The sequence below is a fragment of the Azorhizobium sp. AG788 genome (genome assembly GCF_004364705.1).
GTDB classification, from domain to species: domain Bacteria; phylum Pseudomonadota; class Alphaproteobacteria; order Rhizobiales; family Xanthobacteraceae; genus Azorhizobium; species Azorhizobium caulinodans.
This window is the reverse complement of sequence record NZ_SOBM01000005.1, coordinates 1-55,793: the sequence shown is the minus strand read 5'-3', so window position 1 is coordinate 55,793 and position 55,793 is coordinate 1. Positions and strand designations below refer to the sequence as shown.

At 67.9% G+C, this 55,793-nt stretch carries 52 protein-coding genes, 1 tRNA gene and 1 pseudogene (1 of these 54 running past the window's edge); 31 read left to right on the top strand and 23 right to left on the bottom strand.

The annotated features are described in order from the left end of the window. Positions 1-513, bottom strand: the 5' portion of a protein-coding gene (locus DFO45_RS13870) for an invasion associated locus B family protein (RefSeq protein ID WP_245518094.1). Its footprint begins 30 nt before the window's first position; only the first 513 of its 543 coding nucleotides appear in the window; its start codon is at positions 511-513; its stop codon lies beyond the left edge, outside the window. Between the two features lie 461 nt (positions 514-974). On the opposite strand from DFO45_RS13870, the gene coxB reads away from it, so the two are divergent. The 9 genes from coxB (at position 975) to DFO45_RS13825 (ending at position 9,113) form a co-directional block, all read left to right on the top strand. After that, positions 975-1,775 carry a cytochrome c oxidase subunit II gene (gene coxB / locus DFO45_RS13865; protein WP_244421866.1) on the top strand — a complete coding sequence of 267 codons (801 nt, stop codon included), beginning with the start codon at positions 975-977 and terminating at the stop codon, positions 1,773-1,775. Between the two features lie 146 nt (positions 1,776-1,921). Then, positions 1,922-3,529: a cytochrome c oxidase subunit I gene (gene ctaD, locus DFO45_RS13860; protein WP_043879436.1), complete on the top strand. Its 1,608-nt coding sequence runs from the start codon at positions 1,922-1,924 to the stop codon at positions 3,527-3,529. Positions 3,530-3,767: 238 nt separating this feature from the next. Next, a complete protein-coding gene (gene cyoE / locus DFO45_RS13855) occupies positions 3,768-4,703 on the top strand; it encodes a heme o synthase (protein WP_245518122.1) in 936 nt (311 codons plus the stop codon). 4 nt (positions 4,704-4,707) lie between these two features. Beyond that, positions 4,708-4,932: a hypothetical protein gene (locus tag DFO45_RS13850; protein ID WP_012171481.1), complete on the top strand. Its 225-nt coding sequence runs from the start codon at positions 4,708-4,710 to the stop codon at positions 4,930-4,932. Positions 4,933-4,939: 7 nt separating this feature from the next. Next, positions 4,940-5,575 carry a cytochrome c oxidase assembly protein gene (locus tag DFO45_RS13845; RefSeq protein ID WP_133865335.1) on the top strand — a complete coding sequence of 212 codons (636 nt, stop codon included), beginning with the start codon at positions 4,940-4,942 and terminating at the stop codon, positions 5,573-5,575. 151 nt (positions 5,576-5,726) lie between these two features. Beyond that, positions 5,727-6,560 carry a cytochrome c oxidase subunit 3 gene (locus DFO45_RS13840; RefSeq protein ID WP_012171479.1) on the top strand — a complete coding sequence of 278 codons (834 nt, stop codon included), beginning with the start codon at positions 5,727-5,729 and terminating at the stop codon, positions 6,558-6,560. Positions 6,561-6,627: 67 nt separating this feature from the next. Next, a complete protein-coding gene (locus tag DFO45_RS13835; RefSeq protein ID WP_012171478.1) occupies positions 6,628-7,020 on the top strand; it encodes a DUF983 domain-containing protein in 393 nt (130 codons plus the stop codon). Beyond that, on the top strand, positions 7,017-7,787 hold the full coding sequence (locus tag DFO45_RS13830; RefSeq protein WP_245518093.1) for an SURF1 family protein: 771 nt from the start codon (positions 7,017-7,019) through the stop codon (positions 7,785-7,787). The genes DFO45_RS13835 and DFO45_RS13830 overlap by 4 nt, the downstream gene beginning before the upstream one ends. A gap of 69 nt (positions 7,788-7,856) precedes the next feature. Next, positions 7,857-9,113, top strand: coding sequence for an FAD-binding oxidoreductase (locus DFO45_RS13825; RefSeq protein WP_166657129.1), 1,257 nt, complete (start codon positions 7,857-7,859; stop codon positions 9,111-9,113). A 12-nt stretch (positions 9,114-9,125) separates the two neighbouring features. Here the strand turns inward: DFO45_RS13825 and DFO45_RS13820 are convergent, their stop codons facing one another. Continuing rightward, on the bottom strand, positions 9,126-9,635 hold the full coding sequence (locus tag DFO45_RS13820; RefSeq protein ID WP_133865333.1) for a hypothetical protein: 510 nt from the start codon (positions 9,633-9,635) through the stop codon (positions 9,126-9,128). Between the two features lie 72 nt (positions 9,636-9,707). Then, the gene (locus DFO45_RS13815) at positions 9,708-10,718 is read right to left on the bottom strand and encodes a P1 family peptidase (RefSeq protein ID WP_133865332.1); all 1,011 of its coding nucleotides are present in this window, start codon (positions 10,716-10,718) and stop codon (positions 9,708-9,710) included. Between the two features lie 161 nt (positions 10,719-10,879). On the opposite strand from DFO45_RS13815, the gene DFO45_RS13810 reads away from it, so the two are divergent. Beyond that, positions 10,880-11,611 (top strand): cytochrome c biogenesis protein CcdA, encoded by a 732-nt coding sequence (locus DFO45_RS13810; protein ID WP_133865331.1) that lies wholly within the window; start codon positions 10,880-10,882, stop codon positions 11,609-11,611. 9 nt (positions 11,612-11,620) lie between these two features. Here DFO45_RS13810 and DFO45_RS13805 read toward each other — a convergent pair whose 3' ends face one another. From DFO45_RS13805 to DFO45_RS13775, 7 genes are all read right to left on the bottom strand, one after another. Continuing rightward, complete coding sequence (locus DFO45_RS13805) at positions 11,621-12,637, bottom strand: glycosyl transferase family 90 (RefSeq protein ID WP_012171472.1); 1,017 nt, start codon at positions 12,635-12,637, stop codon at positions 11,621-11,623. Positions 12,638-12,809: 172 nt separating this feature from the next. Further along, complete coding sequence (locus DFO45_RS13800) at positions 12,810-13,910, bottom strand: branched-chain amino acid ABC transporter substrate-binding protein (protein WP_043879434.1); 1,101 nt, start codon at positions 13,908-13,910, stop codon at positions 12,810-12,812. Positions 13,911-14,078: 168 nt separating this feature from the next. Beyond that, on the bottom strand, positions 14,079-14,522 hold the full coding sequence (locus DFO45_RS13795) for a DUF6867 family protein (protein ID WP_133865330.1): 444 nt from the start codon (positions 14,520-14,522) through the stop codon (positions 14,079-14,081). A 3-nt stretch (positions 14,523-14,525) separates the two neighbouring features. Beyond that, positions 14,526-15,245, bottom strand: a complete 720-nt coding sequence (locus DFO45_RS13790) for an ABC transporter ATP-binding protein (RefSeq protein ID WP_012171469.1) — start codon at positions 15,243-15,245, stop codon at positions 14,526-14,528. After that, the gene (locus DFO45_RS13785) at positions 15,242-16,153 is read right to left on the bottom strand and encodes an ABC transporter ATP-binding protein (RefSeq protein ID WP_012171468.1); all 912 of its coding nucleotides are present in this window, start codon (positions 16,151-16,153) and stop codon (positions 15,242-15,244) included. Before DFO45_RS13785 ends, DFO45_RS13790 begins: the two co-directional genes overlap by 4 nt. Beyond that, positions 16,150-17,592, bottom strand: coding sequence for a high-affinity branched-chain amino acid ABC transporter permease LivM (gene livM, locus DFO45_RS13780; protein WP_133865329.1), 1,443 nt, complete (start codon positions 17,590-17,592; stop codon positions 16,150-16,152). Before livM ends, DFO45_RS13785 begins: the two co-directional genes overlap by 4 nt. Next, positions 17,592-18,509: a branched-chain amino acid ABC transporter permease gene (locus DFO45_RS13775; RefSeq protein ID WP_012171466.1), complete on the bottom strand. Its 918-nt coding sequence runs from the start codon at positions 18,507-18,509 to the stop codon at positions 17,592-17,594. Before DFO45_RS13775 ends, livM begins: the two co-directional genes overlap by 1 nt. Positions 18,510-18,732: 223 nt before the next feature. Here DFO45_RS13775 and DFO45_RS13770 point away from each other — a divergent pair, with 223 nt between their 5' ends. From DFO45_RS13770 to DFO45_RS13730, 9 genes are all read left to right on the top strand, one after another. Next, positions 18,733-19,191: a carbon monoxide dehydrogenase subunit G gene (locus tag DFO45_RS13770; protein WP_012171465.1), complete on the top strand. Its 459-nt coding sequence runs from the start codon at positions 18,733-18,735 to the stop codon at positions 19,189-19,191. A gap of 34 nt (positions 19,192-19,225) precedes the next feature. Further along, positions 19,226-20,266 carry a bile acid:sodium symporter family protein gene (locus DFO45_RS13765; protein ID WP_012171464.1) on the top strand — a complete coding sequence of 347 codons (1,041 nt, stop codon included), beginning with the start codon at positions 19,226-19,228 and terminating at the stop codon, positions 20,264-20,266. Between the two features lie 155 nt (positions 20,267-20,421). Further along, the gene (locus DFO45_RS13760) at positions 20,422-20,910 is read left to right on the top strand and encodes a (2Fe-2S)-binding protein (RefSeq protein WP_012171463.1); all 489 of its coding nucleotides are present in this window, start codon (positions 20,422-20,424) and stop codon (positions 20,908-20,910) included. Positions 20,911-21,063: 153 nt separating this feature from the next. Next, a complete protein-coding gene (locus DFO45_RS13755) occupies positions 21,064-23,442 on the top strand; it encodes a xanthine dehydrogenase family protein molybdopterin-binding subunit (RefSeq protein WP_133865328.1) in 2,379 nt (792 codons plus the stop codon). 140 nt (positions 23,443-23,582) lie between these two features. Further along, on the top strand, positions 23,583-24,383 hold the full coding sequence (locus tag DFO45_RS13750) for a xanthine dehydrogenase family protein subunit M (RefSeq protein WP_133865327.1): 801 nt from the start codon (positions 23,583-23,585) through the stop codon (positions 24,381-24,383). Positions 24,384-24,497: 114 nt separating this feature from the next. Beyond that, entirely contained in the window at positions 24,498-25,325 is an 828-nt protein-coding gene (locus DFO45_RS13745; RefSeq protein WP_012171460.1) for a hypothetical protein, read from the top strand. 95 nt (positions 25,326-25,420) lie between these two features. Next, positions 25,421-26,347 carry a MoxR family ATPase gene (locus tag DFO45_RS13740; RefSeq protein ID WP_133865326.1) on the top strand — a complete coding sequence of 309 codons (927 nt, stop codon included), beginning with the start codon at positions 25,421-25,423 and terminating at the stop codon, positions 26,345-26,347. After that, the gene (locus DFO45_RS13735) at positions 26,325-27,554 is read left to right on the top strand and encodes a VWA domain-containing protein (RefSeq protein WP_133865325.1); all 1,230 of its coding nucleotides are present in this window, start codon (positions 26,325-26,327) and stop codon (positions 27,552-27,554) included. Before DFO45_RS13740 ends, DFO45_RS13735 begins: the two co-directional genes overlap by 23 nt. Before the next feature lies 1 nt (position 27,555). Then, positions 27,556-28,014 (top strand): DUF488 domain-containing protein, encoded by a 459-nt coding sequence (locus DFO45_RS13730; protein WP_133865324.1) that lies wholly within the window; start codon positions 27,556-27,558, stop codon positions 28,012-28,014. Here DFO45_RS13730 and DFO45_RS13725 read toward each other — a convergent pair. Continuing rightward, positions 28,011-29,225: an arabinose transporter gene (locus DFO45_RS13725; RefSeq protein ID WP_133865323.1), complete on the bottom strand. Its 1,215-nt coding sequence runs from the start codon at positions 29,223-29,225 to the stop codon at positions 28,011-28,013. The genes DFO45_RS13730 and DFO45_RS13725 overlap by 4 nt on opposite strands. A gap of 302 nt (positions 29,226-29,527) precedes the next feature. Here DFO45_RS13725 and DFO45_RS13720 point away from each other — a divergent pair, with 302 nt between their 5' ends. Further along, positions 29,528-31,534 carry a methyl-accepting chemotaxis protein gene (locus DFO45_RS13720; protein WP_133865322.1) on the top strand — a complete coding sequence of 669 codons (2,007 nt, stop codon included), beginning with the start codon at positions 29,528-29,530 and terminating at the stop codon, positions 31,532-31,534. Between the two features lie 43 nt (positions 31,535-31,577). Here the strand turns inward: DFO45_RS13720 and DFO45_RS13715 are convergent, their stop codons facing one another. The 3 genes from DFO45_RS13715 to DFO45_RS13705 are packed head-to-tail and all read right to left on the bottom strand — an operon-like array spanning position 31,578 to position 34,228. Next, positions 31,578-33,197, bottom strand: a complete 1,620-nt coding sequence (locus tag DFO45_RS13715) for a molybdopterin-binding/glycosyltransferase family 2 protein (RefSeq protein WP_133865321.1) — start codon at positions 33,195-33,197, stop codon at positions 31,578-31,580. Then, a complete protein-coding gene (locus DFO45_RS13710) occupies positions 33,194-33,895 on the bottom strand; it encodes an XdhC family protein (RefSeq protein ID WP_133865320.1) in 702 nt (233 codons plus the stop codon). The genes DFO45_RS13715 and DFO45_RS13710 overlap by 4 nt, the downstream gene beginning before the upstream one ends. A gap of 9 nt (positions 33,896-33,904) precedes the next feature. Further along, positions 33,905-34,228, bottom strand: coding sequence for an XdhC family protein (locus DFO45_RS13705; protein WP_133865319.1), 324 nt, complete (start codon positions 34,226-34,228; stop codon positions 33,905-33,907). Positions 34,229-34,397: 169 nt separating this feature from the next. Between DFO45_RS13705 and DFO45_RS13700 the strand changes: the two genes are divergently transcribed. The 4 genes from DFO45_RS13700 (at position 34,398) to DFO45_RS13685 (ending at position 38,649) form a co-directional block, all read left to right on the top strand. Beyond that, a complete protein-coding gene (locus DFO45_RS13700; protein ID WP_133865318.1) occupies positions 34,398-35,444 on the top strand; it encodes a lysine-2,3-aminomutase-like protein in 1,047 nt (348 codons plus the stop codon). Positions 35,445-35,633: 189 nt separating this feature from the next. Beyond that, positions 35,634-36,338, top strand: a complete 705-nt coding sequence (locus tag DFO45_RS13695) for a glutathione S-transferase N-terminal domain-containing protein (protein ID WP_133865317.1) — start codon at positions 35,634-35,636, stop codon at positions 36,336-36,338. A gap of 72 nt (positions 36,339-36,410) precedes the next feature. Next, the gene (locus DFO45_RS13690) at positions 36,411-38,450 is read left to right on the top strand and encodes a tetratricopeptide repeat protein (RefSeq protein WP_348633842.1); all 2,040 of its coding nucleotides are present in this window, start codon (positions 36,411-36,413) and stop codon (positions 38,448-38,450) included. Positions 38,451-38,557: 107 nt separating this feature from the next. Then, positions 38,558-38,649 (top strand) — tRNA-Ser (locus tag DFO45_RS13685). Here DFO45_RS13685 and DFO45_RS13680 read toward each other — a convergent pair. The 6 genes and pseudogenes from DFO45_RS13680 to traA form a co-directional block, all read right to left on the bottom strand. Next, a pseudogene (locus tag DFO45_RS13680) lies at positions 38,620-40,248 on the bottom strand (recombinase family protein); the annotation flags it as partial. The gene DFO45_RS13685 and the pseudogene DFO45_RS13680 overlap by 30 nt on opposite strands. Further along, the gene (locus DFO45_RS13675) at positions 40,245-40,706 is read right to left on the bottom strand and encodes a type II toxin-antitoxin system VapC family toxin (RefSeq protein WP_063112035.1); all 462 of its coding nucleotides are present in this window, start codon (positions 40,704-40,706) and stop codon (positions 40,245-40,247) included. The gene DFO45_RS13675 and the pseudogene DFO45_RS13680, both read right to left, overlap by 4 nt. Then, entirely contained in the window at positions 40,703-40,951 is a 249-nt protein-coding gene (locus tag DFO45_RS13670; RefSeq protein ID WP_082772848.1) for a type II toxin-antitoxin system Phd/YefM family antitoxin, read from the bottom strand. The genes DFO45_RS13675 and DFO45_RS13670 overlap by 4 nt, the downstream gene beginning before the upstream one ends. A gap of 86 nt (positions 40,952-41,037) precedes the next feature. Further along, complete coding sequence (locus DFO45_RS25245) at positions 41,038-41,184, bottom strand: hypothetical protein (RefSeq protein WP_229644492.1); 147 nt, start codon at positions 41,182-41,184, stop codon at positions 41,038-41,040. Positions 41,185-41,269: 85 nt separating this feature from the next. After that, complete coding sequence (locus DFO45_RS13660) at positions 41,270-41,488, bottom strand: AlpA family phage regulatory protein (protein WP_063112037.1); 219 nt, start codon at positions 41,486-41,488, stop codon at positions 41,270-41,272. Between the two features lie 128 nt (positions 41,489-41,616). After that, positions 41,617-44,532: a Ti-type conjugative transfer relaxase TraA gene (gene traA / locus DFO45_RS13655; RefSeq protein WP_063112038.1), complete on the bottom strand. Its 2,916-nt coding sequence runs from the start codon at positions 44,530-44,532 to the stop codon at positions 41,617-41,619. Positions 44,533-44,703: 171 nt separating this feature from the next. Here traA and DFO45_RS13650 point away from each other — a divergent pair, with 171 nt between their 5' ends. After that, entirely contained in the window at positions 44,704-45,030 is a 327-nt protein-coding gene (locus tag DFO45_RS13650; RefSeq protein ID WP_197430434.1) for a conjugal transfer protein TraD, read from the top strand. A gap of 1 nt (position 45,031) precedes the next feature. Continuing rightward, positions 45,032-45,259, top strand: coding sequence for a conjugal transfer protein TraD (locus tag DFO45_RS13645; protein ID WP_063112040.1), 228 nt, complete (start codon positions 45,032-45,034; stop codon positions 45,257-45,259). A gap of 266 nt (positions 45,260-45,525) precedes the next feature. Here the strand turns inward: DFO45_RS13645 and DFO45_RS13640 are convergent, their stop codons facing one another. Continuing rightward, positions 45,526-46,521, bottom strand: coding sequence for a phosphonate dehydrogenase (locus tag DFO45_RS13640; RefSeq protein WP_063112041.1), 996 nt, complete (start codon positions 46,519-46,521; stop codon positions 45,526-45,528). Between the two features lie 26 nt (positions 46,522-46,547). Continuing rightward, positions 46,548-47,417 (bottom strand): LysR family transcriptional regulator, encoded by an 870-nt coding sequence (locus tag DFO45_RS13635; protein ID WP_166657128.1) that lies wholly within the window; start codon positions 47,415-47,417, stop codon positions 46,548-46,550. A gap of 332 nt (positions 47,418-47,749) precedes the next feature. On the opposite strand from DFO45_RS13635, the gene DFO45_RS13630 reads away from it, so the two are divergent. The 5 genes from DFO45_RS13630 (at position 47,750) to DFO45_RS13610 (ending at position 54,589) form a co-directional block, all read left to right on the top strand. Continuing rightward, positions 47,750-48,631 (top strand): phosphate/phosphite/phosphonate ABC transporter substrate-binding protein, encoded by an 882-nt coding sequence (locus tag DFO45_RS13630; RefSeq protein WP_082772847.1) that lies wholly within the window; start codon positions 47,750-47,752, stop codon positions 48,629-48,631. Between the two features lie 96 nt (positions 48,632-48,727). Next, entirely contained in the window at positions 48,728-49,609 is an 882-nt protein-coding gene (phnE, locus tag DFO45_RS13625) for a phosphonate ABC transporter, permease protein PhnE (RefSeq protein WP_063112043.1), read from the top strand. 21 nt (positions 49,610-49,630) lie between these two features. After that, positions 49,631-50,434 (top strand): phosphonate ABC transporter ATP-binding protein, encoded by an 804-nt coding sequence (gene phnC, locus DFO45_RS13620; RefSeq protein WP_082772846.1) that lies wholly within the window; start codon positions 49,631-49,633, stop codon positions 50,432-50,434. Next, complete coding sequence (locus DFO45_RS13615) at positions 50,418-51,911, top strand: NADH-ubiquinone oxidoreductase-F iron-sulfur binding region domain-containing protein (protein WP_063112044.1); 1,494 nt, start codon at positions 50,418-50,420, stop codon at positions 51,909-51,911. The genes phnC and DFO45_RS13615 overlap by 17 nt, the downstream gene beginning before the upstream one ends. After that, positions 51,908-54,589: a molybdopterin-dependent oxidoreductase gene (locus DFO45_RS13610; protein WP_063112045.1), complete on the top strand. Its 2,682-nt coding sequence runs from the start codon at positions 51,908-51,910 to the stop codon at positions 54,587-54,589. The genes DFO45_RS13615 and DFO45_RS13610 overlap by 4 nt, the downstream gene beginning before the upstream one ends. Before the next feature lie 587 nt (positions 54,590-55,176). On the opposite strand, the gene DFO45_RS25240 is transcribed toward DFO45_RS13610, so the two are convergent. After that, on the bottom strand, positions 55,177-55,605 hold the full coding sequence (locus DFO45_RS25240) for a transposase (protein WP_063112047.1): 429 nt from the start codon (positions 55,603-55,605) through the stop codon (positions 55,177-55,179). Positions 55,606-55,793 lie beyond the last annotated feature (188 nt).

The window sequence follows — 55,793 nt, the reverse complement described above, 5'->3', positions numbered from 1 at the left end:
GCCGTTGAGGCTCAGCGGAATGCCGATGCCTTCCTCGGGGGTCTGGAAGATGATGAAGGTGGCCATCTTGCCGGCGCGCAGGCGGCCGATGAGTGTGTCGTCCATCACCACCTCGGCGACGCAGCCGTTGGGCAGGCAGCGCACGAAGCCGGCGCGACCCACGTCCGCATCGTCGATCTTGAGGCCGAGGCCGGAGGGCAACAGCACGCCGAGGGGGGCGAGCACACGCAGCAGGCGGCTCTTCTGGTCGGCGGTGCGCAGGATAATGACGGTGAGGCCGACGTTGGGCCGGTCGTCCGCCTGCACGCTCTGGAGCAGGACGCACTGCTCGCTCTGGGCGCCGGGCGGCGTGTCGCAGCGGATCTGCCACTCGCCGAAGGTCTGCTTCACCACGCCCTGGGCGGAAGCGGGCGTCGCCTGGCTGACGCCGAGGAGCAGGCCGATGAGGGCGGCCGCCGGCGCAAGGGCGCGCATCCGGGGCAGCGCCGAGGCAATCAGGCGGAAGGGCAGCATGGGCATCACCAAACAGGGCTCCAGCCAAGCAAGCAGGATGCCTGCGGCCGTTGAAATGTCTCGTCTGTGCTTAAGGAGCCTGCCGTCCATGTCAAGAATGAGAACGCCCGGCTCCTTCTCCTGAGGATGTTTCCATCCCCGCGGCATGAAGCGTGAATCGGGTGGACGTTTTCTAAACGCCGGTGCCGATGCACATCCGCGGCGCCTTCCAATCCGACTTTGTGTCGCATGTGGGGCAGGGGTGTGCTGATTGCGGCTCGTCGCAAATTTGTGTTTGATGTAAATCAAGAAAGAAGCCAAAGCGCCGCTGTGCGGTAAAAGTGCACGGCAATCACGGGTTGTGTGCCCGGGCGTTTGGGCGCCAGGGAAGACACGTCCGGCGGCTCTGCCGCCCTCGGAGAGGGCCTAAGATGATTTCATTGCGCCGCGCCGGTGCGCTCGCTGTTGCTGCCTCCTGCTGGATGGGCCTGTCGCTTGCGGCCGCCCATGCGGGATTGGGGCAACCGTCCGACTGGCAGATGAACCTTCAGCAGGCGGCGACGCCGGTGATGGAGAGCATTCGCTCCTTCAACACTTTCCTGCTGGTGATCATCTCGTCCATCGTGCTGTTCGTGCTCGTGCTGCTGGCGATCTGCATCGTCCGCTTCAACGAGAAGGCCAATCCGGTCCCCTCCAAGACCACGCACAACACGCTGCTGGAAGTGGCCTGGACGGTCGTGCCGGTGATGATCCTGGTGGCGATCGCCATTCCCTCCTTCCGCCTGCTGCATCTCGAGCTGCACACGCCCGAGCCGGACATGACGGTGAAGGTGACGGGGCACCAGTGGTACTGGTCCTACGAATATCCCGACAATGGCGGTTTCGGCTTCGATTCGCTGATGGTTGCGGAGAAGGACCTGAAGCCCGGCCAGCCGCGCCTGCTGGCGGTGGACAATGAGGTGGTGGTGCCGGTGAACAAGGTGGTGCGCATCCACGTCACCAGCGCCGACGTCATCCACTCCTTCGCCGTGCCGTCCTTCGGCGTGAAGATCGACGCGATTCCGGGCCGCCTCAACGAGTCGTGGTTCAAGGCGACCAAGGAAGGCGTGTATTATGGCCAGTGCTCGGAGCTCTGCGGCCGCGACCACGCCTTCATGCCGCTGGCGGTGCGCGTGGTGAGCCAGCAGGATTTCGATGCCTGGCTGGCGCAGGCCAAGCAGAAGTTTGCTGACACGCAGGCGCCGGTGCCCACGCAGGTGGCGGACGCCGCCCCGGCGCGCTGAGCCTTCCGCCCGCCGTAGCATGCGGGCGGGCGATCTGACATTCGCGGGTGGCGCATCGCCATCCAGGGGCCGCCCCGGCGGCCCGCATCAGGGATCAGGGCAGGCCGCGAACGCCGACGGCGCCCTTCGGGATCGAGGACTGGACCATGGCCACTCAGGCAGCATCCTACGGCGCCCATGACGACCACGTGCCGACCGGCTGGCGGCGCTGGGTGTTCTCCACGAACAACAAGGACATCGGCATCATGTACCTGATCTTCGCCATCGTGGCGGGGATCGTGGGCGGCGCCCTGTCCATCGGCATCCGGCTGGAGCTCATGGAGCCCGGCCTCCAGTACTTCAAGAATCCGCAGACGTTTAACGTCTTCACCACGGGCCACGGCCTCATCATGATCTTCTTCATGGTGATGCCCGCGCTGATCGGCGGCTTCGGCAACTACTTCGTGCCGCTGATGATCGGCGCCCCCGACACCGCCTTCCCGCGCATCAACAACATCGCCTTCTGGCTGCTGGTGCCGGCCTTCGCGCTGGCCATCATGTCGCTGTTCGTGGAAGGCGCGGCGGGCTCCGACGGCTTCGGCGGCGGCTGGACCATCTATCCGCCGCTCTCCTCCAAGCTCGGCCATCCCGGCCCGGCCATGGATCTGCTCATCTTCTCGCTGCACGTGGCGGGCGCTTCGTCCATCCTCGGCGCGATCAATCTCATCACCACCATCTTCAACATGCGCGCCCCCGGCATGACGCTGCACAAGATGCCGCTGTTTGCCTGGGCGCAGCTCATCACCGCCTTCCTGCTGCTGCTGTCGCTGCCCGTGCTCGCCGGTGCCATCACCATGCTGCTGACGGACCGCAACTTCGGCACCACCTTCTTCGATCCGGCGGGCGGCGGCGATCCGATCCTGTTCCAGCACCTGTTCTGGTTCTTCGGCCACCCCGAGGTCTACATCCTCATCCTGCCGGGCTTCGGCATCATCTCGCACATCATCTCCACCTTCTCGCGCAAGCCCGTGTTCGGCTATCTCGGCATGGCCTATGCGATGGTGGCGATCGGCGTGGTGGGCTTCGTGGTGTGGGCGCACCACATGTACACGGTGGGCCTGTCAGCCTCGACACAGTCCTACTTCGTTGCCGCGACCATGATCATCGCGGTGCCGACGGGCGTGAAGATCTTCTCGTGGATCGCCACCATGTGGGGCGGCTCGCTGCAGTTCCGCACGCCCATGCTGTGGTCGATCGGCTTCATCTTCCTGTTCACGGTGGGCGGCGTGACCGGCGTCGTGCTGTCCAACGCCGGCATCGACCGCTCGCTGCACGACACCTATTACGTGGTGGCCCATTTCCACTACGTGCTCTCTCTCGGCGCCGTCTTCGCCATCTTCGCCGGCTGGTACTACTGGTTCCCGAAGATGAGCGGTTACATGATCCCGGAATTCTGGGGCAAGCTGCACTTCTGGGTCACGTTCATCGGCGTGAACATGGTGTTCTTCCCGCAGCACTTCCTCGGCCTTGCCGGCATGCCGCGCCGCTATGCGGACTATCCGGACGCCTTCGCCCACTGGAACTACATCTCCTCCATCGGCTCCTACATCTCGGGCGTCGCGGTGATCATCTTCCTCATCGGCACGGCGCTGGCCTTCGTCCGCAAGGAGAAGGCGGGCGACAATCCGTGGGGGGCGGGTGCCACCACCCTCGAGTGGACCCTTCCGTCTCCGCCGCCGTATCACCACTTCGAGGTGCTGCCGCGCATCAAGTGAGGTCCGCCGGACGGAGCAGGGGTCCGCCCCTGCTCCGTCCGGGTCCGCTCCGGCCATGCGCCGGACGCCGGTCACCTCCAGGGTGCGGGCGCGAGGGGCAGGGCTTCAGGGTTGCGTTGCCTCCCCTCTGGCGGCATTGAAGCGGGCCGGCCTCCGTTTTTTCCCGGAGGCCCAGTTCCGGCCCCAGCGTCCGGCACGGCGCCGGGCCGGACCCGGTGGATGAGAAGTCATGAGCGACGTGAGCGTAGGATTGAACGAGAATGCGGGGCGCAGCCTCGCACCGCAGGCCTCGGAAGGGCTTGGAACCCCGCGGGACTACATCTCCCTGCTGAAGCCGCGCGTGATGTCGCTGGTGATCTTCACCGCGCTCGTCGGTCTCGTGCGCGCGCCTGATCACGTTCATCCCGTCATCGCCTTCACCGCCATTCTCTGCATCGCGGTCGGCGCCGGTGCCGCCGGTGCGCTCAACATGTGGTGGGACGCGGACATCGACGCCGTCATGTCCCGCACCCAGCGCCGCCCCATTCCGGCCGGCCGCGTCACGCCGCGGGAGGCGCTCGCCTTCGGCCTGACGCTGGCCGCCTTCTCGGTGGTCGTGCTGGGCCTCCTGGTGAATGTGCTGGCCGGCGCGCTGCTGGCCTTCACCATCTTCTTCTACGTGGTGGTCTACACCATGTGGCTGAAGCGCTCGACCCCTCAGAACATTGTCATCGGCGGGCTTGCGGGCGCGTTGCCGCCCATGGTCGCCTGGGCGGCCGCTTCGGGCAGCATCAGCCTCGAGAGCGTCATCCTTGTCGCCATCATCTTCTTCTGGACCCCGCCGCACTTCTGGGCGCTGTCCCTCTATCGGGCGGATGACTATGCCCGCGCCGGCGTGCCCATGCTGCCGGTGACGGCGGGGCCGGACGAGACGCGCAAGCAGATCCTGCTCTACACGCTCTTCCTCGTGCCGCTGGCCCTCTCCCCGGTGATGCTGGGCGAGGCGGGCCTCGCTTATGGCGTGGTCGCGGGCGTCACCGGCCTCGGCATGCTGCTGCTGGCGGTGAATGTCTATCGCCGCCGCACCGGCCCCGCCGCCGTCACCGCCGCCAAGAAGCTCTTCGGCTTCTCCATCCTGTATCTGTTCCTGCTGTTCGCCACCCTTCTGGCGGAAGCGCTGGTGAGGGGGATGTGAGCCCTTGGGTCAGACGGTGAAGCGAAAGCCGGCCCCGCCGCCGGAGCGCAAGACGCCTCCGGCGCCGCCGCCCCCCGAGGACGGCGTGGTGCTGACCCCGGAGCAACTGCGCCGGCGGCGCGCCCGCTCCATCGCGATCGCTTCCGTGCTCGGCTTCCTGGTGATCCTCTTCTACGTGGTCACCATCGTGAAGCTGGGACCCGGCGTGGTGTTGAACCGACCCTTGTGAGGTAGCCATGGACACGCGCGAGACCGCCGAGAAGACCGCCGGGGCCGAGCCCTCCGCCGATGTCTCGCGCGCGCCTCGTGCCTCCCGCCGCAACGGCCGGGTCGTGGTCGGATGTGTGCTCTTCGTCGCTGCCATGGTGGGCGTGACCTACGCCTCGGTGCCGCTCTATCGCGCCTTCTGCAGCATGACCGGCTTCGGCGGCGCCACGCGCACCGCCGAAGGGGCGGCGACCAAGGTGCTGGATCGCAAGATCACCGTGCGCTTCGATGGCAACGTCGCCCCCGGCCTGCCGTGGGACTTCCGGCCCGAAGCCACCAGCACCGAGGTGAAGGTCGGCGAGACCAGCATGGCCTATTACTTCGCGGCCAGCCGCGGCAGGTCCGAGACCTATGCCAACGCAACCTATAATGTGATGCCCTCCACGGCGGGCGCCTATTTCGTGAAGCTGCAGTGCTTCTGCTTCAACGAGCAGAAGCTGGAGGCCGGCGAGAAGGTGGACATGCCCGTGGTCTTCTACATCGACCCCGCCATCGCGGATGATCCGGAGATGGACGGGCTCACCACCATCACCCTGTCCTACACCTTCTTCCCGGCGGCGGCGCAGGCTGCCGCGCCCGCTCCGAAGCAGAAGGTGCCCATGTGACGACGGGGCCCATGTGACGATCGGGTCCCTGACGCGGGGCGTGGCATCTCGCCGCGCCGAGGACACGCAAGGGTTTCAAGACTAACCATCCGCGCCAGATCGGCGCAGATGTGGCATACTGGAAACGGGATAGAAGGGGAGGCCGCGTCAGATGGCCGAAGGACACGCCAAGCATCACGATTACCACGTGGTCGATCCGAGCCCGTGGCCGATCATCGGAGCCATCGCCGCCTTCGTCGGCGCGTCCGGCGCGGTGCTGTGGATGCACGGCGGCTCGGCGCTGCCCATGTCGCTGGGCCTGCTCGGCATCTGCTACACCATGTTCGGCTGGTGGCGCGACATCGTGCGCGAAGGCCATATTGGCTTCCACACGAACGTGGTCCAGATCGGATTCCGCTACGGTACGATCCTCTTCATCGCCTCCGAGGTGATGTTCTTCGTCGCCTGGTTCTGGGCCTTCTTCGATGCCTCGCTCTTCACCGGCGAGGCCATCAACTACCAGCGGATGGAGTTCACCGGCGGCGTGTGGCCCCCCAAGGGCATCGAGCCGCTCTCGCCCTGGCACCTGCCACTGCTCAACACCCTTATCCTGCTCACCTCCGCCACTACCCTCACCTGGGCGCACCATGCCCTGCTCGAAGGCGACCGGCAGGGCGTGAAGTGGGGCCTGTGGTGCACCGTCGGCCTTGGGCTGATCTTCAGCCTCTGCCAGGCCTACGAGTATCTCCACGTTCACTTCGCCTTCTCGGGCAACATCTACGGCGCCACCTTCTTCATGGCGACGGGCTTCCACGGCTTCCACGTCATCGTCGGCACCATCTTCCTGATCGTCTGCCTGCTGCGGGTCTATCTCGGCGACTTCACGCCGCAGAAGCACTTCGGCTTCGAGGCGGCGGCCTGGTACTGGCACTTCGTGGACGTGGTCTGGCTGTTCCTCTTCACCTTTATCTATGTGTGGGCAGCCGCCGGCCACGGCGGGCACTGATCCTGCGCCACATCCGGAAAAAGGGGCGGCGCATCGGCCGCCCCTTTTTGCTGCCGGCGGAGGTCCCATGAATTCCGAGCATTATTACGAGCCGGTCTCCCCGATCGCCGCCGGCCTTGCCTGCCGCTGCCCCCGCTGCGGCCGGGGCAAGCTCTACAAGGGCTTCCTCGATCTCGCCCCGCGCTGCGAGGCCTGCGGTCTCGACTATGGCTTCATTGATGCCGGCGACGGGCCGGCCGTGTTCGTCATCCTCATCGGCGGCGCGCTGGTGGTGGTGCTGGCGCTGTGGGTGGAGGTGAAGTACGAGCCGCCCCTCTGGCTGCATGCACTCCTCTGGATCCCGGCCATCCTCGGCGTGACGCTCGGGCTGCTGCGCCCCTTCAAGGCGGTGCTGATCGCCCTGCAATATCGCAACAAGGCCGCGGAGGGCCGGCTGAGCGGCGGAGACGGGCCACCGTGACGGACGCCCTGGAAGCGGAGCGGCCACCGGCGGGGCGTATCTGGCCGCTGCTGCTGGCCGCCGGCTGCGCCTTCCTCATACTCATCGGCCTTGGCACGTGGCAACTGGAGCGGCGGGCGTGGAAGCTGAACCTCATCCGCCAGGTGGACAGCCGGGTCGAGGCACCGCCTCACGCACTGCCGCCGCCCTCGGGCTGGGCGGGCCTCACGCGGGCGCGGGACGAATATGACCATGTGACCGCCACCGGCACGTTCGACCACGGCAAGGAAACGCTCATCTACACCGTGCTCTCGGATGCGGCGGGGCCGCAGAAGGGGCCGGGCTTCCTCGTGGTGACGCCGCTGCATCTGGCGGGAGGCGGCGCGGTGCTCGTCAATCGCGGCTTCGTGCCCGAGGCGGCGCGTGCGCCAGCCCAGCGGGCGGCGGGGCAGGTGGCGGGCCAAGTGACCGTCACCGGCCTGCTGCGCTTTCCCGAGGAGGCGAGCTATTTCGTCCCCGCCAACGATCCCGCCCGCAATGCCTGGTATCGCCGCGATCCCGTGGAAATCGCCGCCGCGCGGGGGCTCGCCGACGCCGCGCCGTTCCTGATCGATGCCGACGGCACGCCCAATCCCGGCGGGCTGCCGCAGGGCGGCGAGACGCGCCTCGCCTTCTCCAACCGGCATCTGGAATACGCTTTGACCTGGTACGGGCTCGCGGCCGCCCTCGTCGGCGTCACCGTCGCCTACCTGCTGCTGCGCCGCCGCGCGCATCGTGCGGCTTCCTGAGGACACGCATGCCGCCCGACCTTCCCCACGCCAGCCCCGTCCGCCAAGATGCGGCGCGGAGGACGCAGAATGGCGCGCACGGATGCGATCGTACTCGGGGCGGGAATCGTCGGCGTCAGCGCCGCCCTGCATCTTCGCGAACGCGGGCTCTCGGTCACGCTGATCGACCGTGCGCAGCCCGGCGAAGGCACCTCCTTCGGCAATGCGGGCGTCATCGAGGGCAGCGGCCTCCTGCCCACCTCCTTGCCCTACGACCCGGTGGTGCTGCTGAAGCATGCGCTCAAGCTCTCGCCCCAGAGCAACTACCGGCTTGGGGCGCTGCCGGGGCTCGCGTCGTGGCTCATCGCCTATTTCAAGGCCTCCGCGCCGGCGGCGCAGGCGAACATCGCCCGCGACCTGCGCCCTTTGATGGCGCAGGCGCGAGGTGAGCATCGCCGGCTGGCGGAAGAGGCGGGCGTGCCGGGCCTGCTGTCGCCCACCGGCTATCTGAAGGTCTATCGCACCGCCGCCGATTTCGCCGCCACCTCCACCGAGCGGCAATTGGCGGACGACCTCAACATCCCCTTCCGGGTACTGGACGAAGCGGGCGCCCGCGCCCTGGAGCCGCTGCTGACGGGGCCGTTCGCCGCCGCCATCCACTGGCCGGATTGCGACAATGTGAGCGATCCCGGCGGGCTGGTGAAAGCCTATGCCCGGCTGCTGGAGCGGCGGGGGGGCCTGCTCGTGCGCGGGGATGCCCGCAGCCTCCGGCGCAGCGGCAGCCTCTGGCGCGTGGAGACCGCGGAGGGGCCCGTGGATGGCCAGATCGCCGTGGTGGCGCTCGGCCCCTGGAGCCTCGATGCGCTGAAGGGCCTCGGCCTCCCCCAGCCGCTGCCGCTGGCGGTGAAGCGCGGCTACCACATCCATTTCGAGCCGAAGCCGGGCCAGCTTCTCAACCGTGGCATCGTCGATCGCGCCGGCGGTTTCGCCCTGCAGGGCACCAAGAGCGGCATCCGGGCCACCACGGGCATCGAATTCGCCCGCCGGGATGATCCGGCGACCCATCGGCAGGTCCGGCAGGTGATTGCCGGCGTGCGCCGTCTCGTGGACGTGGGTCCGCAGGTTCACGCCGAGCCGTGGCTCGGCTTCCGGCCCGCCTTTCCGGATTCCAAGCCGGTGATCGGCCGGGCGCCCGGCCATGCCGATCTCTTCCTCGATTTTGGCCACAGCCACTGGGGCCTGACGCTCGGTCCCGTCTCGGGCCGCCTGCTGGCGGATCTGGTGATGGGCGTCACGCCCTTCACCGATCCGACGCCGTTCTCGCCCGCGCGTTTCGCCGCCGCCTGAGGGCGGCCCGCGTCAGCGGGTGTAGAAGGCGGCCGGCCGCTTGCCTTCGCGGAAATAGCCATAGAGCGCCGCGACGCCCGCCGCTTGCACCAGAAGGCCCGGCAGCAGCGCGGCGAGGTCCATGAAGGTCACGTCGCCGGGCGTGATCATGCTGCGGATGGAAAACTGGCAGAAGGCGGTGACGGCCACCCACACCGCCAGCGCCAGCGGCACGAGCGTCAGCGCATGGCGTGAGCGCAGGATGGTGAGCGCCACCGTCGTCACCGCCCAGACATAGAGAACGAATTGCGGCACGAGGCCGAGCCGCAGCATCTGCGCGGAGGCGGACGAGCCGGAAAACGAATCCGCAATGGCGGAGAAGGCTCCCTGCGGCCCCATGGCCGAGATGAGCGTGAACAGGCCGGCCAGCGGAACGGCGGTGATGCCGCAGGCGCACCAGAAGATGATGGCCAGCAGGCCGCCGAGGGCGCCGGGCTGCGCGGAGCGGCGGCGGGGCTTCGGGATCGGCGGCAAGGCGGACATGGCGGCTCCTGAAGAGGCGAGGCTCCAGGTCGGAGCCGGTTCGCGGCTGATCTAGCACAGGACGGCGCGAAATCAGCCTCGTCCCCGCACCGCGCCCGGAAACAGGTCGCGCCAGGCGGGCTGCGCGCCAGCGAAGGGCAGGGCCGTCGCCTCATAGACCGCCCGTGCCACTGCCCGCGCCAGCACCGCCGCCGCCGTGGCGCCGATGGCGAGGAGATCGCCGATGGGGTCCGAGAGCGTCGCCTGCCCGGTGGCCAGAGCGAAGACGCAGTCGCCATCGAGCGGCGTGTGGACGGGATAGAGCGAGAGGGCGAGCCCATCCTGCGCCATCACCGCGAAGTGGCGGGTCTGGGCGCTGGTGAGATCGGCATCCGTCGCGACGACCGCGATGGTGGTGGCGGTCTTCGGCGTCGTGCCCTTGAGATGGATGCCGCCGCCGTCCGCCGGGAGCGGCACGGGCAGGCCGAGGCCGCCGAACTCGCCGTTGCGCTCGAAGGGGGCGGCGCGGAAATGCGGACCCTCGCCCATGAGCGGGCAGCCCAACGCGTTCACCGCCACCAGCGCGCCCACGCGATGGCCGGTCGGCGCGATCGCGGAGGCCGAGCCGAGGCCGCCCTTCATCCGGGCAGTGGTGGCGCCCGTGCCGGCTCCGACGCTGCCGAGGGCGAAGTCTTCGCCCGCCGCCTCGCCGGCCGCGTAGCCGAGGTCGCGATAGGGTGAATGCCGGCCCCAGTGCTTGTCGCCGCCGTTCAGGAGATCGAACAGGATGGCCGAGGGCACGATGGGGACGCGGATGTCCTTCACCAGATAGCCGCGCCCGTGCGCCGCGAGCCAGCTCGTCACGCCGGAGGCGGCGTCGAGCCCATAGGCCGAGCCGCCGGAAAGCACGATGGCGTCCACATGGGGCACGGTGGCGGCGGGGTCGAGCAGGTCCGTCTCGCGCGTGCCCGGCGCGCCGCCGCGCACGTCCACCGCCGCTACGGCGGGCGGATGGCACAGGATGGCGGTGACGCCGGAGCCGAGCTTCAGGTCGGTGGCATGGCCCACCGTCAGGCCGGGCACGTCGGTGAGGAGATTGCGCATGGCGGCACCGGGGAATCAGGACAGGACGGCAGGGTAGGGCGGGAGGGCGCGGCTTCACAACGCGGGGAGGCACGGGGCGCAGGGCTTGCCGCTGGCGCGCGATGGGGCCAAGACACGGGAGCCCGCCCGTGCGGAGGCGGGGCGTAGCACCCAAGGGTCCGATGGCCGACGTTTCGCTGCCCGCCGCCTTCCTTGCCGGCCTTGCCAGCTTTCTCTCCCCCTGCGTGCTGCCGCTGGTGCCGCCCTATCTGTGCTACATCGGCGGCGCGACCCTCGACGACCTCACCAATGCCGAGCCGCTGCGTCAGGTGGCCCGCCGGGCCTTCTATGGGGCAGTGCTGTTCGTCTCCGGCTTCACCGTTGTGTTCGTGCTGCTGGGAGCGGGGGCGTCCGCCATCGGCAATGTGCTGCGCGCTCATCTCGACACGCTCTCGCTCATCGCCGGCATCGCCATCATCCTGATGGGCCTCAACTTCCTCGGCGTGTTCCGCATCGCCTTGCTCTCGCGCACCGCGCGCGCCCATGTGGCGGAGCCGACAGGCGTATGGGGCGCCTTCGTGATGGGCCTTGCCTTCGCCTTCGGCTGGACGCCCTGCCTCGGCCCGGTGCTTGGCGCCATCCTCGCGGTCGCGGGCTCGGAGGCGACGGTGACGAAGGGGGCAGCGCTGCTCGCGGTCTATTCCGCCGGCCTCGGTGTGCCCTTCCTGCTGGCGGCACTCGCCGTGCGGCCCTTCCTCAAGAGCCTCGCCCACATGCGGCGCTTCCTGCCGGTGGTTGAGAAGGTGATGGGCGGCGTGCTGGTGCTCACGGGCATCGCCTTCCTGTCCGGCGGCATCGCCAGCATGAGCTACTGGCTGCTCGAAACCTTCCCTATCCTTAGCACGCTCGGCTGACGATCCCGATCAGGAACTGGCGTCGCGCAGGCGCGGATTGGGCGCCTTGGCCGCATTGCGGGCTCCAAGCGCGGCGTCGATGCGGGCGAGCGTCAGCTGGGTCTCGCTCTCGACCGTGCGCGAGAGGGCAAGGCGCTGGCCCTCCTCGGCGATCTGCCGGCAGGCATCGGGATTGGCCCGGCACCAAGCAATCTTTTCCTTGAGGTCGGAGAGGTCCGCCTTCACCGGCACATAATGGATCCACGGCACCAGCGCGTCATAGAACCACTGCCGGAAGCCATAGGGCGAGGCGACCTTGATGACGCAGCAGCCGAGCAGCAGGCGCGAGAAGAAGTTCATCCAGGCGGCGGAGAAGCCGTCGATGTCGATGGCATAGCGCACCTTGGCCCAGCTCAGCGGATCGAGGCGCTCCTTGCTGATGCCATAGGGCGCGAGGTCGGCCCGGCCGGCGAAGGCGACGTCCACGCCCGGCTCGTCGCGGAGCGCGAGGCACATGCGCACCCGCTGGCGCAGCATCGGGTTGCCGGCGTCCATCCAGCTATGGGCGATCTCGCCCTGGCCGGACGGCGCCCCACGCCAGCGCACGACGTCCTCGCGCTCCGCCCATGGCACGCTATGGGCGATGGCCCGATAGGGCGCGTAGATGCGCGGCGTCATGAAGGATCGGTCCGGCACCAGCACGGCGTCGGGATGGTTGGAACAGAATGTGAGGACGCGGGGCGTGGCGCTGTGGTCGGCGAGGCTCGTCTCCAGGGCGTCCGCATTCGAGCGGGAGGCGAAATAGGCCATGATGGCCCCGCGCTTCCAGAGGCTGTTGATGCGGTCGCGCTTGAGGAGCTCGCCGCCGGCGGTCGCCACCAGCCAGCGCCCGTCATTCTCGAAGGAGAGGCCGTCCTCGCGGCCGGCGCCGGCATTCACCCAGACCCGGCGTCCGGCGGGCACCACGGTTCCGAAGCGCGCGGCAACCATCGCCCGCAGCACAGGCCCGGGTACGGCTTGGAACAGGAGGTCGGATAAAGCGGCCATCGGCTAGGGCTTATAAGGCCAATGCCCCCCTGTCCGGTAGGGGGCAAATGCTCCACGGCGCGAACGTGATGGGCCTGCCGTTGCGGAATTCGAACCGCTCCGGCGCAAAAGAAAACGCCCGCGCATGGCGCGGGCGTCTCCCTGTCAGATGGATATGATCGGCAGGGCCGGATCAGAGTTCCGAATAGCCGCCGTCCTTCCAGACGTAGACCACATAGTCGAGCTTGGTCAGGTCGCCCTTCTTGTCGAAGGCGAGCGGGCCGAGCACGGTGTTGAAGGTGGCGCCGGAGTGCATGTAGTCGGCGACCTTCTTCGGGTCGAGGGACTTCGTGGCCTCGGCCGCCTGCTTGATGATCTGCACTGCGGCGTAGGAATAGAGCACGTAGCCTTCCGGATCGATGCCCTTGGCCTTGAAGCGGTCCACCACTTCCTTGGCGGCGGCGTTCTTGCGCGGATCGGGGCCGAAGGTCATCAGCGTGCCTTCGGCGCCGGGGCCGGCGATGGTCCAGTATTCCTTGTCGGTGATGCCGTCGCCGGAGAACAGGACGGTCTTCATGCCCTGATCGCGCATCTGGCGCACCAGCAGGCCAGCTTCCGGGTGCAGGCCGCCGTAATAGAGTACCTCGACGCCGGCTGCCTTCAGCTTGGAGACGAGGGCGGAGTAGTCCTTCTCGCCGGGCGTGATGCCCTCATAGACCACTTCCTTCACGCCACCCTTGTTGATGGCCTTCTGGGTCTCGTCGGCAAGGCCCTTACCATAGGGGGTCTTGTCGTGGACGATGGCGATCTTCTTGTCCTTCAGGTTCTTCAGGATGTACTCGCCGGCCACCGCGCCCTGCTGGTCGTCGCGGCCGCAGGTGCGGAACACGTTCCAGAGCTTGCGCTCGGTGAAGGTCGGGTTGGTGGAGGCGGGCGTGATCTGGAGGATGCCGCCTTCCTCATAGTTGGTGGAGGTCGGGATCGAGACGCCCGAGTTGAAGTGGCCCACGACGTATTTCACGCCGTCGGAGATGAACTTGTTGGCGACGGAGGTTCCCTGCGCCGGGGTGGAGGCGTCGTCGCCCACGAACACCTGGATCTTCTGGCCGAGGATGCCGCCGGACGCATTGATGTCCGTGACGGCCTGCTCGACGCCGTTCTTGAGCTGGGCGCCGAAAGCGGCATTCGGGCCGGTCATGGGACCGGCCACGCCCAGCTTCACCTGGGCCTGAGCCTGGGCCGCGAAGGCCAGGCCGGCGCCAAGCGCAAGACCGGCAAGTAGAAGCTTCCTCATCCGTATCTCCTCTGGTTTTTCCAGCGGTCGCGAGACGGAACCCGCGAGGCCGGCTGCAACGGGCAGATGTGTGACTGGTACAGTCGATTCAGGGACGTGGATGCCCGCCATTCTGCCGCAAATCCGTCCCCTGTCGATGGGGGAGGCGGGGCTGCGGCAGCGTGGCGTTCAGCCCTGGCGCGGACGCCAGGCGAGGGGGCCGGAGCTCTCGTAGAGCCAGCCGTAGCGAAGCGTCATCTGCTGCTTGCGCACCGTGCGGAATCCAAGGCTCGCAATGGAAAACAGGATGACCAGCTCGACCAGGAAATACTTCAGCGACAGCAGCGTGCCGTGGAACAAGGCGAAGTGGCAGAAGCGCACCGCGCAGGTCACGAGCACGGAATAGACCAACACCAGCAGGAAGGGGCTCCACACCTTCGCCACCGCGCGCCCGGACATCCAGGCAGCGCCGCCGCCGAGGAAGACGGTCACCAGCAGGAAGTCGCCGAGGGACACCTCGACCACCCATTGCGGATGCAGCACGAAGGCCGCCACCACCGCGACCAGCGCGATGACAGGCAGCAGCACCATGGGGGCCCAGCGGCGGCCGGGATCGGGAGAGGGGGCAACCATGGCTCAGTGTCCTCCTTCCAGATACGCGGCCTTCACCTCGGGCCGCTCCAGCAGTTCCTTGCCGGTGCCGCTCATGGTGACGGTGCCGTTCACCAGCACATAGGCCCGGTGGGCGAGCTTGAGTGCATGGTAGGCGTTCTGCTCCACCAAGAAGACGGTGAGCCCCTCGGTGCGGTTGAGGTCGCGGATGGCGTCGAAGATCTGCTTCACGACCAGCGGCGCGAGGCCGAGCGAGGGCTCGTCCAGCAGCAGCAGGCGGGGGCGGGTCATCAGCGCGCGGGCGATGGCGAGCATCTGCTGCTCGCCGCCGGAGAGGGTGCCGCCGCGCTGGTACAGGCGTTCCTTCAGGCGCGGGAAGAGCGCGAACATGCGCTCCAGATCCTCCTGGAAATGGGCGTTGCCGTCCACGGCCGCACCCATCTGGAGGTTCTCATAGACCGTCATGCGGCCGAAGATGCGCCGTCCCTCGGGAGACTGGGCGATCTTGAGGCGCATGATCTCGTGGGTCGGCATGCGGGTGATGTCCCGCCCGTCGAAGATCACGGACCCTTCGCGGGCGCGGGGGGAGCCGCAGACGGTCATCATCAGCGTGGACTTGCCGGCGCCGTTGGCGCCGATGAGGGTGACGATCTCGCCCTCGTTCACCTCCACGTCCACGCCCTTCAGGGCGACGATGTTGCCGTAATAGGTCTTGACCCCCTTTACGGAGAGCAGCGCCGTCATAGGCCCACCTCCGCTTCCACGGCCTCGACCGCATCCTCGTCCACGCCGAGATAAGCGGCGATGACGGCGGGATCGGAGCGTACCTCCGCCGGTGTGCCGTCGGAGATCTTGCTGCCGTATTCCAGCACGATCACATGGTCCGAGATTTCCATCACCACCGACATGTCATGCTCGATCAGCAGCACCGAGGTGCCGTAATCGGCGCGGATGGACAGGAGCAGCGTGTTGAGCGCGGCTGATTCCTTCGGATTGAGGCCGGCGGCGGGCTCGTCGAGGCACAGGAGCACCGGCTCCGTACACATGGCACGGGCGATCTCCAGCCGCCGCTGGTCGCCATATGGCAGGTCGCCGGCCGGATCGTCGGCGCGGGCCATCAGGTCCACCTTTTCGAGCCAGTGCAGCGCCCGCTCCACGCCTTCCTTCTCCTGGCGGCGCCAGGAGGGCAGGTTGAAGAGGGCGGAGGGCGCCATCATGCCGGAGCGGATCAGCTTCTGGTGCTGCGCCACCATGAGGTTTTCCAGAACCGTCATGCCTGAGAACAGGCGGATGTTCTGGAAGGTGCGGGCCACCCGCGCCTGAGCCGAGACCTTGTGGTCCGGCAGGCGCTCCAGGAGATAGAGCGCACCGTTCTCGGTCTTCGCCCCGGCCTGGCCGTTGGCGGTCAGCGCCTGAAGCTCCGCCGGGCTCGGCGGCGCCTCGTGGGCGAGGGCGAGCCGTCCCAGCGTCGGCTTGTAGAAGCCGGTGATGCAGTTGAAGGCTGTCGTCTTGCCCGCGCCGTTCGGCCCGATGAGGGCGGTCACGTCGCCGCGCCCCACGGTGAAGGACACGTTGTTGACCGCGACGAGGCCACCGAACCGCATGGTGAGGTGGTCCACGGTCAGGATGGGATCGGTTTCCCAGCGTCTCATCCGTGGCCCTCCTTCACGAGATCGCCGGACACCGTCTTGCGCTCCTTCAGGAAGATGGTGGCGAGGCGACCCGACACGATGCCGCGCGGACGCCAGACCATCACCGCCACCATGGCGAAGCCGAAGATGAGCATGCGGTAGAGGGTCGGATCGAAGTCGGGCCCCAGCAGCCAGTCGCTTTTCAGGAAGGTGAGGTTCCGCAGCATTTCCATGCCGCCGATCATGAAGACGGCGGCCGCCGCCACGCCCATCTGCGAGCCCATGCCGCCGAGCACGACGATGGCGAGGATCATCGCCGATTCCATGAAGGTGAAGCTCTCGGGCGACACGAACCGCACGCGCACCGCGAAGAAGGCGCCCGCAAAGCCGCCGAACATGGCGCCGGTGGCGAAGGCCGTGAGCTTGGTGAGCGTGGTGTTGATGCCGAGCGAGCGGCAGGCGATCTCGTCCTCGCGCAGCGCTTCCCATGCCCGCCCGACCGGCATCCGCCGCAGCCGCAGCGTGGCCAGAGCGGTGAGGGCCGAGAGCGCCACGATGACGAAATAGAGGAAGATGATGCGGTGCATCGGGTCGAAGGTGAGCCCGAACAGCGCCGCGAACCCGTCGTCTCCGGACGAGAAGGGAATGCCGAAGAAGGAGATGGGCGGGATGGAGGCGATGCCGGCGGCGCCGTTGGTGAAATCCGTCCAGTTGATGAGGACGAGGCGGATGATCTCGCCGAAGGCCAGTGTCACGATGGCGAGGTAGTCGCCCCTGAGGCGCAGCACCGGGAAGCCGAGGATGACGCCCCAGAGCGCCGCCAGCAGGCCGCAGACCGGCAGGCACACCCAGAAGGACCACAGCGCCCAGAAGTTCTCGCCGAGGTGGCCGGCCATCCAGTCATTGATCGGTACGGACGTGGACAGGAGCGCGAAGGCATAGGCGCCCACCGCATAGAAGGCCACGTAGCCGAGATCGAGCAGGCCGGCGAGGCCGACCACGATGTTGAGGCCCCAGCCCAGCATCACGTAGGAGCCGATATAGATGCCGAGGTCGATCCAGTAGCGGCTGGGGGTGAGGCCGCCCGAGAGCAGCACCGCCAGCAGCGGATAGAGGATGGCGATGGCGAAGAAGGCACTCTTCGCGAAGGGCGCCATCTGGTTGCCGACGACGGCCAGCGCCGACGGGCCGGACTTCGTGGCCTTCACGCGGCCCTCGCGCCAGAGCGTGAGGTTGAGCACCAGCCGCAGGCCCGCCACCAGCAGGGCGAAGATGGTGACGAGGCCAAAGCGGTAGGTCAGCGTCAGCGGCCCGCTGCCGCTTTCGGTGGCGCGGAAGCCGACGAGCGGCAGGAGGAGGAGGAAGGTGAGGACACCGCTCACCACCGCGTCCTTCAGCGCGGCGGCAAACGGGGCGGGGGGCGCAGAGGCGGCCCCGCCCTTGGTCGGAGTGGCGGCCATCAGACCTTCTCCACTTCCGGACGGCCGAGGAGCCCCTGAGGCATGAAGATGAGCGTGATGGCAAGGATGGAGAACGCCGCTACATCCTTGTATTCGATGGAGAAATAGGCCGACCAGAAGGTCTCGATGAGGCCGATCAGCAGGCCACCCAGCACCGCGCCCGGCAGCGAGCCGATGCCGCCGAGGACGGCGGCGGTGAACGCCTTCACGCCGGGCACGAAGCCATCGTTGAAATTCACCACGCCATAATACATCAGGTACATGGTACCGGCGACGGCGGCGAGCATGGCGCCGATGACGAAGGTCAGCGAGATGGTGCGGTCGACGTCCACGCCGAGCAGCGCCGCCATCTTGCGGTCCTGTTCGCAGGCGCGCTGGGCGCGGCCGAGGGGCGTCTTCTGCACGAGGTACCAGAAGCCGGCCAGCAGGGCGACGGTCACGGCCATGATGACGATCTGCTTGTAGGCCAGCGTCACCTGGTAGCCGTTATTGTCCATCAGTACGATCACGTCGGGAATGATCGGAGGCAGCGGCTTGTTGCGCGGACCCTGGGCCACCTGCACGAAGTTGGCGAGCAGGATGGACATGCCGATGGCGGAGATCATGGGTGCGAGGCGGAAGGAGCCGCGCAGTGGGCGGTAGGCGACCCGCTCGATGGTCCAGGACAGCAGTCCCGTGAACAGCATCGCCACCACGAGGACGATGGCGAGCACGAGGAAGATGGACGAGATGCCGAGCACCGTGGTGAGCAGCAGGAAGGCGATGAGCCCGATGAACGAACTGACCATGAAAACGTCGCCATGGGCGAAGTTCACCATGCCGATGATGCCGAACACCATCGTGTAGCCGATCGCGATCAGCCCATAGATGGAGCCGAGCGTCAGCCCGTTGATGAGTTGTTGCAGAAAGACGTCCATACGTCTGGTGCCCCTCGTTCTGGTCCGCCTATTGTTTAGACGTGCCTCATGTATGGGCACAACGGACCGATGCGACTCATAGCGTGGCTCGGGTGGAGTGACAAATCCGCCTTTGGGCGTGTGGACAGTCCCCTTTCGCAATTTTCTCGGGCATCCAGCTTTTCCTTAAAGCTGCGCTGGCGCAACATCCTTGGCCTGTGGGTTGCGTGTGAGGGAGGGCGCCATGGCGCTGGAAATGGAAGGCAGCTACGAACTGCCCGTGTCGCAGCAGGTGGCCTGGGCCGCGCTGAACGATGCCGAGATGCTGAAGCGCTGCATTCCGGGCTGCGAAGAGCTGGAAAAGGTCTCCGACACCGAGCTCAAGGCGGTGGTGGTGACCAAGATCGGCCCGGTCAAGGCCAAGTTCCGCGGCACGGTGACCCTGAGTGACTTCAACGCGCCGGAAAGCTATCGGATTGCTGGCGAAGGCGACGGGGGGATCGCCGGTTTCGCGAAGGGTGGTGCATTCGTGCAATTGACCCCGGGTGAAAGTGGCACCACCTTGGCCTACAAGGCCGAGGCGCAGATCGGCGGCAAGCTTGCCCAGCTTGGTCAGCGTCTGGTGGCAGGGACAGCGAAAAAAATCGCAGACGAGTTCTTCAAGAACTTCGCCGAAGCGGTCGCGCAGCAGGAGACGCCGTAGGGGGCGACGGCCCCTCTGTTCTCGTGCGTTTCCGATGTCTCGCTTCAAGCTCGACCCCTTCGTCATCGCGCTCGCCCTGACCGTCCTTGCCGCTCTCGTCTGGCCCGTTCCGGGCGTGACGGATGGACCGCTCCACGCCGACAAGGCCGCGAGCTACGGCGTCGCCTTCATCTTCATCCTGTACGGCCTGTCGCTGGCGCCCGATCAGCTCTGGAAGAGCGTCGGGCGCTGGCGGGTGCATCTGGTGGTGCAATGCGCCACCTTCGTGCTCTTCCCGGTGGTGGTGCTCGCCGCCCATCCGCTGCTGCTGCGCGTGATGCCCCCCGAGATGGTGACCGGCTTCTTCTTCCTCGCCGCGCTGCCCTCCACCGTCTCGTCCTCGGTGGCGATGACCTCGCTGGCGCGGGGCAACGTGCCGGTGGCCATCTTCAATGCCAGCATCTCCAGCCTCATCGGCGTGTTCATCACGCCGCTGCTGATGGCCTGGTACATGCACGCGACGGGCGGGCAGCTCGATCTGGAAGGCGTCATCATCAAGCTGGTGCTTCTGGTGATGCTGCCCGTCGGCATCGGTCAGATGCTGCGCCCCGTCGCGGCCAGCTTCATTGCCCGGCACAAGCGGGCCGCACGCATCGCCGATCGCGCCGTCATCCTGATGATCGTCTACAACTCGTTTTGCGACAGCGTCGCCGGAGGGGTGTGGAGCCGGCACGACACCAGCCTCATCATCGAGATGGTGGTGGGCGTGGTGGCACTGTTCTTTGTCGTTTATGGCCTCCTCAGCGTGATCTGCCGGATCATCGGCTTCAACTACGGTGACCGCATCGCGGTCCTGTTCTGCGGTTCCAAGAAGTCGCTGGCGACGGGCCTGCCGATGGCCAGCGTGATCTTCGGCGCGCAGGCAGAACTCAGCCTCATCATCGCGCCGGTGATGCTCTTCCACTTCATCCAGCTGGTACTGGTCAGCTTCATCGCCAGCCACAATGTGGGGCGGTTGGAGCGCGCGGAGGCGCAGGCCCGCGCTCAGGCCGCCGGAGACGGCCCGCTGCCAGAGCCCCGGCACGCGACGAAGTGATGTGCAGGCGGTCAGGTGCGGCGTTGCGCGTTCAACGCCACGCTTGACCGCCGCCACCGCGCGGCCCCACACTGGAGCCATTACAAAGCACCCCAGCCGTCCGGTCGTGCGGGGCAGTTCACCGGGTCGGCACAACGAGGGTCCGGGAGGAACGTATGGCCAAAATCTCTTTGACGGTGAACGGCAAGGCGGTGACGGCGGAGGTGGAGCCGCGCACGCTGCTGGTGCAGTTCCTCCGCGAGACGCTGCATCTCACCGGCACCCACGTGGGTTGCGACACCAGCCAGTGCGGCGCCTGCGTCGTTCATCTCGACGGCGCGGCGGTCAAATCCTGCACCATGCTGGCCGTCCAGGCCGATGGCGCCAGCGTTCTGACCATCGAGGGCCTCGCGGCCGACGGCAAGCTGCACCCCATGCAGGAAGCCTTCCGCGAGAACCACGGCCTGCAGTGCGGCTTCTGTACGCCGGGCATGATCATGACCGCCGTGGACATGGTGGCGCGCCTCGGCTCGGAGCTCGACGAGGCGACCATCCGCGAGAACCTCGACGGCAATCTCTGCCGCTGCACGGGCTATCACAATATCGTCAAGGCCGTGGCCGCCGGTGCCGCCGCCATGAAGCAGCCCGCCCTCGCCGCCGAGTGAGGGACCGGCGGGTGTCCGTGCCCGCCTCCTGATCCATTGCACAGCATTCGTCTGCCCGCCCGTGGCGGCAGCATCCGCTCATCCGGACAGCCTCAACAAACGGCGCCGGAGCCCGTGCATTCCCTTTGGGACACCCATTCGGGGGAGGAACCCATGAACGCCAGCAACGTCACGCCCCTCGGCGCGCCCGTCCGCCGCAAGGAAGACCACCGCTTCATCACCGGCAAGGGCCGCTATACGGACGACATGAACCGGCCGGGGCAGGCGCACGCCTATTTCCTGCGCTCGCCGCATGCCCATGCCCGCATCCGCGGCATCGACATTTCTGCCGCCTCGGCCATGCCGGGCGTCGTCGCCATCCTCACGGGCGCGGATCTGGCGCAGGACGGGGTGGGCGACCTCATCTGCGGCTGGATGATCCATTCGGTGGACGGCACGCCCATGCGCATGGGCTCTCATCCGCCGCTCGCCAAGGAGAAGGTGCGCTACGTGGGCGACCATGTGGCGGTGGTGATCGCGGAAACCCTCAATCAGGCCAAGGACGCCGCCGCGGCCGTCGCGGTGGATTACGAGGTGCTGCCGGCGGTGGCGGACACGAGCGCCGCCCGCGCGGCCGGTGCGCCGCAGGTGCATGAGGTGGCGCCCGGCAATACGGTCTTCTCCTGGGAACTGGGCGACAAGGCCGCCACCGATACCGCCTTCGGGCAGGCGGCCCATGTGGTGCGCCTCGATCTCGTCAACAATCGTCTGGCGCCCAACCCCATCGAGCCGCGCGCCGCCATCGGCGAATATGACAGCGGCGACGAGGCCTATACGCTCTGGACCACGAGCCAGAACCCGCATGTGGCCCGCCTCGTGCTCTCGGCCTTCGTCGGCATCGCGCCGGAGAACAAGCTGCGCGTCATCGCCCCGGACGTGGGCGGCGGCTTCGGCTCCAAGATCTTCATTTATGCGGAAGAGACGGTCTGCGTCTGGGCCGCCAAGCGCGTGGGACGTCCGGTGAAATGGACGTCGGATCGGTCCGAGGCCTTCCTCTCCGATGCCCATGGGCGGGACCACATCACCCATGCGGAACTGGCGCTGGACGCGGAGGGGCACATTCTCGGCTTCCGGGTCGAGACGACGGCCAACATGGGCGCCTATCTCTCCACCTTCGCCTCGGCCATCCCGACCTATCTCTACGCGACCCTGCTCTCCGGCCAGTACGCCATGCCGGCCATCCATTGCCATGTGGATGCGGTCTATACCAACACGGCGCCCGTGGACGCCTATCGCGGGGCGGGGCGCCCGGAAGCGACCTTCCTGGTGGAGCGCATCGTGGAGATCGCCGCGCGCACGCTTGGCATTGACAGCGCCGAGTTCCGGCGGCGCAACTTCGTGCGGAGCTTCCCGCACCAGACGCCGGTCATCATGAATTATGACGCCGGCGACTATTTCGCCTCCCTCGACAAGGCGCTGGAGCTTGCCGACTATGCCGGTTTCCCCGCTCGCAAGGCGGAGGCCGCCCGCCGCGGCAAGCTGCGGGGCATCGGCCTGTCCAATTACATCGAGGCCTGCGGCATCGCCCCGTCGGCGGCGGTGGGCTCGCTCGGGGCCGGCGTCGGCCTCTGGGAGAGCGCGGAGGTACGGGTGAACCCCACCGGAAATGTGGAGGTGCTCACCGGCTCGCACAGTCACGGGCAGGGGCACGAGACCACCTTCGCCCAGCTCGTGTCCGCCCGGCTCGGCATTCCCATCGAGCAGGTGACCATCGTCCATGGCGACACCGACAAGGTGCAGTTCGGCATGGGCACCTATGGCTCCCGCTCGGGGGCGGTGGGCATGTCTGCCATCGTGAAGGCGCTGGACAAGGTGGAGGCCAAGGCGAAGAAGATTGCCGCCCATATTCTCGAGGCCTCGGAAGGGGACATCGAGTTCAAGGACGGACGGTTCAGCGTGGCCGGCACCGACCGGGGCCTTGCCTTTGCGGAAGTGGCACTGAACGCTTATGTGGCGCACAAATTCCCCACCTCCGAGATCGAGCCGGGGCTGAAGGAGGGGGCCTTCTACGACCCCACCAACTTCACCTTCCCCGCTGGCTGTCACGTCTGCGAGCTGGAGGTGGACCCGGACACCGGCGTCACGGAAATCGTGAATTTCGTGGCGGTGGATGATTTCGGCGTCGTCATCAATCCGATGATCGTCGAGGGGCAGGTGCATGGCGGCATTGCCCAGGGCGTCGGGCAGGCGCTCCTCGAAGCCGTGCATTATGATGCGGACGGCCAGCTCGTGACGGGCTCCTTCATGGACTACACCATGCCGCGCGCAGCCAATCTGCCGTCCTTCCGTGTCGGGCTCACCGAGACGCGCTGCCCCTCCAATCCGCTGGGCATCAAGGGCTGCGGCGAAGCCGGTGCCATCGCCGCCCCGCCGGCGGTCATCAATGCGCTCACCCATGCCCTCGGTACCGAGGACGTGCCCATGCCCGCGACACCGGCCAAGGTCTGGAAGATCATCCGGGACCTGCCGGCACCCGCACTGGCGGCGGAGTGATCGGCCCGCATCCATCGCGGCGGATCGGGTCAGGCCACGCCTGGCCTGCCCTCCGACCTCGCCTTTTCCCTTGAACAGGGCCCGTCCTGCGGCTTGGATTGCCAGACATCGAAGCCGGACGTGCTTCAGGAGATCAGACCATGTACGCGTTTGATTATCAGCGCCCCGCCGCCCTTGACGACGCCATCGGCCTCCTGCGTTCGGTGGACGAGCCCAAGGTTCTTGCGGGCGGCCAGACCCTGCTGCCGACCCTCAAGCAGCGCCTCGCGCAGCCGGGCACGCTGGTGGACCTCTCCCGCATTCCCGGCCTGTCCCGCATCGAGCGTCAGGGCGAAGGCCTCGTCATCGGCGCCATGGCGCGCCATGCGGAAGTGGCGACCTCCGCTCTTGTGAAGAGCGTCATTCCCGCGCTGGCGGAACTCGCCGGCGTGATCGGCGACCCGGCCGTGCGCAATCGCGGCACGCTCGGGGGCTCCATCGCCAACAACGATCCCACGGCGGATTATCCCGCCGGCTGCCTTGGCCTCGGCGCCACCATCCTCACAAGCAAGCGCGCGCTGGCGGCGGACGACTTCTTCACCGGCCTCTTCGAGACCGCGCTGGAGGAGGACGAACTGGTGGTGGGCGTGGAATTTCCTGCGCCGGCGCGGGCCGGCTACGCCAAGTTCCGCAATCCCGCTTCCCGCTACGCCATGGCGGGCGTCTTCGTGGCGCAGGGCGCCGAGGGCGTGCGCGTGGCCGTCACCGGGGCGGGGCAGGGCGGCGTATTCCGCTGGAGCGAGGCGGAAGAGGCACTCGCCGCCGACTTCCGTCTGGAGGCTCTGGACGGCCTTTCCGTAGAGTCTGCCGACATGATGTCGGACCTCCACGGCAGTGCCGACTATCGGGCTCATCTGGTTAAAGTGATGGCCCGGCGCGCGGTGGTTGCATCTATGGGGTAGCTTGGTAGGTAATGGCTGGCTAAGGTCATGTATACCAGCTAAATTTGTTAAAAAATCGTGGTTTTATTCCACTAATGCGTCATATGGTTCCCTTCGCGCCTCAAGGGGGGTCTTATGGCGTCGGAATCCATTCCTGAACTCATCGAGTTCGTCCTGGCATTGCTTGCCCTGGGCGCACTCGCCGGGTTGCTCGTGGGGCTATTCGGAGCCTATGGCGGTCTGGTGATCGTCCCGGTTCTGCACCCGCTCCTCACGACGCTCGGCATGCACAACAGCCTGGTCGTCCATGTGGCGACGGGCATTTCCCTGGCTCTGGTCGCCGTGACGGGGCTGCGCCTCTGGCGAGGGCGGCGGGCCGCCCGGTCCGGTCGCGGTCTGGCTCCGGGAGGCTGGCTCTGGGCGGTATCCGCTGCGGCGGTCGCCGCAAGCGTCGTCGTATCCGCCTTGCCGTCAGGAGAGATGGAACTCGTCTTCACCATCGCCGTCCTCGCGGGTGCGGTGAAGATGCTGTTTCTCGGCCACATCTCGGCGCCCTCCGGCGCCCGGCTGGTGGCGGCGGGCGGCGGCGGTGCCGCCACACTCTCGGATGACGGTTTCTCCGATCTGGAAAGCAGCCTTGGCGGGGCCTTTCACAAGCTGCGCGATGCCTGGGCGGGAGCCGGGCGCATGATGGCCGACCCGCTGGCCGTGTGCGCTGTGCTCGCCGTCCCCGGCCTGTTCGGCCTCGCCGCGGCGGTTTTCGGGGACCCGCAGTTCCCCGCCGCCAGTGCCGATTTCATGCAGGTGTTCGGCGTCGCCGTCATCCTCGTCACCGCCGTGGGGCTGGCGCCCCTCGGGGCGGCCCTGTCCGGCCAGTTTCCCAAGCGCGTGCTGGAAGTGAGCCTTGGCGTTTTCCTGCTGATGCTGGCCGGCGAATTCGCCTACACACTGCTGATGTCCTGAAGCGGGCCGCCGGCCGGGGCAAACCACCCGGCCGGCGCTCGGCCCGGACTGAAGAAGCGCTTCCGGCGCGCCGCGAGCCGCAGTACATCTGTGTCATGCCGGATCGCGCTTCCTTCCCGCCCCCGTCCATCGATGCCACGCAGGCCCTGCTCACCGGCGCCGGCTATGTGCCAGACCGGGCGCTTGCCACCGTGCTGCATCTCGCCCTGCGCATGGGCCGTCCGCTGCTGCTGGAAGGCGAGGCCGGCGTCGGAAAGACCGAAGTGGCGCGCACGCTGGCCCACGCCCTTGGGCGGCGCCTCATTCGCCTGCAATGCTATGAGGGGCTCGATCTCGCCGGCGCCGCCTATGAGTGGAACTATCCCGCCCAGATGATCGCGATCCGTCTCGCGGAAGCCGCGGGCGAGAGCGACAAGGCGGAGATCTCATCCGGCGTCTTCTCCGAGCGCTATCTCCAGCGCCGCCCGCTGCTCGAAGCCCTGATGCCCGATCCCTCGGGGCCGCCGGTGCTGCTGATCGACGAACTGGACCGCACGGACGAGGCCTTCGAGGCTTTCCTGCTGGAAGTGCTGTCGGACTTCCAGATTTCCATTCCAGAACTCGGCACCGTGAGGGCGGAACATCCGCCGATCATCATCCTCACCTCCAACCGCACGCGCGAGATCCACGACGCGCTGAAGCGGCGCTGCCTCTATCACTGGGTGGACTATCCCAGCGCCGAACGGGAACTGGAGATCCTGCGGGCCCGCCTGCCGCAGGTGCCGCAGGCCCTCTCCCGGCAGGTGGTGGCCTTCGTGCAGGCCCTGCGGCGGGAAGACCTGTTCAAGGTGCCGGGCGTCGCCGAGACGCTGGACTGGGCCGCTGCCCTCGTGGAGCTCGATGCGGTGGCCGTCGATCCTGCGCTGGCACAGGACACGCTGGGCGTGCTGCTGAAATATCAGGACGACATCGCCCGCACCGATGCGGCGGCGATCTCTCGCCTGCTGGACGAGGCCCGCCATGCCGCCGGCCGCATCGCCTGAGCCGTTGCGCCCGGCCCACGAGGGCCGGCTCGCCGCCAACATCCTCTATTTCGGCCGCCTGCTGCGTGCCGCCGGGCTCACCGTCGGCCCGGGCGTGATGCTCGATGCGGTGACGGCGGTGGAGGTGGCGGGCGTCGGCACCCGGCAGGATCTCTATTGGACCCTCCACGCCGTCTTCGTGAAGCGGCATGAGGACCATGACCTGTTCGATGCGGTCTTCGCCCGCTTCTGGCGCCGCCGCGCGCCGGCGGAAAAGCTCATGGAACTGCTCTCGCCGGTCGCCGTGCCCCGCGCGCCGGAGCCGCCCAAGCCGGGCCAGAGACGGGTGGAGGAGGCGTTCCGGGGCCTCTCCCGCCCGCCGGAGGTGGAAGAGCAGCAGGTTTCACTCGATGCCCGCCTCACGGCTTCCGATCAGGACGTGCTGCGCACCCGCGATTTTGCGCAGATGAGCGCCGAGGAATTGCGCGAGGCCCGCCGGCGCATCGCCGCTTTGCGCCTGCCCCAGGACACCATCCGCACGCGCCGCCTCATCGCGGATCCACGCGGCGCCCGTCCCGATTTCCGCGCCAGCCTGCGGGCCTCGCTCGCCACTTGCGGGGCGCTGTTGCCGCTGAAGCGGCGCGGTCCCCGCGAGCGGCCGACCCCGGTCGTCGCGCTGCTGGATATCTCCGGCTCCATGGCCGATTATGCCCGCCCGGTGTTGCACTTCCTGCACGCGCTCGCCACCCGGCGTCGGGTGGACACCTTCCTGTTCGGCACGCGCCTCACCAATGTCACCCGCGCGCTACGGCACCGCGATGCGGATGCGGCGCTGACGGAGGTGTCCCGCCTCGTGCCCGACTGGTCCGGGGGCACCCGCATCGCCACCTCGCTGCGGGCCTTCAACAAGGACTGGTCCCGCCGCGTGCTGGCGCAGACCCCCATCGTCCTCCTCGTCACCGACGGGCTGGAGCGGGATGCGGACGAGACTCTGGCGCAGGAGATGGGCCGCCTTCAGCGCTCCTGCCTGCGCCTCGTCTGGCTCAATCCCTTGCTGCGCTATTCCGCCTTCGAGCCGCGTGCGCGGGGCATCCGGGCCATGCTGCCTTATGTGGACGATTTCCGCCCCGTCCATGATCTGGCGAGCCTTGAGGCGCTGGTGGCGGCGCTCGCCGCCCCGCCCGTGCCATTTGCCGGTCGCAAGCTTCTGGCGGCAGGAGAGGGGTGACATGAGCAAGGTCAGCGAATTCTTCACCATTGGCTATGAGCACACGACGCCAGCCGCTTTCTTCGAGACGCTGGAGGATGCGGGCGTCGGCCTCGTGGTGGACGTGCGGGCGGTGGTGGTCTCGCGCCGGCCCGGCTTTTCCAAGACGGCGCTGGCGGCGGGCGTCTCCGAGCACGGCATCGGCTATGTGCACCTGCGGGCGCTGGGCACGCCCACCGATGGGCGTACCGCCGCGCGCAAGGGTGATGTCTCGACCCTCATGCGCATCTACAACGCCCATCTGGAAACACCGGCCGCCCGCGAGGCGCTGGATGAACTGACCGCGCTCGCCCGCAGCCGGCCCGTCTGTCTCCTGTGTTACGAGCGCCATGTGGAGGGCTGCCACCGCCAGCGGCTCGCGGAACTCCTCTGCGAGCGTCTGGGGTTCGATGTGACCCATCTGGAGGCGGACCCGTTCTAGCTGGCCGTTCTCCGACCCATGGCCAGCACGAGGCCGATGGCGACGATGCAGGCAAGGGCGCCGGCCCCGAAGACCGAGCCGAAGCCCGCTACCCCCGCCAGCAGGCCGGCCAAAGGCCCGGTGACACCCAATGCGATGTCGAGGAAAGCCATGAAGCTGCCGATGGCGGCCCCCTGACTCTCGCGCGGCACCCGGCGCACCGCTTCGACCCCCATCGCCGGCAGCACCAGCGAGAAGCCGGCGCCGGTCAGCGCGGCACCCGCGAGCCCGACCCACACATGGTCGAACCCGCCATATCCGCCGGCGAAGAGCAGGGCCTGCCCCACGCCTTCCACGGCCAGCGAGATGAGCGAAACGGTGGCCCCGCCCAGCCGGTCGGGCATGTGGCCGAAGGCGAAGCGCACGAGCACGAAGCCGATGCCATAGAGCGAGAGGGCAAGCCCTGCATGCGCCCAGCCGCGCTCGGTGAAGGTGAGCACCACGAAGCTGCCGAGCAAGGCGAAGGGCGCGGTGGAGAGCGCCAGCACGAGCCCGAACCGCCAGACGAGGCCGAGCACGCGCACGAACGGCAGGCGCGGCGCCGCCGGTGCTTCCGAGCGGGGCACGGCGGCGACGCAGACGACAATGGCCATGGCCAGCAACGGTGCGGCGAGGGCGAGCAGGGCCACCGCCCCGAAGCCGTAACTCTCCTGCGCCACGACGCCGAGCGGGGCACCCACTGCCAGAGCGGCGCTCACCGCAATGCCGTTCCAGCCCATGACGAGGCCGGCCTTTGCGACACCCACGCGGCCGATGCCCCAAGCCAGGAAGCCGGTGATGAAGAGGCTCTCCGCAATGCCGTGGATCATGCGCCCTGCGATCAGCACGGCCAGGCTGAGCGAGGGATCGGGCAGGGCGAGCGAGGCGAGATAGAGCCCGCCCGCACAGGCCGCGAGCGGCAGGCCGGCGACGACGGCCCATTTGGCGCCGTGGCTGTCCACGGTGGTGCCGGCCATGCCCCGGCTGAGCAGGGTGACGACCGACTGGCTGCCCACCACCACGCCGACGAGCACGGCGCCAAAGCCGAGGCCTTCATGGACGCGGATGGAGAGGACGGGCAGGGGAATGCCGATGCTCAGGACCGCGAGAAATGCGGAGAGCGTCAGCGGAAACAGGATCGGAACGACCGCGAAGAGGGCGGAGGACGCGCGGGGCTTGGGAGGAGCGTGCATGAGGCAGCCTCAGATTGCGGCATGAAAGCCGGTTGGCTGCGTTGCTTCACGTTAGACGCTTACGGGGATGCATCATCCCAATGCGCGGTTTCATATGGAAGGGGCGGTAAGCCGTCAAGAGGCTGCGTGTCATTCCCGATTTTGGTATCATGATAAATGATGCCGCAATATCCGCATGAGGACAGGGGGATTTTGCGGGCATTTCCGCAGTATTTCACACGGGCTTCGCAGAAGCGCTGGTAGCGGTGGATGGACCGATCCTGGGCTTGGCCTTGGGGCGCCGGATCGCACGGAGTTCACCGATGTCCTCGCCTTCGATGTCCATGGATCGCACGCGGCCGGCGGTGCTGGGCCGTCCCGCCGCCACCGCGCCCCGGCGCACCAAGCTTCTGCGGCGGATCATCCTGATCGTATCCTTGGCCGTCGTGCTTTCGTTTGCAGGCTTTTCGCTGGTGATCGACTGGCGCCAGCAGGCCCTGGTCTCCCGCGACGTGGAAGCGAAGCTGGACGGATCGGGCGTTCTGGCGGCGGACGCCGTGGCCAACTGGTTTTCCGGGCGCATGATGTTGACGCGGGAAATCGCGGACACCATCGCCAAGGCTCCCGAGAACGCTCCCGACCTGCTCCAGAATGAGGTGCTGATCCAGCAGTTCAAGTCGAGCTATTTCGGCAACCGGGACGGCGCCTTCTTCAATGCTCCGCGCGAGACGATGCCGGCCGGTTACGACCCGCGCAAACGCCCGTGGTATCAGGCCGCCGAGCGTGCGCGCGCGCCGATCATGACCGCGCCCTATGTGGACGCCTCCACGCGTAAGCTCGTCATCACCGCCGCCGTTCCCGTCTATGTGAAGGGGGAACTGGCAGGCGTCACCGGCGTCGATTTTTTCGTGACCGCCCTGCAGGACCGCCTTGCCGCCATCGATTTCGGCGGCATGGGCTTCGCCTTCCTCGTGAGCGACGACGGCACCATTCTCGTCCACCCGGACATGGCACTCGTCGGCAAGAAGCTGTCCGACCTGTTCACGGGTCAGGTGCCGCCCATCGCCCGCGCCATCTCTCAGGCCCGCGCGGGCGAGACGGACATGCTCGTGACCTTCCTGCCCCTCACCGGGCTCGAGGGGGCGAAGTGGCATCTGGCCGTTGCCATCAATCCCGCCAAGGCTTTCGCCTCGCTGACCGAGTTCCGCGTCACCGCCTTCGCGGCGACGGTCATCATCGCCCTCATCAGCATTGCCTTGCTGGGTCAGTTGCTGCGCCAGACCATCACCCGTCCGCTATCGCGCATGACGCAGGCCATGAATGCGCTGGCGGCCGGCGACCTCGCGACGCCCGTGCCCGACCGCGACCGCCGCGATGAGATCGGCGCCATGGCCGAGGCGGTGGAGGTCTTCAAGCAGCACGCCATAGAGCGCGAGCGGCTGGAGGCCAAGGAGCATGCCGCCGCCGAAGTGCAGCGCCGCCGCGCCGAGGCCATCGACGGCCTGATCGCGTCCTTCAATCGCGACATTTCGGGTGTGCTGGATCTCGTCTCCACGGCATCCGCGACGCTGGAAGGAACCGCCCGCTCGCTCACCAATACGGCAGACGCCAGCGCCCGCAACGCGCAGGGCGCCGCCGCGGCGGCGGAGCAGGCCTCCGCCAATGTCCGTAGCGTGGCCGCGGCGTCCGAGGAACTTGCCGCCTCCATCGGCGAGATTTCACACCGCGCCGCCACCTCCCGCCGGGTGGCAGAGCGCGCTGCCGCCAGCGCCCGCGAGACCGACACCACGGTCCAGAGCCTCGTCTCGGTGAGCTCCCGCATCTCCGAGATCGTCAATCTCATCAATGCGATCGCCGACCAGACCAATCTCCTCGCGCTCAACGCCACCATCGAGGCCGCCCGCGCGGGCGATGCGGGCAAGGGCTTCGCGGTGGTGGCGCAGGAGGTGAAGTCCCTCGCGGGCCAGACCGCCCGCGCGACCGAGGACATCTCGGCGCAGATCCGCTCCATCCAGGACGCCTCCCGCGAGGCGGTGGATGCCATTCACGTGATCGGCGACGTGATCGAGGAGATGACCTCCATCTCCTCCGATATTTCCGAGGCCATGAGCCAACAGGGCGCGGCCACGCAGGAGATCGCCTCCAGCGTCCAGCAGGCGGCGGCCGGGACCTCCGAAGTGTCGAGCAATGTCATGGACGTGCGCCGGGGCGCCACCGCCACCGGCGAGGACGCGGGTCACGTGCTGGAGGCAGCCGCCCGTCTCTCGCGGGAAGCGGGCGAACTGCGCCAGCGTGTGGAGCATTTCCTCGCCGCCATCCGCGCGGCCTGATGCAAGAAAAGATGGGGCCCGGCCGGCCGTGAGCCGGCCGGCTTCAGTCGCCCCGCGCTGAACCCAGGAGCGCGCGGGCTTCGTCCAGCGCCTGCGGCGTGTCCACATCGAGGAAGGCCGCCGCGCCGGGCGCCTCCACTTCCACGACCGCCTCCGGATGGGCGGCGATGATGCGCCGGGCGCCGATGTCGCCTTCGAGCGCTATCAAGTCCGGAAAGAAGCGGCGCGACAGCAGGACAGGGTTGCCCCGCTGCTCGCCGGCCATGGGCACGACGATGAGCCGGCCCAGCTCCGGCGCAAAGGCCGCGCCCAGCCGTCCGAACAGCTCCGCGCTCACCAGCGGCATGTCGCCGAGCGCGACGACGGCGCCCTCGACGCCCGCGGGCAGCGCCGCAATGCCCCGGCGCAACGAACTCGCCATGCCGGTCAGGTGGTCGGGATTGTGGATGAACTGGACGGCAAGGCCCGCCAGCGCCTGCTCCACCCGCTCATGCTCATGACCGGTGACGACCACCACGGGACGTGGCCCAGCGACGAGCGCCGCCTCCGCCACCCGGCGCACTACCGCCGTTCCGCCCACGTCCGCCAGCAGCTTGTTGGGGCCGCCCATGCGTGTGCCCCGCCCGGCGGCGAGGATGAGCGTCGCGATCTCCGGCTCATGCGGCGCGGGCGGCTCCTCGCGGAGCTGCGGGCGCGTGACGATCTCGCCCAGCAGGCCACCGACGCCGAGGCCCGCCACCTCGGCGGCCGTGACGTCGAGCCCCGCCAAGAGGCGCATCAGAAGCCAGTCGAAGCCGTTTTCCTTGGCGCTCCGGGCGCATCCGGGCGCACCGATCACCGGCAGGTCGCCCAGCCGGCCGATGAGGGTGAGGTTGCCGGGGTCCACCGGCATGCCGAGCCGCTCCACGTGTCCACCCGCCGCCTCCAGCGCGGCGGGGATCACGTCACGCCGGTCGGTGATGGCCGAGGCGCCGAAGATGAGCACCAGGTCCGCCCCCTCCGACGCAACGGTCCGGATGGCCTGTGCCAGCGCTGCCGTGTCGTGCGGGATCTGGACGTCGTGGCTGAGGGCGGCGCCGGCCGGGGCGAGGCGGGCGGCCGTTACGCGGCGGGTCTTCTCCACCACCTTCGGCGGCAGGCCGGGCAGGAGGGTGGAGACGAGCGCCACCTTGCGGCGCACGAAGGGATGAAGGGTGAGGAGAGGCGGCGTCCGGGCAGCCTCGCGCACGAGTGGTGCCGGCACGGCGAAGGGGATGATCTTCACCGTCGCCACCATGTCGCCGGCCTGCACGGGGCGCAGGTCCGGAATGGTGGCGAGGGTCAGGGCCTCGTCGCGACCGTTGAAGACATCGACGCCCGCCCGGTCGATGGCGATGACGCCCGCCGCCTGCGCGAAGAGGTTGCTCCGACCGGTGAAGGGCGCCTCCACCCGGAGGCCGGGGCCCGCGATCGCCTGCGCCAATTCATGGGCCGCGGCATCCTCCGGCACGTCGTCCGCCTCAAGGCGGGCCACCACCACGCTGGCATGGCCGGCGCCAGAGAGAGCCGCGATCTCGTCCGCAGCGAGCCGCGTGCCCTTGCGGATCACCCGGTCGCCGCAGCGGATGGAATGGGCGGCGATGGCGCCCTCGGCTTCGGCGAGAGGAACGGGACCGAACCTCACGCGGCCGCCTCGGAACGGCGAACTGGCCGGCGCAGATCGGCGATGACCTCGCCGAGGATGGCGACGGCGATCTCGGGCGGGTTGGCGGCGCCGATGTCGAGCCCGATGGGCGCGTGGATGCGGGCAAGCTGGCCCTGCGACAGGCCACGCGCCGCGATCCGCTCCACGCGCTTGGCGTGGGTGCGACGCGAGCCGAGCGCGCCCACGTAGAAGCAGCCGGCCTGCAAGGCGGCTTCGAGCGCCGGCTCGTCGATCTTGGGGTCGTGGGTGAGGGCGACGAGCGCCGTGAAGGGATCGAGCCCGAGGCCGGGCAGGGCCTTGTCCGGCCATTCGGCGATGACGCGCGTGTCCGGGAAGCGCTCGGGCGTTGCGAAGGCGGTGCGGGGATCGATAATGGTCACGTCGAAGCCGGTCGCCCGCGCCATGGGCGCGAAGGCCTGCGAGATATGCACTGCGCCGACCACGACGATGCGTGCCGCCGGCACGTGGACGGCCAGAAAGCTGCGCGCCTCGTCCTCGCCGACCATGCCGCTCTTGCCGCTGGCGAGCGCGGCGGCGAGCGCCGGTGCCAGGGGATCGGCATCAAGCTCGGCGGCTTTGATCAGCCGCTGGCGGCCGGAGGCGAGATGGGTGACGAGCACGGCGGCGCGTCGGGCGGCGCGCTCGGCATTGAGGGCCGTGAGAAGGGCGAGATCCATGGTGCCTCCTCAGTCCACCCGTTCCACATAGATGCGGATGGCTCCGCCACACGACAGGCCGACGCGCCAGGCGGTCTCGTCCGCCACGCCGAACTCAAGCACCTTCGGCTCCCCCTGGGAGATCACGTCCAGCGCTTCCGTCACCACGGCACCCTCGACGCAGCCGCCGGACACGGAGCCGAGGAAGTTGCCGGTCTCGTCAATGGCGAGGTGGCTGCCCACGGGGCGGGGGGCGGAGCCCCAGGTCTCAAGCACGGTGGCGAGGGCCACACCCTTGCCTTCGGCGCGCCACCGCGCGGCGGCTTCCAGCACATCGTCTTCACGAGCCAGCATGGCAGGTCTCCGGCGGGCGCAGCAGCCGGCGCGTTGGCGCGGGGGGCTGCGGCCTATATAGAGCCAGATATAGGGCTGGGCCGTCGGCTTTGCAGCCCGGCTCGCACCGGGACCGGCAAAACCGGCGCGGTTCCCATCCTCTGCCCAACATGTTTGCGTGAGTGCCCCCATGTCCACCCTGCGCACGGCCGATGACCTCATCGCGGCGGGCCTTGCCCCGGCGGCGGAGCGGACCGTGCTCGATGCTGTGGGCGCGCGCTATGCGGTGGCGGTCACGCCGGAACTGGTCGCGGCCATGGACCGGACCGATGCGTCGGATCCCATCGCCCGCCAGTTCGTGCCCGATGTGGCCGAACTGCGCACCGATCCTCAGGAACTGGTCGATCCCATCGGGGACGACGCCCATTCTCCGGTTCCTGGCATCGTGCACCGCTATCCCGACCGGGTGCTGCTGAAGTTGGTGGGCGTCTGCGCCGTCTATTGCCGCTTCTGCTTCCGCCGCGAGATGGTGGGGCCGGGCGCGGAAACGGCCCTGACGCCCGACATGCTGGAGCGGGCGCTCGGCTATGTGGCCGCCCATCCCGAGGTCTGGGAGGTGATCCTCACCGGTGGCGATCCCTTCATGGTCTCGCCCCGCCGCATGGCGGACGTGGTGGGCCGGCTCGCCGCCATTCCCCATGTGAAAGTGGTGCGCTTTCACACCCGCGTGCCGATCGCCGCGCCCGAGCGGGTGAGCGAGGAGATGGTGCGGGCGTTGAAGGCACCGGGCGTCGCCGCCTACGTGGCCGTGCACGTGAACCATGCACGCGAACTGGGCGATGCGGCGACCGCTGCGCTGGGCCGGCTCGCCGATGCCGGCATTCCGCTGTTGTCGCAGACAGTGCTGCTGAAGGGCGTGAACGACCGGGTGGAGACGCTCGATGCCCTGTTCCGCGCCCTCGTGGAGCGGCGGGTGAAGCCCTATTACCTGCACCATCCGGACCTTGCTCCCGGAACGGGCCATTTCCGCCTGAGCGTTCCGGAAGGGCAGGCCCTGGTGCGCGCGCTGCGTGGCCGCCTCTCCGGCATCGCCCAGCCCACCTATGTGCTCGACATTCCGGGCGGCGCCGGCAAGGTGCCGCTGACGCCCGGCTATCTCACGCCGCAAGGCGCTGGCTGGCAGGTGGCCGACAATTGCGGCGGCATCCATGCCTATGGCGAGGCGGTGCCGGGGTGACGTCCGTCGAGGCTCTGGCTTGAGCTGGACCATGATTTCGCTGCGTTGGGATCACGCATAATATCTTTTGTTTTCAAACGGCTGTGCGGTCCGTTAACGAACTGTTAACAGCCCCGCTTGCCCCCGGCGCGCGCTCGGCCTACCTGTAGCGGCATTCGCCGGCGGGCCGGTCGAGGATGGAGCACTGGAATGGCGGACGCTCAGCAACAGCCGATCGAGCTGCTGTATTGGCCGACACCGAACGGATGGAAAGTCTCCATCATGCTTGAGGAGTGCGGGCTGCCGTACGAGATCAAGCTCGTGAACATCGGCAAGGGCGACCAGTTCGCGCCCGATTTCCTCGCCGTGTCGCCGAACAACAAGATCCCCGCCATCATCGATCCGAACGGGCCGGGCGGCACGCCCATCTCGGTCTTCGAGAGCGGCGCCATCCTGCAGTATCTCGGCCGCAAGACCGGCAAGTTCTATCCCGCCGACGAGCGCAAGCGCGTCGAGGTGGAGGAATGGCTGTACTGGCAGGTGAGCGGCCTCGGCCCCATGGCCGGCCAGGCGCATCACTTCCGCCTCTACGCGCCCGAGAAGATTCCCTATGCGGTCTCGCGCTACACGAACGAGGTGCACCGCCTCTATGGCGTGATGAACAAGCGCCTCGAAGATCGTGAATTTCTCGCCGGCGACTTCTCCATTGCCGACATCGCCTGCATCGGCTGGGCGAAGCTCTGGGAGCGGCAGGGGCAGGACATTGCCGAATTCCCCCATCTCGGCCGCTGGATCGAGACCGTGAAGGCCCGCCCGGGCGTGCAGCGCGGCCTTGCGGTGAATGCCGAGCAGAAGACGGACCTCTCCAAGGACAAGGCGGCCCAGTCGGTGCTGTTCGGCCAGCGGGCCCGCTGATCGCAGGCGAGGTCGGGTGGCAGGCCAGTCGGTGAAGCCGCCCCTCTGGCCTCGGGCGATGGTTTCTGGCATGTGCGACGAAACGGGGCGCCGGTGACGGCTGCCCGCCAGCTTTCGAGGGTTTGGTCGTCCATGTCATCCGATCCGCGCGCCCTTCTGGGGCAGGCCTCCGCTCTGCATCGTGCCGGCCGCATGGATGAGGCCATCGAGGCCTGCCGTGCCGCCGCCAAGGTGGCGCCGGGTTTCCTTGACGCCCATCGTATGCTCGCCTTCGCTTTGCTTCAGGTCGGTCGGGCCAAGGAGGCGGTGCGCGCGGCGCAGAAGGCGCGCGACCTCGCCCCCCGCGACCCCAACAGCCATCTTCTCGTGGGGGCCGGCCTGCTGGGGCAGGGCGATGCCACCAAGGCCCTGGCCGCCTTCGACGAGGCCGCCAAGCTCGCGCCGAACCTGCTCGAAGCGCATTTCCAGGCTGGCAACGCGCTTGCCGCGCTGGGGCGCTTTCCGGCGGCCATCGAGCGCTACAACCGGGCGCTTACCCTTGATCCGCGCTCGGTGGAGGCGCTGACCAACCGCGCCACCACCTACGCCCGTCTCGCCCGCCATGCGGAGGCGCTGGCTGATTGCGAGCGTCTCATCGAGATGCAGCCCTGGTCGCCGCTGCACCTCGTCGCCAAGGCCAGCACCCTGCTGGAAATGGGCGAGCCGGTGCCGGCGCTCGCCGCCGCCGAAGCGGCGATGGCGGCGGCCCCGACCTTTGCCGAGGCCTTCCACGTGGCGGGGCAGGCGAAGGCGGCGCTGATGGACATCTCCGGTGCCATCGACCTGATGACCCAGGCACTCGCGCTCGAACCCCAGCCGCGCCCCACGGTGCGGGTGCATCTGGCGCGCCTGCTGCGCATGGAAGAGCGCTTCGCCGAGGCGCGGAGCCAGTGCGATCTGGCGCTGGCCGACCAGCCGCGCCTCGCGCCGGCCCTGGCCGAGCGGGCGGAAATCCGCCGGGCGGAAGGCGATTCGGCCGCCGCCGTGCGCGACGCCGACGCGGCCATCGCCGTTGCCCCCGATTTCACGCCGGCGCTGCTCGTGCGGGCGGCGGCGCTCGCCGATCTCGGCCGTCCCGACGAGATGCGCACCGCCGTCGGCCGCGCCCTGCGCGCCGCGCCACGCGACCCGGCGGCGCTTGTCGCGAAATCCTCGCTCGATCTGGCGCGGGGCGAATGGGCCGCGGGCTGGCTGGGATATGAGCAGCGCGAGAACCTGCTGCCGCCGCCCTTCCTGCCGCCAGCTTTCCCGCGCTGGGATGGCGTCGCGCCCGTGCAGGACCTAGTCATTCTCGCCGAGCAGGGCATCGGCGACGTGCTGCAGTTCGGCCGGCTTCTCTCGCTCGCGGCGGATCGCGGTCTGCCGGCGCGCCTTCATGCCAGGCCCGCCCTTGCGCCGCTCGCCGCGCTCCTCGAGCCGCGCATCCCCGTGGTGACGGACATTTCCGGCATTGCGCCCGATGCGCCGGGCACTTTCTGGCTGCCGCTTGCCAGCCTGGCGAAGCTGTTCGCCCCCGATCCGGCCATGTGGCCTGTGGCGCCCTATCTCACGGCACCGGCGGAGCGGGTGGCGAAATGGGCGCATCTGCGGGAGGGTGGCGGCTTCCGGGTGGGCATCAACTGGCAGGGCAATCCTTCCCGTCTCATCGATGTGGGGCGCTCGGCGCCGCTCGCGGCCTTCGCGCCGCTGGCCGATCTGCCCGGCGTGCGGCTGATCTCCCTCCAGCACGGCGCGGCCGCCGAGCAGATTGCGTCCGTTCCCTTCGCCGACCGCATCGAGACGCTGGGGGAGGGGGTGGATGCGGACGGCATCTTCCTCGACCGCGCGGGCATCCTCGTCCATCTGGATCTCGTGGTGACCACCGACACCTCCACCGCCCATCTCGCCGGCGCGCTGGGCCGGCCGGGCCTCGTGGCGCTGCGGGCGGTGCCCGACTGGCGCTGGGGCGAGAGCGGCGAGCACAGCCTCTTCTATCCCTCCCTGCGCCTCATGCGGCAGGAAACGGCCGGCGACTGGACCGGCCTTTTCACCCGCATCGCCGCCGCCGTGAAGCAGACCATGGCCGCCGCCTGAGGTGGCGGCCATCGCGGGCAGGCTGGCGCCGGGCTGAATTGTCAACCGTTTGCTGCATGGGCCCCGCTTGCAAAGCCGGCGCGGGTTGGGCATAGAGGGTGCCGAGTGGAGACGTGGCCGAGAGGCTGAAGGCACTCGTTTGCTAAATGAGCAGACCCCTAAAAGGGTCTCGAGGGTTCGAATCCCTCCGTCTCCGCCACTTCAGTCCCTGAGTGGGCACTGCGCTTACGCCGCCGCCCGACACCAGCGCCTGAAGCAGCTGGGTCTTCGATCCCATGATCCGAACCTCGCCGTCCGCGACCTCGACACGCTGGGCTAGCGCGCGCAGGTGGTCGCGGCGGTAGCCGCCGCCTTCGAGGCGGATGCGCTGGCGGGCTGTCTTGGCGAAGGTGCGGACCATTTGCGGGGTGACGGCCTTGGAGCCGGAGCTGTCGAGCATGGCCTGGGCGCGCTCGGCGTCGGCCTTGGCCTGATCGCGGATGGCCTTGAGGCCGTCGATGCGGTCCTTGAGCGCCGGATCGTCGATGTCGGCCACGCCCGCCTCAATGGCATCGTAGAGGCGTTTCAGGCGCAGTTCCGATTCGGTAGCACGCTTGTTCAGTTCGGCGATGTGCTCGCGGCGGCGCTGGGATTGCTCCTGCCTGCGGTCGAGAACACTGGCGAGGATGGCTTCCAACCGCTCGGGCTGGAGAAGCTGGCTTTCAAGGTGATCGGCGACAAGATTGTCCAGCTTGTCCATCGGCACAGCCATGCCCTCGCAGGCGGTCGGTCCCTGCCGCGCCTTCATGGAGCAGGCATAGTAACGATAACGCCCGCCCTTGCCGGTGCGGATGGTCATGGCGCCGCCGCACTTGGCGCAGTGGATCAGGCCGGTGAGCATGGTCGGGCCGCTGATAACGGCGGAAGGGATGAGCTTGGGGTTGCGGGCCTTCAAGAGCGCCTGCACGGTGTCGAACGTCTCGCGGTCGATGATCGGCGGCACCGGAACCGTGACGATCTCGCTGACGGGTTTCAGTTCCTTGGTCTTGCTGCGCTTGTTGAACTCATGCTCGCCCATATAGGTGCGACGGGTCAGGATGCGGTGAACCTGACCGATGCCCCAGCGCCCGCCGTCGCGGGTGAAGATGCGGCGGCTGTTGAGATAGGAGACGATGTTCTTGACGCCCATCTGGCCGGTGGTGCCGTCACCTTCCAGCGCAAGCCGATAGATCAGCCGTACCGTGTCGGCGTGCAGCGGATCGATTTCGAGCTTCTTCTTGACCTTGGCCCCGCGCTGCTCGGCGGCGACAACCCGGTAGCCGATAGGTGGGAGCGCGCCGTTCCAGAAGCCTTGCCGGGCGTTCTCCTTTAAGGCGCGCATGACGTGCTTGGCGTTTTCCTTCGACTGGTATTCATCGAACAAAGCCATGATCTGGCGCATCATGACGTGCATGGGGTCGTCCCCCATTTCCTGAGTGATCGAAACCAGCTTGACGCCGTTCTTCGCCAGCTTGCGGACATAGAACTCCAGTTCGAAGTGATCGCGGAAGAAGCGGCTGAACGAATGGACTACGACGACATCGAATGGCGCGGGCTTGCTGGTCCCCGCCTCGATCATGCGCTGGAACTCGGGGCGGCGGTCGTTGGTGGCGGATGCGCCTGGCTCCACATAGGTTTCGACAAGCTGATAGCCGCGTGAGGCGCAGTAGGCTTCGCCCTGCCGCTTCTGGTCGGGGATGGAAACGTCATGCTCGGCCTGCCGCGCCGTCGAAACCCGAAGATAAAGGGCGGCACGCAGAGGGATTGTGGAAGCGGTCATGCCGGGCCTCCTTGTGCAGCCGCCTCGTCAGGCGACAACACGGCGACGCCGAACGGAAGGAAATGCTTCGTGTTTCGGGTGACGATGACGAGTTCATGCGCTGCGGCGATACCGGCAATCACGGCATCGGCCATTCCGGGGTCGTGACCGGCCGCAAGCGCCTTCGCCTCCAGCCGCCCGCCGATTGCGGCGGCCTGCGCGTCGAAGCCAATGATCTTGTCATCGTATGTGGAGACGAGACCACTGAGCCATGCTTGCAGGCTCGCGGCTTTCGTCGTCGCCCCCTTGTGGTCGAGGAGCGCGATTCCCTTCTCGATCTCGTGGATAGAAACGACCGACAGAAATAGCCGACCATCGGCGTCCATACGGTCCAGCCAGGTGAGGAAGTCAGTGGATGCTTCCGCCTTCGACGGCGCGAGCATGGAGACGACGTTGGTGTCGAGAAGGAAGCCGCTCAAAGCTCGACATCCCGCGATGGTTTGCGGTTGCGCGGGAACTCTCCGCCTGGGAACGTCCTGAGATAACTGACAAGGCCCGCCCGTTTACGTTCGAGCGCTTTGCGCGCGATCTCCGCCGCCTCAACCGAGACCAGGGCCGCAACGGGTTTGCCATGACGGGTGATGGTCACGATTTCTCCTTTGACGGCTTCATCGACCAGGCTCGAAAATCCAGCCTTGGCGTCTCTGAGGTTGATGGTCAGCATGTTGCGCCCTCACATATGTAGACACTTGTGACTACAAGTAGTCTGTCGGAGGGCAGATTTCAACGTCGATTTCGACGCCTGAAGCATCAGCCGCCGGAACAGAATAGTTCATCGAACAGGTCGCCGAACCATTGCTCGAACACCTCGATCTCAGCCTCTGTGACCGGAACGGGGCGCGGCCAATCGTCGGTGACGGTCCAGATGGACAGGTCGTGTTTGGGCGGTCGGCCCATGGGAACATGGTATCCCAGCAGCGCCTCAAGCTGCTCCGACGCTGTGGGCGGCCTGACGCGCCGGGCGCGGGAGCGCGCTCCGCGATCAGACGCCATCGCGGCCGCGCCCGCTTCCGGGCCGCCACGCCACGGGGTTGGCGACCCAACGGTCGATGTCGGATTCCCGCCAGCCCGCGCCGTTGATGCTGATCTTGATCTGGGGCGGGAACGTACCCTCGGCGATCTTGCGGTAGATGGTGGACCGGGACAGGCCGGTGCGGTCGCGGACGGTGTTCATGCGGATGATACGATCTGGCTGGCGCATGGCTGGGCTGCCTCCTGCTGGCTTTTCGTGGGACTGCCAGGAGAGGCAAAGGCAAGGGTTTATTGTTGTGCAATAGGGATTTAGCCGTCGTAGGGCCGTGGCGCAGAGGGGGCGGTAAATAGGACGGTTTACAGCCCGAGACCCCGGCCCCGGCCAAGCCCGAACGTGAGGGTGAGGTCACGGGCGACGCCCATTCCCGAATCGAATGAGATGCCGAGTTCGCGTTTGCGGTTGGCGAGCAGGGATTCCATCTGCGGGTCGCGTTCGAGGCTCTGCGCCATGTTCCCCATCGCCGCCCGCGCCGCCCTGTGACCTGCATAGTCGCCCGCCGCATAGCGTTGGTCGCTGGCCCGGTGGAGTTTCTGCCAGCGCTCCACGAAACGGTCGGCTCGCAGGCCGGGATCGGTGCGCAACTCGGTTTCCAGTTGCAGGGCGTGGATCGCGCGCCGGGCGTCACCTGACGCCGCCTCCGCCGCAAGCTGCGGGTTTTTCTTGTAGGCCGCTTCGGCGTCATGCGAGCCGTGGGGGCGCACCTCCTCGAACCGCTGGCGCGCCTCCTGCAATTCCCTGACCTGATCAGGTCTGGCCTCGCCGCCCTGATCCTGCGCCGCGAAGATCGCATCGACGGCGCGGGCATGACGGACGAGCGCCCGCCCACGCGCCCGGCGTAACGCCGCCTCCGGGTCTTCCTCCACCTTCCTTTCCGGCCCCTGTCCGTCTGCGGCGGGCAGGCGCAAGTCGTCGAAGATGCCGCGCACCTTCTCGGGAACTCGGCGGGCGATCTCCACAACACGCTCGACGTGCTCGCGGAAGGTGATGCCGCGCCGCTCGGCGTAATCCTGGGCCGGGTCGATCCGCTGGTAATCCGCTGCCATGTCCTTGGCGCGGTCGCGCGACAGGGTGTTGATAAGCCGGTCCCGGCTGGCGAAGTCGTCGTGGCCGTAATGCAGGTCCATGCCGTCGCGGTGTCTTGACAGGGCGACATAGCTGCCATGGCGGTCCATGCCGGGCGTCGCCAGCACATGGGCGCGGTCCACGGTCATGCCCTGCGCCTTGTGGATCGTGGCGGCATAGCCGTGGTCGATCTTGTTGTAGCCCTTCAGGTCGAACGTGACATTGCGCCCATCGTCGGCGCGGACGGTCATGCTCTGCCCGCTGACCTGCTCAATGGTGCCGAGCGTGCCGTTCTTCACGCCAAGGCTGCGCTCGTTTTGCAGGAACATAATGCGGTCGCCGGTGGCGAAATTCCGCACGCCGCGTTCGGCGGCGATATGCACATCCGCGCCAAGCTCGCCTGCATCGCGCACCCGTTCGCGGGCCGCCTCGTTCAATTCCCGCACGTCAGCATTGGTGTGGGTGAGGATGATACGGGTTGCGTCTGGGCTGGCCTGCCGGTCACGGTCCCAGCGGTCGATCAGGTCACGCCGCGCTTCTTCCCGCGTTCCAGCCTCATGCACCATGTCGCGGGCGCGGTAGGCGTTCAGGGCTTCGCCCGTCCGGCCGCTGGCGAGGTCGCGGGTCGCCTCACGCTGCCAGTCCTCATGCTGGCGGCGAACCTCGCTGATCTCCGCGCCGCCGTGGCGTTCGTGGATCGAGCGGAACGCCGCGCCCGCCTCGATGGATTGAAGCTGTTCCGGATCGCCGACCAGCACCACCTTCGCGCCGGCCTCGGCGGCATGGGACAGCACGCGCTCCAACTGCCGCGTGCCGACCATCCCGGCCTCGTCGATGACAAGCACGTCGCGGCTGGTGAGCATGTCGCGGCCCTGCGACCAGCGATGCTCCAGGCTGGCGATGGTGCGCGAGGCGATGCCCGATCCGCCTTCCAGACTCTCGGCGGCGATGCCGGAGAGCGCCGCGCCGCGAACCTCATAGCCCGCCGCTTCCCAGGCTTCGCGCGCCACACCCAGCATCGCGCTCTTCCCCGTCCCGGCATAGCCGACGACAATCCCAAGGTCGCGCCCGTCCGTGACATGCGCCAGCGCCTCGGTCTGCTCGCCGGAAAGGGTCAGCCCGCGATCCGCCGCGCGCGCCAACGCGGCTTCTCGGCCCCTGTCATTCACCTCATGGCGTTCGCGCTCGGCCATCATCGCGGTGGCGCGATGCAGGCGCTGTTCGGCCTCGATCATGCCGCGGCTGGTGAAGCGGTCCTGCCCAACATCGTCCTTGCCGAGTTCGACAAGATCGGGCGCGCCGCGCATCGCGCCCATGACCTCGTTGAACTGGTCGATGCCATCGCTGTGCCGGTGCGCGAACATCGCCATGTCGCGCCGTGTAAAGGTCGATTGCTGCTGGGTGATCGCGTCCAGGGCGATGTTCGGGTTCTGGATGATGCGCGCGCCGTTCTCGCGGGCGATGCGCCGGTGATCCTCGGCGCGGTCGGCCTCGATCCCGGTAGCCTCGATGCGCTGCGCCGGTGCGCCGATCTTGGTCTGCGGCTCAAGACCGATGCCCTGCGCCTCAAGGCTGCGGTGGTCGATCCGCGCGTCGATGTCGAGTTCGGCAAGACGCTCGTTGACGTGATCGGCCCAGCGTTCGCGCCAACGTTCGACCAGCTCGGTGCGGTTCCACTCCCGCACCTTCTGGCCGAACCCGTTGTCGTCCACGCTGCGCATGGTCAGCATGACATGGGCATGGGGTTTCGGCATTCCGTCTTCGCCGATATCCCAATGCACGTTCACATCGGCGATCATGCCCTGATCGACAAATTCGGCTTGGGCAAAATCGCGGGCCAGTTCGACGCCTTGGCGCTCCGTCATCTCACGCGGAAGGGCGAACTCCACCTCGCGGCAAAGCTGGGCGTCCTTCCTTTTCTCGAACGCCTCGACATCGTTCCAAAGCTTTTCGCGGTCGTTCCATTCCTCCGGTGCGTTCTCCGGCAGCATGACCTCGGAATGGACGACGCCGCGCTTGGCGGAAAAGTCCTGATCGCGGCCCAGCCGGTCGTCGCGCAACCGCGAGGCCGAGCGGTAGGCGGCGGCAGCCACCACGCTGCGGCCCGCCGCGCGTCCGATGACCTGAACGGAGAAATGGTAGATCGCCATGGCGACCGACCAGATACTGCTCCCAAGCGCACGTCGGAACGACGTATAAGCGCGCCCTAGAAATGAATTTCTCGGGACGGTCCGCGCCGTTCCAGGCCGTCCCGGCAACCTTACAGCATTCCGGCCGACACGAAACTATCATCGCTCCATCCATTGCTTATGGAGACGACGATGCGGAAACCACGGGACTATGGCGCTGAACTGAAGGCGCTGGAGGACAAGGCGCGGGAACTTAAAACGCGCAAGGTGCAGCAACTCGGCGAACTGGTGATCTTGACCGGAGCCGACGCGCTCACCGTCGACGAACTGGCGGGCGCGCTGATCGTGCTGGCCGAAACCAAGGACGCCGGAAAGAGGGAGGCGTGGGCCAAGCGCGGGGCCGCGTTCTTTCAAAGCCGGGCGCGGCGATCTGCATCGGCATCTGACCGCGACGCGGGCGGCGCTCAACCGCAACCGGACGGTGCGCAACCGGCATCAGGCAGCACGAGCGCGGCATGATATGCGAACCTGGCAGGTCGAACGCCGCCAACGCACGCGGCATCTGATCGAACTCGGCGGTCTCGTCGTCAAAGCCGGGATCGTGGACCTGACCTGCGATGATCGCGCCATCATCTACGGCGCCCTGCTCTGGGCGGCCGACAAGCTCCAAAGCGATGAACGCGACAAGGCGTTGGCGCTCTGGGCCGACAAGGGAAAGCAGGCGTTCGAGCATGAAGCTACGGCATGAATCCCATCACCGCGCAGGATCGGCATGGCAGGGTATGACCGATGGCGGGCGGCGCGGAGACATCACATATCGCAGCGCCACCCGTCATCGCGCGGCAACGCCGCGCAACGGCGACGCACATCACGGGCTCGAGGTTTCGCGCACCTCGCGCAAGGCCCGGCTGAAGAGGTGATTGAAGATGCGATCGCAATTTCCGCATTGGTCATGATGATGCTTTGAAGGCTGCTGTCGCGCTGGTATTGCTTGATGGCCACCGACGGGCCGTGTCAGGCGGCAGAGCGATCGTGCGAAGGTGGCTCCCGCTGCAATCCGTCCAGATGGCGCAGGATGTTGCGAGCGGCGGCGAGGGCGATGTCCCGCCGCACGCTGTCGACCGCCGAGCCAATGTGGGGGGTCAGAACCGTGCGGGCATGAGAGAGCAGTCGCGGCTCGACGCCGGCGGGCCGATCAGGCCGGGCCCAGTCCTCCGTCTCGAACACGTCGGCCGCATACCCGCCGAGATGGTTCGCCTCTAGGGCGTTGGCGACCGCCGCCTCGTCCACCAGCGATCCGCGGGCGGGGTTGATGAGGAGCGCGCCCGGCTTCATGGCCGCGATCGCCGCCGCATCGATCAGGTGGCGCGACTCCGCGTTCAATGGCAGCGCCAACACCAGATAGTCACTGCGTGCCAGCAACTCTGCCAGATCGCGCCGCAGGAGCCCCTGCGCATCCTCCGCGGCGGGAGAAAGCGGGTGCGCGTCGCAATAGGAGATGCGGCAGCGGAATGGCCGCACGCGGTGGGCGATGGCCTGGCCCACGGCACCCATGCCCACGATGCCCACCTCCGCCCCATCGAGCCCCATGCCGTAGAGTACCGGCCGCCAGCCGGCGAACGGGTGCTGGCGGATCAGCCGGTCGCCGGCGAGCAGATTGCGGCCGAGGGCGATCATGAGGCCGACGGCGAGTTCTGCGGTGGGCGCGGTGAGCAGGTCGGGCACGATGGTCACGTCGACGCCGCGCGCCCGGCACGCCTCCATGTCGAAATTGTCTGCTCCCTTCAGGGCGCAGGCGACGACCTTCAGATCCGGGCAGGCTTCGAGGAAGGCGCCATCCACGTGGTCCGTCATGAAGGCCAGGATGGCGTCGGCGTCGCGCGCGCGGCGCAGGAGTTCCGCGCGCGGCCACGGCTCGCGGGTGGTGTTGGCCTCTACCGCACCGCGGGTGGAAAGCAGATCTAGCACCTCGGGGTGGACCCAGTTGGTGACGAGGGTCTTGCGAGCCATGGATGTCTCTTGCGGCAGGAGTGGGATCAAGCGGAGGCGAGGCAGAAGGTGGCGAAGCGCCGGGCCATGGAGGATTGCGGGCTTTCGCGGCCGAGGCCGATGAACAAGGTCTTGAAGATGTCGGCCTCCTCCAGTTCCAGCATGGTGAGCGTGCCGGCCTTCACCTCCTCGGCCACGGAATAGGCGAACACCACGGAAAGGCCGAGCCCGGCCTTGACCGCCTCCTTCACGGCGGCGGTGCTGCCGAGTTGGCGTGCCACGCGCAGGCGCCCAGCATCGGGCCCGAACATGCCGGCGAGCGCCCGGCCGGTGCCGGTGCCGGGCTCGCCGCCGATGATGGGATGGTCGAGCAGTGCCTGGCGCGGAATGCAGCGCTCCTTCGCGAGCGGATGGTCGGGGCCGGCAATCACCACCAACTTCTCTCGGCGCCAGCCCTGCCATTCCACGGCCGGGTGGTCCTCGCTCCATTCGGTGAGAGCGATGTCCGCCTCGCCGGCGATGAGGGCGTCCACCGCATGGCGGTTGGTGGTGATGACGAGGTCCACCGTGCCGGGCCGATCCAGGTCGCGCTCGAACACGGCGATGAGGCGCGGCGCAAGATAGACTCCTACGTTGCCGCTGGCATGCACCACCAGGCGGCGATCGGAGACGACGGCGCGGGCACGGTCGGCGCTGGCTATGAGGGAGCGGGCCTTCGGCAGGAACAAATCGCCGTCACGGGTGGGGACCGCGCGGCTGCGGTTGCGCACCACGAGGGGCACGCCGACGAACTCCTCGAGCTTGCGCAACTGCTGCGAGACGGCCGGCTGCGAGCAGGCAAGGCGCTCCGCTGCCGACTGGATGCCGCCCTCATCGATGACCGCCAGAAAGGTCTGAACCTGAGACAGATTCAGCATGCGCATGCCCCCGCCCTTGTGCGGCCACAGCCGCTCCATCCCTTGCACCGGAATGTATGCATTAAACGAATGTATGTTGCAACTTCATATTTAATTGGCATTTCCCGCACGTTGGTGAGCTCATTCATATTGTGTCGGAAACATATGGATAAAATCGCATCCGCGCGCCCTCTTCGCCGCCAGCGTCATCAAAATGAAATGCAATTGTTGTCTATTTTTCATTGAGATATGTAATCTATCTGCCGCCAAGAAGGCGCCCACGGAGTTGCATCGTGCGGCAGCCCCGCCGGCGGGCCGTCTCGGCGCGCACGCCATAAACCCATGAGGTCGACATGATCACGCGTCGTCGCTTCGGGGCGCTTGCCGCCTCCGCGCTCTCGCTTCCCCTCGTTTCCGGTGCCGCGCACGGCCAGCAGATGCGCGACGGCAAGCTCCACCTGCGCTTCGCCATCGCCCCCCTGCGGCCAACTCCCGCCATCACCATCAAGGAATTTGAACCGGTGTTCCGCTATCTGGCGGGCGAACTCGGCGCCACCTACGAGTTGGTCAGCCCGGAGAGCTGGGCTGCCATCTCGGTGGCCATGAGCAACGGCCACGTGGATGTGGGCTGGCTCGGCCCGTGGGGCTACGTGCTGGCCAACCAGCACGCCGGCACCGAGGTGATCGCCACCGCCAAGTATCGCGGCAAGCCGTTCTACCACGCCATCATCGAGGGGCGGCCGGATCTCCCCATCAAGGAGTTTCCAAAGGATGCCAGGGGCATGAAGCTGTCCCTAAGCGACCAGGGCAACACCTCCGGCTGGCTCATCCCCTACGCCTTCCTGGTGAAGAGCGGCATCGATCCGCGCGACTTCTTCCAACTGCGCGAGGGGGCCACCTTCGGCAACAACGTGTCCATGATCCAGCAGGGCCTCATCGACCTCGGTTCCGACATGGACCGCGGCCGCAACGGCATGATCGAGGCCGGCGAGATGGATCCGGCCAAGGTGGTCGTCTACTGGACCTCCCAGGAACTGCCCAATGACGCAATCTGTGTGCCCAAGGGCTTCGACCCGGCGTTGAAGACGAAGATCCGCGACATTCTCGTCTCCCTCCCGGAGGACAAGGCGCAGGCGCTCATGGGCAGCGGCTACAACGGCTTCGTGCCAGCCACCCATGCCGATTACGGCATCATAGAGGAAGCCGGCCGCGTCACCGGCAAGCTGAAGTCCTGATCCGCGCGGGCCGGTGCCTTCGGGCACCGGCCACGTCGCGCCCGGCATGAAGCCGGGCGTCCGTTTCATAGCGCGCCGAGCCAGGGGAGACCGTCCATGACCATCGCAAGCTTCGAGGAGACACGCTACGTCGAGCCGGCCCGGTCGCTACTAACGTGGCACAATCTGCGGCGGGGGCTCGTCTTCCTCGCCGTGACCCTGTTCCTCGGGATGTGCTTCGCGGCGGCGAAGGTGGACCTGGCGAAGCTCGTGGACGGGCTGCCGAAGATCGCCTCCTGGTTCCAGCAGATGTTTCCGCCGGACGTACGGGATATCGACCGGGTGCTGCGCGACGCATTCCAGACCCTCGCCATGGCCACGGTGGGCACCATCGGCGCCCTTCTCGTGTGCATCCCACTGGTGCCGCTTGCCGCGCGCAACACCACGCCGAATCTTCTGGTCTATCGTTTGGTGCGGGCGGTGTTCGGGGTGCTGCGCGGCACCGAGATCCTGGTATTCGCCCTCATCTTCGTGGCGGCGGTGGGGTTCGGCCCTTTCACTGGCGTGCTGGCCGTCATGTTCAACATGGTGGGCGCCCTCGGCAAGCTGCTCACTGAGGTGATCGAGCCGGCCGATCGCGGCCCGGTGGAGGCGTTGGAGCTCACCGGTGCCGGCCCGGTGCGCGCGTTCCGCTACGCCCTCCTGCCGGACGTGTGGCCGAACATCGTCGCCGTCACCCTCTACATCTGGGAGTTCAACGTGCGCGCCTCCACGGTGCTGGGCATCGTCGGTGCCGGCGGCATCGGCCAGACGCTGAAGGACTCCATCGACCTGCTCGACTTTCCTAAGTTGGCCACCGTGCTGGGCGTCATCCTCGCCATGGTGATCGCCATCGACACCCTGAGCGCCCACTTGCGCCGTCTCGTGCTGAGCCCCGAGACCGCCGCCACCCGCGCCGGCACGCCGACGCGCCTTTTCGAAGGCGAAAGCCGCGCCTGAGCGGCCCATGGGAGTTGACCGATGAAGAGCATCGCCCCTGCGCATCTGCCGCACGACCGTTCCCTGGGCGAGGAGGAGGGTGCCGCAATCGTCGTGCGCGACCTGAGCAAGGCGTTCGACGGTCGCGTGGTGCTGGATCGCGTCTCCTGCACCGTGCCTGCCGGCCAGTTCGTGGTGCTGCTCGGCCCCTCCGGGTGCGGCAAGTCCACCCTGTTCCGCTGCCTGACCCGCCTGGTGGAGCCGGATGCCGGAAGCGTCACCATCCGCGGCACCGAGGTGACTGCCCTGAAGCCCGCTGCCCTTGAGGCGCTGCGCCGGGAGGTGGGGTTCGTGTTTCAGCAGTTCAATCTGGTAAAGCGCTTCAGCGCCATCGACAACGTGCTGGCGGCCCGGCTCGCGACGACGCCCCTGTGGCGGGTGCTGCTGCGCCGCTTCCGCGCGCGGGACCGGCAATTGGCGCTCGCCTGCCTCGACAGCGTGGGCCTCATGGACCAAGCCTATCAGCGCGCGGAGCGTCTTTCCGGCGGGCAGCAGCAGCGGGTCGCCATCGCCCGCGCCTTCGCCCAGCAGGCGGAACTGATCCTCGCCGACGAGCCCATATCCAGCCTCGATCCGGAATCCTCCGAGAACGTGCTGCAGATCCTGCAGCGGGCGGCGCGGGAGCGCGGCTTCTCGGTGTTGTGCAGCCTGCATCAGGTGGATCTCGCCGTGCGCTACGCCGACCGCATCATCGCCCTGCGCCAGGGGCGCCTGTTCTTCGACGGCCCGGCGGCCGCCTTCACCCCCGGCCTGCGGGAGGACCTGTATCGTGCCGCCCGTTCCTGAGACCGCGACGCCCGCTGACACCGCAGAATGGGCCGCGATCGCCACCGTGCTTGCCCGCGGCGATGATCGCGGCCGGCTTCTGGAAATCCTGCTGGAGGTCCGCGACGCCAAGGGCGGGATCGGCATCTCTCAGGCCGGGCTTCTGGCGCTGGCCGAGCGCCTGCGCCTGTTCCCCTCCGAGGCATACGAGGTGGCCACCGCATTTCCGGCGGTGAACTACGCCGCCACCACGCCCTATGCCGCCGACGGCTGCGGCGATCTGGTGTGCGGCCTGCTGCACGGCGCGCTCGGCGCCGGAGTGTGCCGCAACCGTTGTGACGGGCCCCGCCCCGAACCCGTTCCGCGCTCCTTCGCGGCCTACCGGGCGGCAGGGGGCTACGGGCAGCTCGGCCGCATCATGGCCGATCCCGGCGCGGCGGCGCAGATGTTGGAGCGGCTGTCGGTGCACCAGGCGGTGGGGCGGGCGGGCGTCGGCTTCCCGGTGGCGGAGAAGTGGCGGCAGGTGATCGCTGCCGGCGGCACGCCGGTGGTCATCGTGAACGGCGACGAGGGCGAGCTTGCCATCTTCAAGGACCGCTTCATCCTGGAGAACGACCCGCACGGCGTGATCGAGGCGGCCCTGGTGGCCGCGCGGGTGATAGGCGCGGACCAGGTGTTCCTCTACGTGCGCGACGACTACGTCCCCATCCACGCCATCCTGCGTCAAGCGCTGATGGAGGTGGCGGGGGCCGGCCTCGCGGAGGGCCTCGCCCTGGAGCTGCGGCGCAGCGGTGGTGCTTTCATCTGCGGCGAGGAAACGGCGCTCATCGCGAGCCTCGAGGGACGCCCGGCCCGCCCTGTCGAGCGCCCGCCCTTTCCCACCGCCTGCGGCTATCTCGGCCGGCCCACCTTGCTGCACAACGTGGAGACCTTCTATCGCGTCACTGCAGCGTGGGGCGGCACGCTGGGCTCGCCTGCCTCGGCCCTCCTGGATCCCGAGGTTCGGCTGTTCAGCGTCTCGGGCCGGGTGTGCGCACCGGGGCCGAAGCCGATGCGCGGTCTGTTGCGCCTCGCCGACCTGGTGGAGATCGCCGGTGGAATGCAGGACGGCCATGCCCTCGGCGGCATGGTGATCGGCGGATCGGCGGGGGCGCTGGTGAGCGCCGCAGACTGCTACAGGCCGCTTGCCGATCTGCTGGACGAAGGGCTGCGCCTCGGCACGGGCGGGGCGATCGTGTTCGGCGCGACAGACGAGCCGCGCGCCATTGCCGCCCGCATGGCGGCCTATCTGGCACGGGAGAGCTGTGGCCAGTGTGGGCCCTGCCGCATCGGCACCGCGCACGCCTCGCGCGCCCTGGCTGCGCCGGGCCCGCTGGATCAGCATCTTCTCGAAGACCTCGCAGCGGTCATGGGCGAAGCCTCCCTGTGCGCGCTCGGGCGCAATGCGGGCCGCTTCCTCGGGCGGCTGTCCATCCCCGGCCGCGGTGTTAGCGCATGAGCCTCATCAACTTCACCATCGACGGCCAGCCCGTTGCCGCGCAGGACGGGCAGAGCCTGCTGCAGGCGGCCACCGCCGCCGGACTCGACCTACCTCACCTGTGCGCTTCTACGCGCGATGGCTTCGCGCCCATGGGCAGCTGTCGCACCTGCCTGGTGGAGGTGGAGGGCGAAGCCGAGTTGGTTCCTGCCTGCCGCCACAGGGTCCGGACCGGACTCGCCGTGCGCACCGACACGCCGCGCGCCGCGCGGGTGCGGCGGCTCGCGGTCAGCCTGCTCGCCTCCGAGATGAGCGCCGCGGCGAAGGCGCGCCACCCCGACACGCCGTTCCTCGATCTCGTCGCGCGCACCGGAGCCGATCCCGATCGCTTCGGCCACCGGGCGGCAGGCCGTCCCGCGGATGCCAGCCACCCCGCCATTGTCCTCGACCCGGAGGCGTGCATCCGCTGCGGCAAGTGCCGGGCGGGATGCCGTGACGTGCAGGTGAATGGGGTCATCGCCCTCGCCGGGCGAGGCGACGGCATCCACGTGACATTCGATGCCGGGATGGCCATGGGGGAGAGCAACTGCGCCTCCTGCGGGGAATGCGCCCAGCTCTGCCCCACCGGCGCGCTGGCGCCCAAGGCGCTGGAGCGGGCCGGTGGACGGACCGCGGTGACGGCCAAGGGCGAAACGGTCTGCCCCTTCTGCAGCGTCGGCTGCCGGGTCACCCTGCATATGGTCGACGACGAGGTGGCGTGGGCGGAAGGTGCCGACGGCCCGGCGAACCGCGGTCGGTTGTGTGTCAAGGGCCGCTTCGGCTTTTCCTACCTGAGGCATCCGGATCGCCTCACCGTGCCCCTGGTGCGCCGGGCGGATGCGCCCAAGGATCCGGCCCTCGCCCTGCGCGGCGCCGCGGTGCTGGACCTGTTCCGTCCCGTTGACTGGGACGAGGCGCTGGACACCGCCGCTCGTGGCTTCGCCCGGTTGCGCGCGGCGCACGGCCCCGGATCTCTGGCGGTGCTAGGGTCGGCAAAGGGTTCGAACGAAGATGCCTATCTCCTGCAGAAACTCGCACGCATGGGCTTGGGCACCCCCCATGTTGACCACTGCACACGCTTGTGCGCCTCGGTGCCGCCGCTGGCGGAGGCCACCGGCTTCGCCGCCGTGACCGCCCCCATCGAGGAGATCGCCTGCGCCGAGGTGGTGCTGATGGTGGGCAGCAACCCGGACAGCAACCATCCGGTGGCCGCCTCCTTCATGAAGAATGCCTTTCGGCGTGGGACGAAGCTCATCCTGGTGGATCCCGGCATTCAGGCCCTGTCGCGGTTCGCCACCCATCACCTCAGGACGGCCCCGGGGACGGATGTGGCCCTGCTCTCCGCCATGACGCGCGTGGTGATTGAGGAGGGGCTCCACGACCGGGATTTCGTCTCTGGGCGGCTGGAGGGCTTCGAGGCGCTGCGCGCGCGGGTCGCACCTTTCACGCCGGAGATGGCGGCCGGCCTCACGGGCGTTCCGGCGCAGGACATCGTGGCCGCCGCCCGCCTGTTCGCCGGGACGCGCGCGGCCATGACCTTCTGGGGCATGGGTGCCTCGCAGCACGCCTTCGGCGCGGACAACATCCGGGCCGTCATCGCCCTCGCTCTCGTGTGCGGGCAGGTGGGTCGTCCCGGCGCGGGCCTCCATCCCCTGCGCGGGCAGAACAACGTGCAGGGCTCCTGCGACGCCGGCCTGTTGCCCAACTATCTCCCCGGCTACCGGCCGCTTGCGCAGGCAGGTCACACGGTGGTGGAAATGTTCGATGCGGCCCGTCGAGGGGCGGTGCGCGGGCTCTATGTGGTGGGTGGCAACCCGGCCATGGCCAACCCGGACCTCGCCGTCACCCGCGCCGGGCTGGCCTGCCTGGAGCATCTGGTGGTGCAGGATATCTTCCCCACCGAGACCGCGGCCTTCGCCGATGTGATCCTGCCCGCAGCGGCGCTGGCGGAGCGGGCGGGTACCGTGACCAATACCGACCGACTGGTGCAACGCATCGCACCGGCGCTGCCCCTGCCCGGCGGCGCGCGACCGGACTGGCGCATCATTCGCGACATCGGCGCGCGCCTCGGCCTATCGTGGGCAAATCTGACTGTGGAGAGCCTGTTCGAGGACATGGCGCAGGAACTGCCCACCCTTGCCGGCTTCAGCTGGCGGATGATGGTCCAAGACGACCATGCGCGCTACCCCTTGCGCCCAGCCGGCGCCGGCGAGAGCCTGTTCGGCGATGATTTTCCCCGCGGGGCCAAGGCCGCCATCGTGCCTCTCGACGCGAGTGGTGCGGACGAGATGACGGACGCCGACTATCCCTTCATCCTGATGACCGGCCGCCTGCGCGAACACTGGCACACGGGCACCATGACCCGCCGCTCGCCGGTGCTGGAGGCCCTGAGCCCGGAGCCGCAGGCCCACATGCATCCTGACGACCTCGCCCGGCTGGGCGTGACCGTCGGAGGGGAAGTGGAGGTACGCACGCGCCGCGGGATGGTGCATCTCGCCGCTATGCCCGATCGGGCGGTGCGGCCGGGCGTCGTGTGGATGGCCATGTCCTTCTTCGAGGCGGCTGCGAACGAACTGACGGTGAACCGACTGGATCCCACCACCCGCGTGCCGGACTTCAAGTTCTGCGCGGCGGCGGTGGAGAAAAAAACATATACCTGACCACGATAGACTATAAGTTCCACGACACACTGCCGATCGCTGCCATATTAATGGCCAGATCTTCATATAATAATACTATATCTTATCGTTTATAATTGGCACCGAATTGGAAATTAATTGACCATCTTGCGCAATTCATGTGTAATCGGTTTGTGGAGTGCCACTGCGCCATATTAGGTTGTGTGGACGGATTTTGATGAGGATGAGGATGAGGATGAGGATGAGGATGAGGATGAGGATGAGGATGAGGATGAGGATGAGGATGAAGCTGAAGGCGAGAGCGACGATGGCGGCGAAGCCGCATTCGGTCTTCTCGCAGCGCAGGGCGACGCGCTTGAAGCGCTTGAGCTTTCCGAAGCACTGCTCGATGCGGGCGCGCCCCCTGTAAAGCGCCTTCGGGAAGAAGGCTGGGCGCTCCTTCGCGTTGGATTTGAAAGGGATGGCGGACGCGATGCCGCGCGCCCGGGCGATGGCCCGGTTGGCCTTGGCGTCATAGCCCTTGTCGGCGAGCGCCGCGCGCGGCGTGACATCGGGACCCAGATCCAGCAGCAGCTTGAAGAGCGGACTGTCGCCGGCTTCCCCGCCGGTCAGGTGGAAGGCGATCGGCAGGCCGTCGAAGTCGCTCTTGAGGTGGATCTTGGTGGAGAAGCCGCCGCGCGAACGGCCGAGGGCTTGGCCGTCCTGCCCCCTTTTGCTCCGGCGGCGGAGACGTGGGCGCGCACCACGGTGGAATCGAACATCTGGACCAGATGGGCCGTGCGGCTCAGCGAGGCCAGGGTTTCGAAGTAAAGCTCGAACACGCCGGCCTGACGTAGCCGCCAGAACCGTTTCCAGACGCTATTCCACGCGCCGAACTCGGCAGGCAGTGCCCGCCAGGTGATGTTGTGCACAGTGAAATAGTGCATGGCTTCGAGGAACTTGCGATCGTCGCGACCCTTGTCGCCGCGCCGTGAACGGCAGGCGCGGAACACCTCCAGCGCCAGCGCCCAATCCTCGTCCGTCATCCGCGTCAGCATGGTCGATCTCGCCAAAAGCCGACCCGCTATGAATCACCGAAAGGGGCAGAAGGGAATCCCCTCTGCCTAAACCCACCGCAATCCGTCCACACGGCCTAGGCAGCGGACTCATAACGCATTGATCCAGATGCGGACGGCTGCGAGCTTGAGGGCTGCGAGGAAGTTTTCTGGGCGCCGGTCGTAGCGGC

Bases quoted from the DNA above. Each gene is read 5' to 3' on its own strand.
- DFO45_RS13755 (WP_133865328.1), top strand. From the start codon at position 21,064: ATGAACGCCAGCAACGTCACGCCCCTCGGCGCGCCCGTCCGCCGCAAG.
- DFO45_RS13650 (WP_197430434.1), top strand. From the start codon at position 44,704: ATGCGGAAACCACGGGACTATGGCGCTGAACTGAAGGCGCTGGAGGAC.
- DFO45_RS13750 (WP_133865327.1), top strand. From the start codon at position 23,583: ATGTACGCGTTTGATTATCAGCGCCCCGCCGCCCTTGACGACGCCATC.
- coxB (WP_244421866.1), top strand. From the start codon at position 975: ATGGGCCTGTCGCTTGCGGCCGCCCATGCGGGATTGGGGCAACCGTCC.
- DFO45_RS13735 (WP_133865325.1), top strand. From the start codon at position 26,325: ATGCCGCCGGCCGCATCGCCTGAGCCGTTGCGCCCGGCCCACGAGGGC.
- DFO45_RS25240 (WP_063112047.1), bottom strand. From the start codon at position 55,605: ATGCTGACGCGGATGACGGACGAGGATTGGGCGCTGGCGCTGGAGGTG.
- DFO45_RS13695 (WP_133865317.1), top strand. From the start codon at position 35,634: ATGGCGGACGCTCAGCAACAGCCGATCGAGCTGCTGTATTGGCCGACA.
- DFO45_RS13700 (WP_133865318.1), top strand. From the start codon at position 34,398: ATGTCCACCCTGCGCACGGCCGATGACCTCATCGCGGCGGGCCTTGCC.
- DFO45_RS13815 (WP_133865332.1), bottom strand. From the start codon at position 10,718: ATGCGCAATCTCCTCACCGACGTGCCCGGCCTGACGGTGGGCCATGCC.
- DFO45_RS13645 (WP_063112040.1), top strand. From the start codon at position 45,032: ATGCGAACCTGGCAGGTCGAACGCCGCCAACGCACGCGGCATCTGATC.
- DFO45_RS13790 (WP_012171469.1), bottom strand. From the start codon at position 15,245: ATGACGGCGCTGCTCTCCGTAAAGGGGGTCAAGACCTATTACGGCAAC.
- DFO45_RS13810 (WP_133865331.1), top strand. From the start codon at position 10,880: ATGGCCGACGTTTCGCTGCCCGCCGCCTTCCTTGCCGGCCTTGCCAGC.
- DFO45_RS13705 (WP_133865319.1), bottom strand. From the start codon at position 34,228: ATGCTGGCTCGTGAAGACGATGTGCTGGAAGCCGCCGCGCGGTGGCGC.
- DFO45_RS25245 (WP_229644492.1), bottom strand. From the start codon at position 41,184: ATGGGCCGACCGCCCAAACACGACCTGTCCATCTGGACCGTCACCGAC.
- DFO45_RS13770 (WP_012171465.1), top strand. From the start codon at position 18,733: ATGGCGCTGGAAATGGAAGGCAGCTACGAACTGCCCGTGTCGCAGCAG.
- DFO45_RS13820 (WP_133865333.1), bottom strand. From the start codon at position 9,635: ATGTCCGCCTTGCCGCCGATCCCGAAGCCCCGCCGCCGCTCCGCGCAG.
- DFO45_RS13630 (WP_082772847.1), top strand. From the start codon at position 47,750: ATGATCACGCGTCGTCGCTTCGGGGCGCTTGCCGCCTCCGCGCTCTCG.
- DFO45_RS13635 (WP_166657128.1), bottom strand. From the start codon at position 47,417: ATGCTGAATCTGTCTCAGGTTCAGACCTTTCTGGCGGTCATCGATGAG.
- DFO45_RS13775 (WP_012171466.1), bottom strand. From the start codon at position 18,509: ATGGACGTCTTTCTGCAACAACTCATCAACGGGCTGACGCTCGGCTCC.
- DFO45_RS13835 (WP_012171478.1), top strand. From the start codon at position 6,628: ATGAATTCCGAGCATTATTACGAGCCGGTCTCCCCGATCGCCGCCGGC.
- DFO45_RS13670 (WP_082772848.1), bottom strand. From the start codon at position 40,951: ATGCTGACCATCAACCTCAGAGACGCCAAGGCTGGATTTTCGAGCCTG.
- DFO45_RS13610 (WP_063112045.1), top strand. From the start codon at position 51,908: ATGAGCCTCATCAACTTCACCATCGACGGCCAGCCCGTTGCCGCGCAG.
- livM (WP_133865329.1), bottom strand. From the start codon at position 17,592: ATGGCCGCCACTCCGACCAAGGGCGGGGCCGCCTCTGCGCCCCCCGCC.
- DFO45_RS13800 (WP_043879434.1), bottom strand. From the start codon at position 13,910: ATGAGGAAGCTTCTACTTGCCGGTCTTGCGCTTGGCGCCGGCCTGGCC.
- DFO45_RS13795 (WP_133865330.1), bottom strand. From the start codon at position 14,522: ATGGTTGCCCCCTCTCCCGATCCCGGCCGCCGCTGGGCCCCCATGGTG.
- DFO45_RS13745 (WP_012171460.1), top strand. From the start codon at position 24,498: ATGGCGTCGGAATCCATTCCTGAACTCATCGAGTTCGTCCTGGCATTG.
- DFO45_RS13825 (WP_166657129.1), top strand. From the start codon at position 7,857: ATGGCGCGCACGGATGCGATCGTACTCGGGGCGGGAATCGTCGGCGTC.
- DFO45_RS13765 (WP_012171464.1), top strand. From the start codon at position 19,226: ATGTCTCGCTTCAAGCTCGACCCCTTCGTCATCGCGCTCGCCCTGACC.
- DFO45_RS13845 (WP_133865335.1), top strand. From the start codon at position 4,940: ATGGACACGCGCGAGACCGCCGAGAAGACCGCCGGGGCCGAGCCCTCC.
- DFO45_RS13730 (WP_133865324.1), top strand. From the start codon at position 27,556: ATGAGCAAGGTCAGCGAATTCTTCACCATTGGCTATGAGCACACGACG.
- DFO45_RS13640 (WP_063112041.1), bottom strand. From the start codon at position 46,521: ATGGCTCGCAAGACCCTCGTCACCAACTGGGTCCACCCCGAGGTGCTA.
- DFO45_RS13710 (WP_133865320.1), bottom strand. From the start codon at position 33,895: ATGGATCTCGCCCTTCTCACGGCCCTCAATGCCGAGCGCGCCGCCCGA.
- DFO45_RS13725 (WP_133865323.1), bottom strand. From the start codon at position 29,225: ATGCACGCTCCTCCCAAGCCCCGCGCGTCCTCCGCCCTCTTCGCGGTC.
- phnC (WP_082772846.1), top strand. From the start codon at position 49,631: ATGAAGAGCATCGCCCCTGCGCATCTGCCGCACGACCGTTCCCTGGGC.
- phnE (WP_063112043.1), top strand. From the start codon at position 48,728: ATGACCATCGCAAGCTTCGAGGAGACACGCTACGTCGAGCCGGCCCGG.
- traA (WP_063112038.1), bottom strand. From the start codon at position 44,532: ATGGCGATCTACCATTTCTCCGTTCAGGTCATCGGACGCGCGGCGGGC.
- ctaD (WP_043879436.1), top strand. From the start codon at position 1,922: ATGGCCACTCAGGCAGCATCCTACGGCGCCCATGACGACCACGTGCCG.
- DFO45_RS13840 (WP_012171479.1), top strand. From the start codon at position 5,727: ATGGCCGAAGGACACGCCAAGCATCACGATTACCACGTGGTCGATCCG.
- DFO45_RS13805 (WP_012171472.1), bottom strand. From the start codon at position 12,637: ATGGCCGCTTTATCCGACCTCCTGTTCCAAGCCGTACCCGGGCCTGTG.
- DFO45_RS13720 (WP_133865322.1), top strand. From the start codon at position 29,528: ATGTCCTCGCCTTCGATGTCCATGGATCGCACGCGGCCGGCGGTGCTG.
- DFO45_RS13760 (WP_012171463.1), top strand. From the start codon at position 20,422: ATGGCCAAAATCTCTTTGACGGTGAACGGCAAGGCGGTGACGGCGGAG.
- DFO45_RS13785 (WP_012171468.1), bottom strand. From the start codon at position 16,153: ATGAGACGCTGGGAAACCGATCCCATCCTGACCGTGGACCACCTCACC.
- DFO45_RS13660 (WP_063112037.1), bottom strand. From the start codon at position 41,488: ATGCGCCAGCCAGATCGTATCATCCGCATGAACACCGTCCGCGACCGC.
- DFO45_RS13740 (WP_133865326.1), top strand. From the start codon at position 25,421: ATGCCGGATCGCGCTTCCTTCCCGCCCCCGTCCATCGATGCCACGCAG.